General features: G+C 70.7%; 50 protein-coding genes, 1 other RNA gene and 2 pseudogenes (2 of these 53 running past the window's edge). 24 read left to right on the forward strand and 29 right to left on the reverse strand.

All coding sequences use genetic code 11. The annotated features are described in order from the left end of the window. From ACIBK4_RS10640 to ACIBK4_RS10655, 4 genes are all read left to right on the forward strand, one after another. Positions 1–1,943 carry the 3' portion of an AfsR/SARP family transcriptional regulator gene (locus ACIBK4_RS10640; protein ID WP_398994110.1) on the forward strand. Its footprint begins 1,150 nt before the window's first position, so 1,943 of the gene's 3,093 nt are visible here — the last part of the coding sequence; the start codon falls outside the window, past its left edge; the stop codon is at positions 1,941–1,943. A gap of 227 nt (positions 1,944–2,170) precedes the next feature. Continuing rightward, positions 2,171–2,836 (forward strand): M15 family metallopeptidase, encoded by a 666-nt coding sequence (locus ACIBK4_RS10645; RefSeq protein WP_398994112.1) that lies wholly within the window; start codon positions 2,171–2,173, stop codon positions 2,834–2,836. A 147-nt stretch (positions 2,837–2,983) separates the two neighbouring features. After that, positions 2,984–3,466 (forward strand): RNA polymerase sigma factor, encoded by a 483-nt coding sequence (locus ACIBK4_RS10650; protein ID WP_398994114.1) that lies wholly within the window; start codon positions 2,984–2,986, stop codon positions 3,464–3,466. Between the two features lie 88 nt (positions 3,467–3,554). After that, on the forward strand, positions 3,555–4,691 hold the full coding sequence (locus ACIBK4_RS10655) for a C40 family peptidase (protein ID WP_398994116.1): 1,137 nt from the start codon (positions 3,555–3,557) through the stop codon (positions 4,689–4,691). A 76-nt stretch (positions 4,692–4,767) separates the two neighbouring features. Here ACIBK4_RS10655 and ACIBK4_RS10660 read toward each other — a convergent pair whose 3' ends face one another. The 3 genes from ACIBK4_RS10660 to ACIBK4_RS10670 all read right to left on the reverse strand — a co-directional run bounded on the left by ACIBK4_RS10660 (position 4,768) and on the right by ACIBK4_RS10670 (position 7,330). Beyond that, positions 4,768–5,700: an LLM class F420-dependent oxidoreductase gene (locus ACIBK4_RS10660; protein ID WP_398994118.1), complete on the reverse strand. Its 933-nt coding sequence runs from the start codon at positions 5,698–5,700 to the stop codon at positions 4,768–4,770. Between the two features lie 92 nt (positions 5,701–5,792). Then, positions 5,793–6,536 carry an SDR family oxidoreductase gene (locus ACIBK4_RS10665; protein ID WP_398994120.1) on the reverse strand — a complete coding sequence of 248 codons (744 nt, stop codon included), beginning with the start codon at positions 6,534–6,536 and terminating at the stop codon, positions 5,793–5,795. A gap of 143 nt (positions 6,537–6,679) precedes the next feature. After that, positions 6,680–7,330 carry a nuclear transport factor 2 family protein gene (locus ACIBK4_RS10670; protein ID WP_398994122.1) on the reverse strand — a complete coding sequence of 217 codons (651 nt, stop codon included), beginning with the start codon at positions 7,328–7,330 and terminating at the stop codon, positions 6,680–6,682. A gap of 213 nt (positions 7,331–7,543) precedes the next feature. Between ACIBK4_RS10670 and ACIBK4_RS10675 the strand changes: the two genes are divergently transcribed. After that, positions 7,544–8,182: a TetR/AcrR family transcriptional regulator gene (locus ACIBK4_RS10675; RefSeq protein ID WP_398994124.1), complete on the forward strand. Its 639-nt coding sequence runs from the start codon at positions 7,544–7,546 to the stop codon at positions 8,180–8,182. Between the two features lie 83 nt (positions 8,183–8,265). Here the strand turns inward: ACIBK4_RS10675 and ACIBK4_RS10680 are convergent, their stop codons facing one another. From ACIBK4_RS10680 to ACIBK4_RS10710, 7 genes are all read right to left on the reverse strand, one after another. Beyond that, positions 8,266–11,136 (reverse strand): glycosyl hydrolase family 95 catalytic domain-containing protein, encoded by a 2,871-nt coding sequence (locus ACIBK4_RS10680; protein ID WP_398994126.1) that lies wholly within the window; start codon positions 11,134–11,136, stop codon positions 8,266–8,268. A gap of 61 nt (positions 11,137–11,197) precedes the next feature. Beyond that, on the reverse strand, positions 11,198–12,148 hold the full coding sequence (locus tag ACIBK4_RS10685) for an ROK family protein (protein ID WP_398994128.1): 951 nt from the start codon (positions 12,146–12,148) through the stop codon (positions 11,198–11,200). Continuing rightward, entirely contained in the window at positions 12,145–13,857 is a 1,713-nt protein-coding gene (locus ACIBK4_RS10690; protein WP_398994130.1) for a class I mannose-6-phosphate isomerase, read from the reverse strand. The genes ACIBK4_RS10685 and ACIBK4_RS10690 overlap by 4 nt, the downstream gene beginning before the upstream one ends. Before the next feature lie 63 nt (positions 13,858–13,920). Beyond that, entirely contained in the window at positions 13,921–16,575 is a 2,655-nt protein-coding gene (locus ACIBK4_RS10695) for a hypothetical protein (protein ID WP_398994132.1), read from the reverse strand. Beyond that, positions 16,572–17,453 (reverse strand): carbohydrate ABC transporter permease, encoded by an 882-nt coding sequence (locus tag ACIBK4_RS10700; protein WP_398994134.1) that lies wholly within the window; start codon positions 17,451–17,453, stop codon positions 16,572–16,574. The genes ACIBK4_RS10695 and ACIBK4_RS10700 overlap by 4 nt, the downstream gene beginning before the upstream one ends. A gap of 23 nt (positions 17,454–17,476) precedes the next feature. Beyond that, positions 17,477–18,382: a carbohydrate ABC transporter permease gene (locus tag ACIBK4_RS10705; RefSeq protein WP_398994136.1), complete on the reverse strand. Its 906-nt coding sequence runs from the start codon at positions 18,380–18,382 to the stop codon at positions 17,477–17,479. 10 nt (positions 18,383–18,392) lie between these two features. Further along, positions 18,393–19,664 carry an ABC transporter substrate-binding protein gene (locus tag ACIBK4_RS10710; RefSeq protein WP_398994138.1) on the reverse strand — a complete coding sequence of 424 codons (1,272 nt, stop codon included), beginning with the start codon at positions 19,662–19,664 and terminating at the stop codon, positions 18,393–18,395. A 207-nt stretch (positions 19,665–19,871) separates the two neighbouring features. Here ACIBK4_RS10710 and ACIBK4_RS10715 point away from each other — a divergent pair, with 207 nt between their 5' ends. Beyond that, positions 19,872–20,894: a LacI family DNA-binding transcriptional regulator gene (locus tag ACIBK4_RS10715; protein ID WP_398994140.1), complete on the forward strand. Its 1,023-nt coding sequence runs from the start codon at positions 19,872–19,874 to the stop codon at positions 20,892–20,894. A gap of 82 nt (positions 20,895–20,976) precedes the next feature. Here ACIBK4_RS10715 and rnpB read toward each other — a convergent pair. The 4 genes and pseudogenes from rnpB to ACIBK4_RS10735 form a co-directional block, all read right to left on the reverse strand. Next, an RNA gene (rnpB, locus tag ACIBK4_RS10720) (RNase P RNA component class A) lies at positions 20,977–21,388 on the reverse strand. Positions 21,389–21,506: 118 nt separating this feature from the next. Then, positions 21,507–22,289 (reverse strand): annotated as a pseudogene (locus ACIBK4_RS10725) (DMT family transporter); the annotation flags it as partial. Between the two features lie 19 nt (positions 22,290–22,308). After that, positions 22,309–23,142 (reverse strand): AraC family transcriptional regulator, encoded by an 834-nt coding sequence (locus tag ACIBK4_RS10730; protein WP_398994142.1) that lies wholly within the window; start codon positions 23,140–23,142, stop codon positions 22,309–22,311. A 49-nt stretch (positions 23,143–23,191) separates the two neighbouring features. Then, on the reverse strand, positions 23,192–23,827 hold the full coding sequence (locus ACIBK4_RS10735) for a TetR/AcrR family transcriptional regulator (protein ID WP_398994144.1): 636 nt from the start codon (positions 23,825–23,827) through the stop codon (positions 23,192–23,194). 46 nt (positions 23,828–23,873) lie between these two features. On the opposite strand from ACIBK4_RS10735, the gene ACIBK4_RS10740 reads away from it, so the two are divergent. After that, positions 23,874–25,472 carry an FAD-dependent monooxygenase gene (locus tag ACIBK4_RS10740; RefSeq protein ID WP_398994146.1) on the forward strand — a complete coding sequence of 533 codons (1,599 nt, stop codon included), beginning with the start codon at positions 23,874–23,876 and terminating at the stop codon, positions 25,470–25,472. Between the two features lie 33 nt (positions 25,473–25,505). Then, positions 25,506–26,057: a hypothetical protein gene (locus ACIBK4_RS10745; RefSeq protein ID WP_398994148.1), complete on the forward strand. Its 552-nt coding sequence runs from the start codon at positions 25,506–25,508 to the stop codon at positions 26,055–26,057. Here the strand turns inward: ACIBK4_RS10745 and ACIBK4_RS10750 are convergent. Beyond that, positions 26,008–27,456, reverse strand: a complete 1,449-nt coding sequence (locus ACIBK4_RS10750) for an RNB domain-containing ribonuclease (protein ID WP_398994150.1) — start codon at positions 27,454–27,456, stop codon at positions 26,008–26,010. The two genes, ACIBK4_RS10745 and ACIBK4_RS10750, sit on opposite strands and share 50 nt — an antisense overlap. A 123-nt stretch (positions 27,457–27,579) precedes the next feature. On the opposite strand from ACIBK4_RS10750, the gene yaaA reads away from it, so the two are divergent. Both yaaA and ACIBK4_RS10760 read left to right on the forward strand, forming a co-directional pair. Next, positions 27,580–28,362, forward strand: coding sequence for a peroxide stress protein YaaA (yaaA, locus tag ACIBK4_RS10755; RefSeq protein WP_398994152.1), 783 nt, complete (start codon positions 27,580–27,582; stop codon positions 28,360–28,362). A gap of 75 nt (positions 28,363–28,437) precedes the next feature. After that, the gene (locus ACIBK4_RS10760; protein ID WP_398994154.1) at positions 28,438–29,070 is read left to right on the forward strand and encodes a bifunctional 4-hydroxy-2-oxoglutarate aldolase/2-dehydro-3-deoxy-phosphogluconate aldolase; all 633 of its coding nucleotides are present in this window, start codon (positions 28,438–28,440) and stop codon (positions 29,068–29,070) included. A 4-nt stretch (positions 29,071–29,074) separates the two neighbouring features. Here ACIBK4_RS10760 and ACIBK4_RS10765 read toward each other — a convergent pair whose 3' ends face one another. The 3 genes from ACIBK4_RS10765 to ACIBK4_RS10775 are packed head-to-tail and all read right to left on the reverse strand — an operon-like array spanning position 29,075 to position 32,034. Continuing rightward, the gene (locus ACIBK4_RS10765; protein WP_398994156.1) at positions 29,075–30,409 is read right to left on the reverse strand and encodes a bifunctional RNase H/acid phosphatase; all 1,335 of its coding nucleotides are present in this window, start codon (positions 30,407–30,409) and stop codon (positions 29,075–29,077) included. Positions 30,410–30,421: 12 nt separating this feature from the next. Further along, complete coding sequence (locus ACIBK4_RS10770) at positions 30,422–31,165, reverse strand: zinc ribbon domain-containing protein (RefSeq protein ID WP_398994399.1); 744 nt, start codon at positions 31,163–31,165, stop codon at positions 30,422–30,424. Continuing rightward, positions 31,162–32,034, reverse strand: a complete 873-nt coding sequence (locus tag ACIBK4_RS10775) for a Nif3-like dinuclear metal center hexameric protein (RefSeq protein ID WP_398994158.1) — start codon at positions 32,032–32,034, stop codon at positions 31,162–31,164. Before ACIBK4_RS10775 ends, ACIBK4_RS10770 begins: the two co-directional genes overlap by 4 nt. A gap of 198 nt (positions 32,035–32,232) precedes the next feature. On the opposite strand from ACIBK4_RS10775, the gene ACIBK4_RS10780 reads away from it, so the two are divergent. Together ACIBK4_RS10780 and ACIBK4_RS10785 are read left to right on the forward strand one after the other, a co-directional pair. Beyond that, the gene (locus ACIBK4_RS10780; RefSeq protein ID WP_398994160.1) at positions 32,233–33,525 is read left to right on the forward strand and encodes a hypothetical protein; all 1,293 of its coding nucleotides are present in this window, start codon (positions 32,233–32,235) and stop codon (positions 33,523–33,525) included. Positions 33,526–33,651: 126 nt separating this feature from the next. After that, positions 33,652–33,819, forward strand: coding sequence for a hypothetical protein (locus tag ACIBK4_RS10785; protein WP_366436041.1), 168 nt, complete (start codon positions 33,652–33,654; stop codon positions 33,817–33,819). A gap of 72 nt (positions 33,820–33,891) precedes the next feature. On the opposite strand, the gene ACIBK4_RS10790 is transcribed toward ACIBK4_RS10785, so the two are convergent. Genes ACIBK4_RS10790 through ACIBK4_RS10800 form a run of 3 tightly spaced genes read right to left on the reverse strand, consistent with a single transcriptional unit; the run spans position 33,892 to position 36,859 of the window. Then, positions 33,892–34,842, reverse strand: a complete 951-nt coding sequence (locus tag ACIBK4_RS10790; RefSeq protein WP_398994163.1) for a 3-oxoacyl-ACP reductase — start codon at positions 34,840–34,842, stop codon at positions 33,892–33,894. Positions 34,843–34,873: 31 nt separating this feature from the next. Continuing rightward, entirely contained in the window at positions 34,874–35,950 is a 1,077-nt protein-coding gene (locus ACIBK4_RS10795; RefSeq protein WP_019064374.1) for a Zn-dependent alcohol dehydrogenase, read from the reverse strand. A gap of 39 nt (positions 35,951–35,989) precedes the next feature. Next, positions 35,990–36,859 (reverse strand): MaoC/PaaZ C-terminal domain-containing protein, encoded by an 870-nt coding sequence (locus ACIBK4_RS10800; protein ID WP_398994165.1) that lies wholly within the window; start codon positions 36,857–36,859, stop codon positions 35,990–35,992. A gap of 293 nt (positions 36,860–37,152) precedes the next feature. On the opposite strand from ACIBK4_RS10800, the gene ACIBK4_RS10805 reads away from it, so the two are divergent. Genes ACIBK4_RS10805 through ACIBK4_RS10820 form a run of 4 tightly spaced genes read left to right on the forward strand, consistent with a single transcriptional unit; the run spans position 37,153 to position 40,241 of the window. Next, positions 37,153–38,088, forward strand: coding sequence for an ABC transporter ATP-binding protein (locus ACIBK4_RS10805; RefSeq protein WP_398994167.1), 936 nt, complete (start codon positions 37,153–37,155; stop codon positions 38,086–38,088). Then, positions 38,088–38,243 carry a hypothetical protein gene (locus ACIBK4_RS10810; protein WP_398994169.1) on the forward strand — a complete coding sequence of 52 codons (156 nt, stop codon included), beginning with the start codon at positions 38,088–38,090 and terminating at the stop codon, positions 38,241–38,243. The genes ACIBK4_RS10805 and ACIBK4_RS10810 overlap by 1 nt, the downstream gene beginning before the upstream one ends. Then, positions 38,243–38,959, forward strand: coding sequence for an ABC transporter permease (locus tag ACIBK4_RS10815; protein ID WP_398994171.1), 717 nt, complete (start codon positions 38,243–38,245; stop codon positions 38,957–38,959). Before ACIBK4_RS10810 ends, ACIBK4_RS10815 begins: the two co-directional genes overlap by 1 nt. Before the next feature lie 19 nt (positions 38,960–38,978). After that, complete coding sequence (locus ACIBK4_RS10820) at positions 38,979–40,241, forward strand: sensor histidine kinase (RefSeq protein ID WP_398994174.1); 1,263 nt, start codon at positions 38,979–38,981, stop codon at positions 40,239–40,241. On the opposite strand, the gene ACIBK4_RS10825 is transcribed toward ACIBK4_RS10820, so the two are convergent. Beyond that, positions 40,219–41,781, reverse strand: coding sequence for an alpha-L-arabinofuranosidase B (locus tag ACIBK4_RS10825; protein ID WP_398994176.1), 1,563 nt, complete (start codon positions 41,779–41,781; stop codon positions 40,219–40,221). The genes ACIBK4_RS10820 and ACIBK4_RS10825 overlap by 23 nt on opposite strands. A gap of 374 nt (positions 41,782–42,155) precedes the next feature. Here ACIBK4_RS10825 and ACIBK4_RS10830 point away from each other — a divergent pair, with 374 nt between their 5' ends. Then, the gene (locus tag ACIBK4_RS10830) at positions 42,156–42,788 is read left to right on the forward strand and encodes a response regulator transcription factor (RefSeq protein WP_266776328.1); all 633 of its coding nucleotides are present in this window, start codon (positions 42,156–42,158) and stop codon (positions 42,786–42,788) included. Positions 42,789–42,898: 110 nt separating this feature from the next. Next, complete coding sequence (locus ACIBK4_RS10835) at positions 42,899–43,201, forward strand: hypothetical protein (protein WP_398994178.1); 303 nt, start codon at positions 42,899–42,901, stop codon at positions 43,199–43,201. A gap of 28 nt (positions 43,202–43,229) precedes the next feature. Here ACIBK4_RS10835 and ACIBK4_RS10840 read toward each other — a convergent pair whose 3' ends face one another. Further along, on the reverse strand, positions 43,230–44,069 hold the full coding sequence (locus ACIBK4_RS10840; protein ID WP_398994180.1) for a class I SAM-dependent methyltransferase: 840 nt from the start codon (positions 44,067–44,069) through the stop codon (positions 43,230–43,232). A 380-nt stretch (positions 44,070–44,449) separates the two neighbouring features. On the opposite strand from ACIBK4_RS10840, the gene ACIBK4_RS10845 reads away from it, so the two are divergent. Together ACIBK4_RS10845 and ACIBK4_RS10850 are read left to right on the forward strand one after the other, a co-directional pair. Further along, positions 44,450–44,872, forward strand: coding sequence for a nuclear transport factor 2 family protein (locus ACIBK4_RS10845; RefSeq protein ID WP_398994400.1), 423 nt, complete (start codon positions 44,450–44,452; stop codon positions 44,870–44,872). 34 nt (positions 44,873–44,906) lie between these two features. Next, positions 44,907–45,325: pseudogene (locus ACIBK4_RS10850) on the forward strand (hypothetical protein); the annotation flags it as partial. Positions 45,326–45,559: 234 nt separating this feature from the next. Here ACIBK4_RS10850 and ACIBK4_RS10855 read toward each other — a convergent pair. From ACIBK4_RS10855 to ACIBK4_RS10875, 5 genes are all read right to left on the reverse strand, one after another. Then, positions 45,560–46,339, reverse strand: coding sequence for a hypothetical protein (locus ACIBK4_RS10855; protein ID WP_398994182.1), 780 nt, complete (start codon positions 46,337–46,339; stop codon positions 45,560–45,562). A 215-nt stretch (positions 46,340–46,554) separates the two neighbouring features. Beyond that, a complete protein-coding gene (locus tag ACIBK4_RS10860; RefSeq protein WP_398994184.1) occupies positions 46,555–47,388 on the reverse strand; it encodes a hypothetical protein in 834 nt (277 codons plus the stop codon). Beyond that, on the reverse strand, positions 47,388–47,936 hold the full coding sequence (locus ACIBK4_RS10865; RefSeq protein WP_398994186.1) for a SigE family RNA polymerase sigma factor: 549 nt from the start codon (positions 47,934–47,936) through the stop codon (positions 47,388–47,390). Before ACIBK4_RS10865 ends, ACIBK4_RS10860 begins: the two co-directional genes overlap by 1 nt. 73 nt (positions 47,937–48,009) lie before the next feature. Then, the gene (locus ACIBK4_RS10870) at positions 48,010–49,680 is read right to left on the reverse strand and encodes a DHA2 family efflux MFS transporter permease subunit (RefSeq protein ID WP_398994188.1); all 1,671 of its coding nucleotides are present in this window, start codon (positions 49,678–49,680) and stop codon (positions 48,010–48,012) included. Positions 49,681–49,743: 63 nt separating this feature from the next. Beyond that, positions 49,744–50,946: a lipid-transfer protein gene (locus ACIBK4_RS10875; RefSeq protein WP_398994190.1), complete on the reverse strand. Its 1,203-nt coding sequence runs from the start codon at positions 50,944–50,946 to the stop codon at positions 49,744–49,746. A gap of 184 nt (positions 50,947–51,130) precedes the next feature. Between ACIBK4_RS10875 and ACIBK4_RS10880 the strand changes: the two genes are divergently transcribed. Together ACIBK4_RS10880 and ACIBK4_RS10885 are read left to right on the forward strand one after the other, a co-directional pair. Next, on the forward strand, positions 51,131–52,864 hold the full coding sequence (locus ACIBK4_RS10880; protein WP_398994192.1) for an MFS transporter: 1,734 nt from the start codon (positions 51,131–51,133) through the stop codon (positions 52,862–52,864). A gap of 114 nt (positions 52,865–52,978) precedes the next feature. Beyond that, on the forward strand, positions 52,979–53,629 hold the full coding sequence (locus ACIBK4_RS10885) for a class I SAM-dependent methyltransferase (RefSeq protein WP_398994194.1): 651 nt from the start codon (positions 52,979–52,981) through the stop codon (positions 53,627–53,629). A gap of 3 nt (positions 53,630–53,632) precedes the next feature. Here ACIBK4_RS10885 and ACIBK4_RS10890 read toward each other — a convergent pair whose 3' ends face one another. Beyond that, positions 53,633–54,607, reverse strand: coding sequence for an alpha/beta fold hydrolase (locus tag ACIBK4_RS10890; RefSeq protein WP_398994196.1), 975 nt, complete (start codon positions 54,605–54,607; stop codon positions 53,633–53,635). Positions 54,608–54,726: 119 nt separating this feature from the next. On the opposite strand from ACIBK4_RS10890, the gene ACIBK4_RS10895 reads away from it, so the two are divergent. Then, positions 54,727–55,635, forward strand: a complete 909-nt coding sequence (locus tag ACIBK4_RS10895; RefSeq protein ID WP_398994198.1) for an N-acetylmuramoyl-L-alanine amidase — start codon at positions 54,727–54,729, stop codon at positions 55,633–55,635. A gap of 86 nt (positions 55,636–55,721) precedes the next feature. Continuing rightward, positions 55,722–55,925 carry the start of a DUF5336 domain-containing protein gene (locus ACIBK4_RS10900; RefSeq protein WP_398994200.1) on the forward strand. It continues 567 nt past the right edge of the window, so 204 of the gene's 771 nt are visible here — the first part of the coding sequence; its start codon is at positions 55,722–55,724; the stop codon falls past the right edge of the window.

Consider the following 55,925-nt stretch of genomic DNA (forward strand, 5'->3'; position numbering starts at 1 on the left):
CGACCTCGGTCGAGGAGCTGACGGGGCTGTACCGCACCCACATCGGCCACCGGCGCGTCCTGCTGATCCTGGACAACGCGGCGGGCGAGGCGCACGTACGGCCCCTGCTGCCCCCGGGTCCGGGCAGTGCCGTCCTCGTCACGAGCCGGCGCCGGCTGGTGGCGCTGGAGGGCTCGGCCCATCTGGACCTGGCCGTGCCCGAACAGGCGGAGGCGCTCGAACTGCTGCGCCGCGTGGCCGGACCGGACCGGACGAGTGCCGAGCCGGAGCGGGCCGCGGAGATCGTCTCGCTGTGCGGACGGCTGCCGCTGGCGGTGCGCATCGCGGGCGCGCGGCTGGCGGCACGCCCGCACTGGGCGCCCGGCCGGCTCGCCGACCGGCTGCGCGACGAACGGCGCCGGCTGAGCGAACTGCGCGCCGGGGACCTGGAGTTGCGCACCAGCCTCGAACTCGGTTACGCCGACCTGGAGTTGCCCGAGCGCCGGGCGCTGCGCCGACTGGCCCTGCTCGATCTGCCGGACTTCGCGGCCTGGATCGCCGCCCCGCTGCTGGACATCGGTACGGAGGAGGCCGAGGAGGCGGTGGAGCGGCTGGTGGACTGCCACTTCATCGACGTGATCGGCGTCGACGACACGGGCCGCAGCCGGTACCGCATCCATGACCTGGCCCGCGAACACGCCCGCGAGCGCTGTCTGTCCGAGGAGAGTCCCGAGGAACGTACGGCGGCCGTACTGCGGTTGGTGGCGTCCTGGCTGGGGCTCGCCGAGAAGGCGGCCGCCCTCGGCCCGGGCGGAGCCGCCCGGCGCTTTCCCCAACCGGCCGCCGTACGGCCCCTCGACGCGGAGACCGAGGAGGAGCTGCTGGAGCGGCCCACGTCCTGGTTCGCCGCCGAACAGGCCTGTCTCCTGGCGGCAGTCGAATACTGCGCCGACCACGGCATGGTCCGCGCCGCCCGCGATCTGGCCGGTGCGCTGATCGCGAGCTCGGCCGCGCTGTACAACCAGTTCGACGCCTGGTCCCGCTCGCACGCCGCGGCCATGGCCGCCGTACACCGCGCCGGGGATGTCGAGGAAGAGGCCTGGCTGCTCGCCGGGCTGGGCCAACTGCGCTACGAACAGGACGAGTTCGAGGAGTCGTACACCTACTTCGGCGGCGCCCTGCGGCTGTTCGAGGCACGCGGCGATGTGCCCGAGGGCGTGGCGCTCGCGCTCGCCGGGATGGGGACGGCCCGCCGCGAACAGGCCCGGTACGCCGAGGCGTTGGAGCTGCTGGACGCGGCGCTGGAGCGGTACGGGGAGTCCGGCGCGCGGGGTGCCCGGGCCCGGGTGCTGTACGGCATCGGATACGTGCACCGGGAACAGGGGCGCGGCGCCGAGGCCCGGGAGGCTCTCGCGCGGGCGCTCGACCTGTACCGCGCGGAGGGCGACCGGCACGGCGAGGCGCTGACCCTGCGGTCGCTGGCCCTGTGCCACCGGGCCGAGGGCGCGCTCGCGGACGCCGAGCGTCTGCTGCACGAGGCACTGCGGATCTTCTCGGCGCTGCGGGACACCTTCGGGGTGATGTACACCGAACAGTCCCTGGCCAAGACGGAGTTGAGGATCGGCCGGCTCGACGAGGCACGGGCGCGGCTCGGCCGGTGCCTGGCCGTGACCCACGAGCGCCAGGACCGCTTCGGCGAGGCGCTCGTCCTGCGCACGCTGGGCGAGTGGCATCTCGCCGCCGGCGATCCGGACGGCGCGCGGGAACCGCTGGAGCAGGCCCTGTCGGCATGGGAGCACCTACGGCTGCCCCTGTGGCGGGCCCGCACACTCCGCGACCTGGCCGAGGTCCGGGAGGCCCACGGCGACACGTCGGCAGCACACGCGGCCAGGGCCGAAGCACTGGGCGTCTTCCGGGAGTTGGGCTGCCGCGAGGCACAGGAGCCGGCGACGGACGCCGGGTAGTTCCGCGCGGCTGCTCCGGCCTCGCCCGTGACAGGCCGGGAAGGCCAAGTGGGGCCGCCGCACGGCACGTTCGTCGCCGACGAGCTTCACGAACGGCAACCGGTCCGAACCGCACCGCCGGTCCCCGTGACGCCGCCGTAGCCTCTCGCACGCCTGCAGAAGTCCTGGTGGGACACCTACAGGCAACTTGCAGAGCGATTGCAGCGGGGTCCGCGATGCTGATGCACGTGACAGAGATCATCACCCTCTCGGACGCCCGGGTCGCCGCGGTCGCGGAGGACGACTGCGGCGAAGCGCTGGTCGACCTGCGCGGCACGGGCCACCTGTGGCTCGACCACCGGCAGGCCGACGACGACGGCCACTACGCCCACCTCAGGGCCGGTGCGCTACGGCGGCTGGTGCGCGCCCAGCGGCTGCTGCCGGCCGGGGTCCGGTTCCTGGTGGTGGAGGGGTACCGGCCGCCCGATCTGCAACGCCGGTACTTCGAGGAGTACGCGCGGACCATGCGCCGGGCCCACCCGGACGCCTCGCCGGAACGGATCCGCGAACTGGCGAGCGCGTACATCTCCCCGCCGGAGGTCGCACCGCACGTCAGCGGCGGGGCCGTCGACCTGACGCTGTGCGACCTGGACGGCCGGGAACTCCCGCTGGGCACGGAGGTCAACGCGACCCCCGAGGAGAGCGAGGGCGCCTGCCGCACCGAGGCACCCGGCATCAGCACCGAGGCACGCGCCAACCGGGCCCTCATGAGCTGGGCCCTCGGCGCGACCGGCTTCGTCAACTACCCGACCGAATGGTGGCACTGGTCCTACGGCGACCGGTACTGGGCGCTCCTGCGCCGGGCACCGGCAGCCCGCTACGGCCCCGCCGCCCCGCCCGACCCGGCGGCCTGACCAGCCACCGACCGGGACACCCAACGACCGCACCGTACGGCCGAGTTCACGACCAGGTTCACGGCCGCGTTCACGACCCAGGGGGAAACAGCATTGGAGACCGGAACCTGCCCCGTCCCGCCACCGCGGCGCGAGGACGGCGAACGGATGAGTCCGAAGGACTTCGACGCGTCCTTCGCCGCCGACATGCCACGCCTGCGCCGCCGCCTGCTGGCCCTGACCGGCAACCCGCACGACGCCGACGACCTGCTCCAGGAGACCTATCTACGGCTCTCCCGGCGCGCCCGCGCCCAGACCCTGACGCGGCAGCAGCACCCGTACGCCTACACCTGCACCGTCGCCCTGAACCTGCTGCGCGACGCGTGGCAGCACCCCTCGCGCCGCGAGCAGTCCACCGACCGGCTGCCCGAGTCGGGCTGGGACGGCGGTCTTGCCTCCTACGAGGCGTCCCAGACCACGCTGGCGCTGCTCGGCGTGCTCTCCGAGAAGGAGGCCGCGGCGGTGATCCTCGTCGACCTGGAGGGCCTCAGCCACGACACCGCGGGTGAACGCCTCGGCGCCCACCGCGGAACCGTCCAGCGCAACCGGATGCGCGGCCTGGCCAAGATGCGCGACGCGCTCCGCCACTAGCCCGTGCCGCTCCCCCACGGGGGTGGGGAGCGGCACGTACGTCCCGCCCGACGACGCCACCCGCACGACCACACGAAGGAAGACTTCCTTGAACACCAGTAGCACGCGCCGCCGGACCAGCGGCGCGCTCCTGGGGGCCTCGGTCCTCGCCCTGTCCGCGTTCGTCTCCGCCCCGGCCCACGCCGCCGCGCAGGCCGCCGCCTGCGGTGTCCTGGCACCGGGCGCCTCGGCCACCGCGCAGGCCGCGGTGAACGCCGCCTGTTCGCAGATCGGCGTCTGGTACAGCTGGGGCGGCGGCCACGCGGCCACCCCGGGCGCCAGCTACGGCTACTACGACGGCTCGGACCCCGACAGCCTCCACGACAACGAGCGCAAGGGCTTCGACTGCTCCGGCCTGACCCGCTACGCCTACTACCAGGCCACCGGCAGAGACCTGCTCAACGGCACGGCGGACGACCAGTTCCACAGCTCGCAGGCCTCGGCCCGCTTCTCCGCCGCGCAGGGCAGCGCCCCGCTGCTGCCGGGCGACCTGATGTTCTGGGGCAGCGGGCACATCCACCACGTCGCCATGTACCTGGGCAACGGGCAGATGGTCGAGGCGTACGAGTCGGGCACCCACATCCGGGTCGCCCCCGTCCGCACCGGCGGCGACTACGCGGGCGCGATCCGGATCAACGGCTCGGGCACGCCGACTCCCCCGCCCGCGAACGGCGGTACGGTCTTCGAGACCTGGGGCACCGGGGTGCGTACCCGCTCCACGCCGAGCGTGCGCGGTGCCGTGGTGGACACCTTCGCCGGTCCCACCCAGGTCTCCGTCCAGTGCCAGGAGCACGCCGAGACCGTCACCGCCGAGGGCTACACCAACGACATCTGGTCCAAGCTGGCCGACGGTTCGTGGATGACCAACATCTACATCAAGGGCCCGGCCTCGCTGCCCGGCATCCCGGACTGCGGCGGCAGCAGCACCCCGCCGCCGTCAGGAGGCAGCAAGCCGTTCCAGACCTGGGGCACCGGCGTCCGCACCCACAGCCAGCCCAACGTCAACGCCGGCGTGGTCGACTACTTCGCCCAGCCCACCACGGTCAACGTCGTCTGCCAGGCCCACGCCCAGGAGGTCACGGCCGAGGGCTACACGAACGACGCCTGGGCCAAGCTGACGGACGGTTCCTGGATGACCAACATCTACATCAAGGGCCCGGCTTGGCTGGACGTGCCCACCTGCTGACCCGAAGCGGAGACCGCCGGCCGCCGTACGCCTTGAGGGGCGTGCGGCGGCCGGGGCCCGGACCTCATGGAGGGCCTCAGAAACCGGCCGCACGGGCCGCCTCGTACACCTCGGCGGCCAGGTCCTTCAGTTCCTGCGCGTCCCGCGCGGCCCACGAGAGATCGACCAGGAACTCGTCGAGACCGATCCCGGCGTACGCCATCAGATCGGTGACGATCTGCTCGACATCACCCTGGAAGGGCTGCCGGTCCGGCCCCTCGTGCCGCTTGGCGGTGTAGTCCGGATTCACTCGTACGACCGTCCGCAGCGGCCGGGTGCGGCCCCGCTCGGCGGCGAGGTCCTGCAACCGGCGCCATCCATCGGCCACTTGAGCGGGTCCGTCGGCGTACGGCAGCCAGCCGTCGGCGTGGTCGACGAGTCGGCGCATCGCCCGCGGGGAGTTGGCCGGCACCAGGATCGGGATCGGCCGGGCCGGCTTGGGTCCGACCACGGCCGAGGCGATCCTCGTGACCGCGCCGTCCTGGTAGACCACCGGGTCCGGGCCCCACACCGCCCGGCACACCGCGAACACCTCGTCCATGACCTTGCCGCGCTCCTCGAACGGGCGCACCCCGGCGGCCGCGTACTCGTCGAGGGACCAGCCGCTGCCCAGGCCTGCGACGACCCGGCCGCCGCTCGCCGCGTCCAACGTGGCCAGGGACTTGGCCAGTTGGAACGGGATGTGCAGCGGGGCGACCAGTACGGCGGTGCCCAGTTCGACCCGCTCGGTGACCGCCGCCGCGAGGGTGAGGGTGACCAGCGGCTCGGCCACGCCCCGGTAGGCCTCGGGCCAGGGCAGGCCGGGGACGCCGTAGAGCGGCTGGGTCTGGGGTTCGGGGAAGAGGGCGCGTTCGTACACCCAGACGCTGTCGTATCCGATGGCCTCGGCGGCGCGCGCCACGTCGGGCACGTCCTTGCCGAGGTCGTACTGCCGGTTCTGCGGGAGACCCATTCCGAGCCGGGTGGTCATGCCGGTGTGCTCCTCTGTGGTCGGTCGTGCGCTCAGGTCGGCGTTGTGCGAGTGGGCGAACTCGGCTTGTGCATAGGCTGGTTGACGGTCCGTCAGCGGCCGGACAGCATGCGGAGCATGGCGTCGTACTCACCGCGGGCCTCGGCGAAGCGCACCGGCTCGACCGCCTTGACGAGGATCTCGTCCGGCTGGTCGCCCGTGCCGAGGATGCTCATGACCTCGTCGAGGAAGGCGTCGAGGGGCATGGCGGTCTCCGAGTCCTCCTGGCCCATCAGGGCGGTGCGCACCGCCGGGGGTATCAGTTCGAGGACCTCGACGCCGGTGTCCGCCAGCTGGACGCGCAGGCTCTCGGTGAAGGAGTGGACGGCGGCCTTGGTCGCGTTGTAGGTCGGGGCGATCGGCAGCGGGACGAAGGCCAGTCCCGAGGACACCGTCATGATCGTCGCCCGGGGCCGGGTGGCGAGGTGTTCGGTGAGAGCGGCCACCAGGCGGATGGGGCCGAGGAGGTTGGTCGCCACCGTCGCCTCCGCCGTGGCGAGGAAACCACCGCTGTGGAGGTCCTCCGGCAGCATCATGCCGGCCATCGCCACCAGGACGTCGAGGTCGGGGAAGCGTCGCAGCAGCTGCGCGGTGACGTCCTGGACGGCGGCCGGGTCGGTGACGTCGAGGACGACGGACTCGATGCCGGGGTGCTCCGCGACGATCTGCCGCAGCCTGTCCTCGCGGCGCCCGGAGATGACGACCCGGTTGCCCGCCGCGTGCAGTCGCAGCGCGAGGCCGAGGCCGATGCCGGAGGTCGCTCCGGCGACGAGGACGGTGTTGCCTGTGGGATTCAAGGGGTTCTCCGACGGGCTGTGGTTCGTGAGGGAGGCGCTCGGACGGGGCGCGCCGGTGTCGGCGGCCACGCGGCGGGGGGGGGGGGGGGGGGGGGGGGGGGGGGGGGGGCGGGCCCCCCCCCCCCCCCCCCCCGGAGAGCGACTCAGTGCTTGTTGACCGCCGAGGCCCAGTCGAAGTTCACGCCCATGTCGGAGTACATCTTCGAGTAACCGACGAAGCAGTCGAACGTCGTGACCTTGCCGTTCTTCAGGTACCAGAAGTCGGCGGTCGGCGCGGCGACCTTGTGGCCGTTCCCCTTGACGACGCCCGCCGGCGTCTGGAGCTGCCCGTCGAACGTGCCGTCGATCGACAGCTCGATGCTGATGGTGTCGCCGTTCACGGTGATGCGCTTGAGGTCACGGTGAACGTCGGAGAAGAGGCCCTTCATGTAGGGCAGCACGGTGCCGAGGGCCTTACCCCGGTAGGCCTGGCCGGCGACCATGTCGTTGAAGACGCCGTCCTTGGTGAAGCTGTTGACGAAGGTCGGCACGTCGATGTGGCTGCCCTCCGCGACGTAGTAGTCGCGCAGGACGATCGCGAGGTTGGCCTTCTCGTGCTTGGTCAGGTGGCGGTCGGTGAGCGGCAGCTTCGCCAGCTGGCGGGCGGTCAGGGTCGGAGCCGCCGTACTGCTGTGGGCCGGTGCCTTTTCGTGGGCGGGGCTCGCCGCCTGGGACGGCACGGCGGCGATGGAAAGACCACCCACGACAGCCACAGCGGCAGCGGCGGTGATCGACTTCCGGCTGATCAGCTTCATGACGTATTCCTTCACGTTCGTTCTCAGGATCAGGGAGCCGCAGCGGCGGCCCCCCTCGCGCTCTTAGTAAATCAAACGCTGGCTTGACTTTATGAACGGCACCGCAAGCTGTCAAGCCACTGTTTGAATTGTGTGGCCGCCCGGCCACGGGGATGCCTCGACCTACGGCGCAACTGTTGACAATCAAGTCAAACAACTGATTGAGTACAGGGCATGACCAGGGTAGAGAAGACGGACCTGCGCCGAGAGGCCGGTCAGCGCACGCGGGACGGGCTGCAAGCGGCCGCCCTGGAGTTGCTCGCTCAACGTGGCCCGGACGGCTTGACGCTCCGCGAGATCACGGACCGCGCCGGAGCCAACGTCGCCGCGGTGAGCTACCACTACGGGTCGCTGAAGGCGCTGTGCGACTCGGCGATCGAGCACGCGCTGGAGCGGTATCTGGACGCGCAGATGGAGGCCATCGACTCCCTCAGCCCCACCGCGACCCTCCAGGAGGTCGCGGCGGCCTTCGCCGGGCCGATGATGCGGGCGCTCGCGGCCGGCGGCCAGGACCTGGCCATGATGCGGACCGTGGCACGGGTCGGCATCGAACCGCCCCAGGGCTGGGAGCGGCTGACCGACAAGTTCGTCCAGAGCCGCCGGGACGTCCTGCGGGTGCTGACGCCCCACGTGCCCGGAGTCGACGAGCAGGAGCTGAACTTCCGCACGCGCTGCGCGGCCGGCATGCTCAACTGGCTCGCCCTGGCCCCCATCGGCGCCGAACTGGCCGCCATGCCCGCCGAGCAGCTCGAACGACAGCTCGTCCCCGTGGTCGCCGGAGCGTTCCGCGGGGACACCGCCGCCGACCACTGACCGGGCCTCGGGACCGCCGGCATCCGGACAGCGCGAACGGTCAACCGTCGCTGCCCCGCGCCGAGTTCACCGGATCCCGCGTGTCACCCGATGCTCAGGTCGTCGACATAGCCGCGATATCCGCCCGTGGCACCCGGCCGGTCGTAACCGACGAGGATCTTGCTGATCGCCCGCCCCCTCCCGACCGCGCCGAGGTTCACGGTCACGTGGTTCCACGCGTCGAGCGTGAGCCGGCCGCACTGCTCGGCGGGATGGACGCCGGTGCCGGACTGGTCGGTGGCGCCGGAGTCCCGCAGGTCGCCGCCGTCGGTGAAGATCAGGTCGACGGCGACACAGGTGCTGTCGTCGGAACCGGCGCCGACCCATGGCGTGGTGGCGTCGGACTGCGGGAAGATCCAGTAGCTCAGCGTCGTGCCGTCGCGGACGGTGAGCGGGGCGCCGTTGAAGCCGTAGACCTGCAGGTACGCGTGGTCGTACGACCCGCCGCCCGCGTAGCCGGAATAGAGCAGCGAGGCGTTGCCGGTGTGGGCCTGTTCGTCGGTGCGTACGGCGGCTTGGGGACCCGTGAGGCCGCAACACAAGCCGGTGACGCCGTAGTTGCCGCCGCCCTTGGCGTCAACTGTGTCGACGGTGTCGGTCCAGGTCGGCTGGGGCTGTCCGGCCTCGAAGCCCGTGGAGAACGATCCGGTCGTCAACTCCTGGGCGGGCTGGGCCAGTTCGTGGCGGACGGTGGCCAGGCTGGTTCCGGCCGGTGCGAGGTCGATCGTCTCGCCGACGGAGGTGTTCAGCTTGATCGTGGTGCCCGAGAGGGTCCCCTTGTGGACGCCGTCGGCGTAGTACTCCATGGTCTTGCCGGGCCAGGGGTTGGTGAACGTGAGCTTCCCGCCGGACCTGCCGGTGATCCGGACGTACTCGACGGTGTTGTCCCGGATGCTGCTGGAGACGAGGAAGTTGCCGCGCGCGAGCAGGCCGCCGAACTTGCCGTTCGAGTCGGCGGGCCAGTCGGGGAAGACCTTGAGGTCGTCCTGGTGCGACTGGAGCAGCATCTCGTCGAGCCCCGAGGTCATGACGTTGAGGTTCTCGACACCGCCGCCGTAGTGGTGCACCGCCATGTTCGGGTAGGAGTGGACGGTGGCCTCGGCGTGCAGTTCGTCCATCAGCGTGCTGGGGTTGTAGCCGACCATCGCCGCGGCCGCGTACAGGGTGGCCGGGGCGTTGTCGCTGTGCCAGTTGTCCAGCTGCGTGATGGTGTTCCGCGCGGTCCGGAGCAGATCGGCCGGGCTGTCCAGCCCGACCTGCAGGCCCGGGTAGACGGCCTGGATGGCGACGTCGTTGCCGTCGCTGACCCAGCCGGCGCCCTCGGAGGTCTGCCGGAAGACCGTCTGCCCGTTCCTCTCCATCGTGGGCAGCGGCGCGAGGTGGCTGTCGATGTGCTGCCAGGCGGGGATGAGCGAGGCGTTGACGTGCAGGTCCTCGCTCATGTCGATCAGCCCCTGGAACAGCAGGTGCACCAGGCCGAGGGAGAGGATGCTGTTGGTCTGCGGGTAGACGCCGCCTTCCTGCGGCGCGTCGTTCTCGATGGTGTACGTGTCCGTGGCCGCGTCCCAGGTCAGATAGTCCTGCCAGAAGAGACCGACCTGCCGGAGGTAGGGCAGGACCTTGCGCGCGTAGGAGGCGCTGCGGGTGTACGCGTACTTCATGACCATGTCGCTGGCGAAGTTCACGGCGTCGGACTTCTGGTTGTACAGGTCGTCGGCCGCGCTGGTGCCGTTCGGTGAGATGCCCACCGGGTAGAGCACGCCCTGGTAACCCGCTGCCGCCGCCTTCGCCCTGCCTCGGGGCATCCAGTCCAGGATCGGGTCGTCGTAATTGCCCATCTGGGCCACGTGGTTGGTGGACAGGGTCGAGTAGAACGCCGCCTCGTAGTTGTAGTTGGCGTGATAGTCGCCGTACCAGTTCATGGCTCCGGTGATCCAGTTGCCCCACAGGCCCGGGGCGTACTTCCCGGCCCGCGAGACCGAGCCGAGCAGGTAGAGCGAGCCGTACCAGCCCTTCTCGACGGCCTGGTCGGGGATCTGGACGAACGACCGGGACCAGTAGCTCCGCCACCAGGACGCGTGGGCCGCGCGCAGCCTCGCCAGTGAGCCGTCCGTCAGTGCGGCGGCCGTGGAGTGGGCGACGGACCGGTAACGGGGCGTGTCGTGGCTGCTGTTGATCGCCGAGGCGACGGTGTAGGTCACGCCGGGTTCGAGGGTCAGGCCGATCCGGTTGCCCGAGCGGGCCGTGGGTCTGCCCGGCACCGTCGTCGCGATACGGGCCTGCGGGTTGCCCGGCGCGGAGGCGGTGCCGGCCTGCACGTCGGCGTCAAGTACCGCTCCCCCGACGGATGTTGTCGGGGTCTTTCCCTGTCCGTCCTGCACGGTGAGCGTCGCGGCCTGTGAGCGCGAGCCGGTGAGGCGCAGGGTGGTGACGAAGAGGTTCTCGGTCGCCGAGACCCAGCTCGTGGCCGAGAGCGTGTCGCCGCCGAGGGTGTAGGTGCCCTCCACCTGTGCCCGCGCGATGTTCTGCACGACGTGGTAGCTCGAACCGGACAGGCCCGGGACGGACAGGACGATCCGGCCGAGCGGCTCGATGCCGTTGGTGGCGGTGGAGAAGAAGTCGTTCTTGCCGAGGTAGAAGGTCTGGTCGTCGATGGAGCCGCCGACCGCGACGCCGATGTCGCCGTTGCCCATCAACGGGGCGTCGACGGTCCCGCCGTTCGTCAGGTCCGTGGGCGGGGAGTCCCATTCGCCCTGGAACCGCGCCACCGTGCGCAGGGCCTGGGGCGCGGTCGGGTCGCCGATGTCCGGCGCCGCGGCGGCCGGGCCGGCCTGAACGGTGGTCAGGCCGACGGCCACGAGGGCCGAGGCCAGCAGCGTGCTGATGCGCCGCCGGTGGCGGAGTATGGATGCCACTGTGGTGTGACCTTTCGTCTCGGAACGGAACTGCTCGAACTGAGCTGCTGGAACGGGCATTTCAGGGCGCCCGGGTGCGGCCGCGCGGTTCCCCGGGCGCCGTGGCGGCCGGAGTCGTCGCCAGGTACGCGGCGCCGAGCAGCGCGGCCTCCTCCGGGCACCGCGCCGGAGTGACGACGATGTCCGCGGTGCGGGCCGGAGCGGTTTCGGTGAGGCCCGCTCGCAGTGGTTCGGCCACCAGGTCCCAGGCGCCCGCGATGGCACCGCCGACCACGAGAACCGTCGGCTCGAACGCGGCGAGCAGCGGGCCGAGGGCTCGTCCCAGAGCCCTGAACGTGTCGGCGAAGACTCCGGCGGCGGCGCGGTCGCCCTGGCGAGCCCGCCGCGCGATCTCCCGTACATCGGGGGCCACTTCACCGGTGGACCGTGCGTAGGAACGCCGTATGGCACGCCGGGACACGGTCTCCTCCAGCGGCTCGTCCGCGTACCGCACGGTGTGGACACGGCCCTCGGGCGGGACTCCGGGCCCCTGCCGCACGATGCGGCCGTCGCGCAGGAAGCAGGAGCCCACACCGGTTCCGAGGGTGAGGGCGACAGCGCAACGGTGGCCGCGCGCGGCACCGGCCCACCACTCGCCGAGCGCGAACGCGTCCGCGTCGTTGCAGAAGGTGATGCCGGCGGCCCCGGGCAGCGAAGCCGTCAGGGCGGCCCGGAGATCGACACCGTACAGCGCGTCGAACTTGCCGACTCCCGCGTACCGTCCGATGCCCCGTGCGTAGTCGAAGGGCCCGGGCAGCGCGACGGCCCACCGGCTCCCGCCCGGCACGGGCACCCGACGCGCGCACCGGACGAGGGCCGCCAGTATGTCGTCGGCGCTGCCGCCGCCGTCGAGCGACTCACGGTGTGCCGGGCCGAGTTGGAGACTCCGGTCCGCGATGTCCACGCGTGCGGCGGTCACATGGGTGCCGCCGACCTCCATGACCGCTACGACGGTCCCGTCGCCGGGTCTCATCGCACCAGCGCCTTGACGTACCGCACCGGCCCCGCGCCCAGGGCCCGCACCCGGTAGGCGCCGACGGAGGCGGGCACGGTCAGGGTCTCGGCGTAGGCCAGTCGGAAACGGTGTCCGGCGCTCGTCTCCAGGAGGATCCCGTCGCCCTCCACGACGTTGACGACGTGGAAGCGGTGGTCGGTGTCGTCGTCCGCGACGGCGTCCGGGGCCAGTTCGATCCGTCGGACCTCGAAGAACATCTCCGGGAGAGCGCCGATGACGTCCTCGCGCCAGCCCTCGCCGGAGCGCAGGGTGCGCGGCCGCTGGACCAGGTCCCTCGCCACCGCCTCCCCCGACCGGCCGGGGTCGAGGTTCTCGAACGCGTGGCCCACATGGACCGGCCGCCGCCTCCCCGCCCGGTCGGTGCGCAGCCAGTCGTAGAAGCGCAGGCTGTACAGGTAGGGCGTCGCGCTGATTTCGAGGACGACATTGCCCTCGCCGCTGCCGTGCGGGGTGCCGCCGGGGATGAGGAAGAGCTGGTGCGGGTCGGCGGGGAAGGTCTGGACGTGGCGTTCGACGTCGAACGGCACGCCGTCGTGGAACGCCCGGTCCGCCTCGCGCCGGAACGCTGCGAGGTCCGCGTCCTGGCGCAGACCGAGGAAGACCTGCCGGCCGGGACCGCCGAGCATCATGTAGTACGTCTCGTGCTGGGTGTACGGCCATCCGAACACCCGCCGCATGTAGTCCGACCGCGGGTGGCAGTGGACGGACAGGTTGCCGCCGCCGACGGTGTCGAGGTAGTCGAAGCGGACCGGGAACGAGGTGCCGAACGTCGCGTGCACGGGTTCGCCGAGGATCTCCTCGGGGTGCAGCGCGACCAGGGCCTGGAGGGGGAGCTCGACGCGCGGGCCGTCCGGTGTGCCGACGAGGATGCCGCTCTCCGGCGCGATGAGTTCGTAGCCGAGCGCGGTGTTGGGCGCCTCCCGGTTGAGGCCGAGCCGTTCCTGGGCCCAATGGCCGCCCCAGGACGTGGTGTTGAAGGTCGGTCGGGTGCGGAAGGGCCGTCCGGCCAGGTCGGCGAGTGCCTCGCGCAGGTCGGGGCCCGCCAGCCAGGCCGGAGAGTGTGGGTCCTGCGGAGCCTGGGTGTCCAGCCACAGGTCGACATCCGCGACGAGGGTGTCGCGGTGCCGGTCCAGGACGGGCCAGTCGATGTAGAAGAGCCGCCGTGTCGTCCCCGCCCCGGTACCGGCCGGCTGCCCCAGGTTGCGGCCCGTCCCACCGGTGATCCCGGCCTCGGCGTACCGCTTGGGCAGATCCGCGTACCAGAGCCTGTCGTACGGCACGAGGGCCGCCCCCGGCCCGAAAACGACGGTGACCGCGTCGGCGGCGACAGCCGGTTCCGGCAACCCGGTGAAGAAGTCGGCGAGCCCGGCCTCGGACAACGGGGCGAAGTCCGGGTCGTCCGCGAGTTCCGCGGACGCGGTGCGGGCGAGGATCTCCGGCCAGGGCGCGAAGTGCTCGCGCAGGTCGATCTGCTTCGCCGTGAGGTCGCGGGCGGCGAGCGCGTCGCGGATCCCGGCGCTCACCGTTTCCCAGTCGACGGCCACCGGACCGTCGACGGCGAGGACCAGCCCGGGAGCCAGCCCGGCGACCGCGTCCCGGTATCCGGCGCCGACCTCTCCGGTGATGCGATGGCAGGGTTCGGCTTCGTAGCCACGAACTGGCGGCATGACGATGTCAGCCCTTCTGTGAGCACGGGCTCTCTGCGAGCACGGGAATGAGGCGTGGGCCGGTCAGGAGGTCCGGCCGGGATACGTGAGCGTCCCGACCCCCTCGACGGACACGGTGGCGGGCAGTCCGGCGGGGCCGTCGGACGCGAACGTCGGGTTGATGTCGAACAGGGCCGAGAGCACCGCCTCGGCTCCGGCCGCGCCCGCGATGTTGTCGCGAGTGGCGGTGCCGCGTTCGGCCACCCGTGCCCGGTGCCGTCCGTCCGGGCCGGTGACGATCTCCATGGCCTGGCCCCACAGCCCGCCCGAGGCGGCGGACGGGAGGCCGCGCAGGAGAGCGATCGCCAGGTCGCGACGGCCCAGGCGGGCCAGACCGTGGGCGGTGGCGCCGGGCCAGGCGGCGAAGGCACCGGCCGCGCCGTGGTCGGGGCGGTCGGAGGCGGCGGCGATCGGGTCGTCCGGGCTCAGTGCCCGCATCCAACTCCCCACCAGCAGACGGCCGGTGACGAAGTCGGCCATCTCCCGCCGTACCCCGTCCGGGAGTTCGCGGTGGAGGGCGGCCGCGACCAGGCCGAAGTCCAGGCAGTGCCCGATCGTGTCGGTCCCGTCCGGGCGGCGCACCTGCCACCGGCCCGATCCTGCGTACAACTCCAGGACCGCGTCGGCCAGTTGCCCGGCCTCGGCCGCCGTACGGTCGGCGTCCTCGTCGCGGCCGAGCCGCCGGTACAGGCCGGCCAGCGAACGTGTCGAGGCGACGTAGGCGGCGTTGAAGGAGGCGACGGCACCGGTGTAGGTGGGCACGCACTCCAGCAGCTGCCAGGGATCGTCGCCGAAGTCGGCGAGCACTCCCCCGGTCGCCGCGCTCCGCCGCTCGCGCCACCCCAGCCCGAGCCCCTCCAGGTGGGCGAGGACGGTCGCACCGCCGGTCGTCTCGTCGAGGAAGGCGAGGTCGCCGGTGACGCAGACGTAGTGCTCGACGAGCCGGAAGAGGGCGTGGTCGGTGGAGCTGTAGGCATTGCCCAGGGGGCCGCCGCCGAGGTTCTCGACACCGAAGGAGTCGCGGTAGGGCCCGGCCAGCACCCGCAGCAGCCAGGACCGCAGTCCGGCGGGCTCCAGCAGGGCGTACATCCGGCTCCACTCGCAGTGGTCCCAGAAGTACGTGGTGGTCGGACCGAGCCGGGGGCCGCCGGTGAGGAACACCGGTTCACCGGGCCGGACCCGGGTGTTGCGCAGGTACAGCGCCTGCAGGGCCCCCATGTAGTAGGTGCGCGCGAGTCCGGTGTCCTCGGTGGTGAAGGTCGGCAGATGCCCGGAGAAGTCGGTCCCGTCCGGGTCGAACATGCCGGCCCACAGCCGTCGCCAGCCGTCCTCGCCGGCCCGCGTCGTCGCCTCGAAGTCGGCCGCCGCGCCCCGGGCTTCGGCCGCGACGGCATCGGTGTCGGTTCCGTACGCGCAGCTGATCCCGAGGGCCACGCTCTCGCCGGGGTCGATCCGGCAGGTCCAGGTCGCCCGGCCGCCGGCGCCCGTGCCGCGCAGTTCGGCGGCCGGGCCGGCGAAGGCGTGGACGGCACGCGCCGGCGACCGGGAATCGGCGACGACGAGCGTGCCGTCCTCGACGCGGGAGGTCCAGCGGCGCGACGCGGACCAGTGCCGGGTACGGGCGATCCGGTCGCCCGCGAGACGCAGGACGACCTGGTCGGCCTCGATGTCCACGCGGACGTGATGCCAGTCCCCGACGGCGGGTTCGGCGCCGGTGGACTCCCGCTCCCCCGTGATGCCGAGCCACAGCCTGCCGTCGTCGACCCCGATCTGGAGGGAGTCGGGGTGGTTGCCGTGGGTGAGCACGGTCCCGGACTGCCCGGGGGTGTCGAGCCGTAGCTCGAAGGCGACGGTCAGGCCGGGGGAAAGGGCGAAGGTGTCCAGCCCGGTCTCGCCGTCGGGCGTCAGTGCGATCACTTCGTCGGCCCGGACGATCGCGCCGCCGTCGGCCGCCGTCACCCGCAGCCCGCGTACGGCACCGGCCACTCCGGCCCGCGGTTCCGGTTCCTTGTCGTGGCTGACGTGGGCCGGCAGCGCGTCGTCGAGGAGCATCGGGCCGTGGTCCTCGTCGCGCTGGATGCCCGGGACGCGGGGCCTGCCCAGCCGGAGCCGCCGTGGTGCCGGCGAGAGCAGGTAGTGGGGTGCGCGTCCGCCGGTGGTGGCCCGGACGCGCTCCAGGGCCATGAAGTCGTGGTGCATGCCGTGGTTCCACGGGCCGTCGTAGAGCCAGCCGTAGCCGACGTCGGAGTGGGCGGCCATCGCGAAGAGGTCCTGGGCGAGCTCGACCGTCCGGGGTTCGTCGCCGCCGTTGGTGACCTCGATCCGCCACAGGAGCAGATCCCGGGACAGTGCCATCCGGGTGTCGGTGGTCACCAACAGGCCGTCCTGGCGGCGGTGTTCGCGCACCACGCCCCACGGCTTCCACAAGAACCGCTGTGCGGCCGGGACTTGGCCGTCGACGTGCAGCTCGCCGGTGTGGTAGCCGAAGGTGAAGGGCGGGGCGGCCAGCCAGGAGAGGGAGGTCAGGTCGTGGTTGACGTGGGCCTGGCCCTGCTGGTTGCGCAGGGAGGGCAGGTGCGCGATCTCGCCGGCGTCGACCCAGTGCCCGGCGACGTCGTCCAGGTCCGGGACGCCGGTCCGGCCGATGTCGGCGGCCAACTCGTCGGTCTCCGTGGTCACTTGGTGGCTCCCGAGGTCAGTCCGGCGATGAACTGCTTCTGCAGCGCGAGGTATCCGGCGACGGGAAGGACCGCCGCCAGGAGCATCACGCCGAACAACTGGGCGTAGTCGGTGGAGAACTGACCGACCGACAGATACAGGCCGGTGGTGATCGTCTGGCCGTGCAGCGGGCCGAGGATGAACTGCGGATTCATGAAGTCGTTCCAGATCCACAGCGACAGGAAGATCGTGACGGTGGCGGTGGCCGGGCGCAGCAGCGGCATGACGACCGTCCGCCAGATCCGCAGGCTCCCGGCGCCGTCCACGGTCGCGGCCTCGACGATCTCCGAGGGGATCGAGCGCAGGAACCCGGAGTAGACGAAGACCGCGAACGACAGATAGCCGCCACCGACGTTGGCCAGGACCAGCCCCGGATAGGTGTGGTCCAGGTGCAGGAAGGCCAGGATGCGGATGGTGGGCAGCAGCACGACCGCGGGCGGGATCATCAGGCCGGCCGCGAAGGCCGCCAGGACGATCCGGCGCAGCCGGGCCTGGCGCCGGGACAGCCAGAAGCTGAGGGCCGAGCCCAGCGGGATGATCAGCAGCACCGAAACGGCCACGGTGACCGCCGAGTTGGTCAGCCCGATCTGGACGATCCGGTCGGGCCGGGCGAGGGCGTCCGTCAGGTTGTGCGTCGTCGGCGGAGCGGGGGGAGCCGCCGGATCGCGGACGATCTGGTCCTGTGTCTTGAAGGCGTTGACGAGCGTGAGATAGACGGGGCTGACGAAGGCCAGCGTGAGCAGGGCGGCCGCCGCGAGGTGTCCGCGCGTGGCCCAGGGGCGGCGGCTCCCGCGCGGTGCGGGTACGGCCGGCGGTGGTGCCGTTCGACCGCGTGCCACGGGCCGTTGGGATGTCGACGTGCTCACAGGTCCACCTCCCGGCGGCGCAGCAGCGCGGTCACGGACAGCGCGATGACGATGGAGACGACGAGAAGGAGCATCGCGACGGCCGAGGCATAGCCGTAGCGGTCGTCCGTGAAGGCGAGCTGGATGATGTAAAGGGCGGTGGACTGGGTGGAGTTGGCCGGGCCGCCGGAGGTGAGCACCGCGATGATGTCGTAGAGCTTGAGCATCGTGATCAGCGAGACGGTGACGCTGATGGTGGTGCCCGGGGCGAGCATCGGGAACGTGATCCGGCGGAACCGCTGCCACCGGCCGGCGCCGTCGACCATCGCGGCCTGGTACAGCTCCACGGGGATCGACTGGAGCGCGGCCAGGTGGACGACGGTCGTGAACCCGGTCAGCACCCAGGCCGCGACGATCCCCACGGACAGGACCGCCAGGTGCGGACTGCCCAGCCAGGTGATCGGCCTGTCGATGATCCCCAGGGAGAGCAGGACGTTGTCGAGGATGCCGTCCCGGGCCAGGATGTAGCGCCAGACGTAGCCGACGATGACACCGGACAGCACCTGGGGCAGGAACGCGACGGTGCGCATCATCCGGAAGCTCAGCGACGTCCTGTTGAGCAGCATCGCGAAACCGATGCCGGCGGCGTTGGCCACGACCGTCACCGCGCCGGCCAGCAGGAGGGTGAAGCCGAGGCTGTCGGCGAGGGCGCCGTCGTGGGCCATCTCCGTGTAGTTGGAGAGGCCGACGAAACCGGCGCGCGCCAGCAGCGGGTTCTCGTCGGTGAGGCTCTTCCAGGCGCTCATGAGTACCGGAACGACGATGAACAGGGCGTACAGGCCGAGCGCGACGAGCGCGATCACGCCCAGGGCGGGGTCGCCCCGGCGTCGGCGGACGCGGGTGAACAGGGTGGGAGTGGTCATGGCCGCGTCCTTACTTGGTCGCCGAGTCCCAGGCCGCGTCCAGCTCGGCCAGCTGTCCGTCGACGTCGTCCGACGAGAACAGCGCCTGACTGGCCGCGTAGAAGGCGTTGTTGAGCCCGGAGGGCATGGAGTCGTCGTTGGTCGCCCAGCCGAACGCCGAGACCTTCGTGTTCTGCCGGGTGACGTAGGCGTAGGAGTCCTTGAAGACCTGGGTGACGTGCACGCCGTAGTCGTCGAGGGTCTTGCCCTTGAGCATCGGGAACGCGCCGTCGCCCTCGATCAGGGCCTTGTAGTTGGCCGGGTCCAGCGACCAGGCCTCGGCGAAGGCGGTCGCCTTGGCCGGGGCGGGCGCCTTGGCGCTGATCGCCATGGAGCCGCCCACCGAGAACGGCACCACGCGCGACCCGTCCTCGGTCGGGGTGAGGAAGGCGCCGAAGTCGTCGGCGCGGTCCTTGGGCACCGAGCCGAGGAACCAGCTGCCCATCATGTACATCGCGGTCTTGCCGGAGGTGAAGTCCGTGATGGAGTCGGCGTACTTGACGCCCAGGGCGCCGTCCTCGAAGTACCCCTTCTTCACCATCGTCCGGTACTTGCCCACCGCGGCCCTGACGTCGGGATCGGTGAACTTGACCTTGCCCGCGTAGCGTTCCTTCAGCCAGTCCGGGTTCTTGCCGAGTACGTCGGCGGAGAGGATGCCGACCAAGGGCATCGACGCCGAGAACGGATCGCCGCCGCCCAGCTCGACCGGGGTGACACCGGCGGCCTTGAGCTTGGCGCACACGGCCATGAACTCCGCCCAGGTCCTGGGGAGTTGGGTGATGTGGGCCTTGGCGAACAGCTTCTTGTCGTAGAAGACCTCGGGGATGATCTGCGAGTTGGTCGGCGGGATGTAGACCTTGCCCTTGTAGGCATTGCCCTTGGGCAGCAGGAAGTTGGCGTCCACCCACTTCTGGTCGTACGGCTTGAGCAGCCCGGCCGTCGCGAACGTCGACGGGGTGATCGACTGGAGCAGATCCGGGAACTGCCCGGAGGCCTGCAGCTGCTTGGCGTACGCGTCCCGGTCCGTGCTCGGGGCGACGATCTTCTTCACCGTCACGCCCGGGACCTTCTTCTCGGCGTCGGCGATCGAGGTGTCCCAGAACGTCGCGGTCAGGCTGGGGGTCTCGAAGGTGAGGTAGGTCAGGGTGCTGCCGCCGTGCCCGCCTCCGGTCGACGCGGCGGAGCATCCGGTGAGGGCGAGCGCCGCGGCGAGGCAGACAACGGTCGGACGTTTGCGCCTCATGGAGGTCTCCTGAAGGGACGATGCGGCCCGTTGGACGGGGGCGGACCGGACAGGGTCGACGCCGCGACATCCTTCGAGATAACGTTATCGCGAGGATAGAAGCGCGTTGCGGGAATGTGTCAAGGGCTGGTCTGATATCGGTCCGATGTTTCGAGGGATTCAGGATTCAGGGAGTCAGGAATCAGGGATCCGAGGAGGAGTGGCCGGATGACGCGAGCACGGCGTGAGAGCGGGGGGCGCCCCAGACGTCCGACGATGGTCGACGTCGCACGGGAGGCCGGGGTGGCCCTGCGCACCGTCTCCCGGGTGGTCAACAACGACCCCACGGTGGGCCCGGAGAACGTCGCCAAGGTCCAGGCCGCGATCGCCGCGCTGAACTACCGCCCCGACGAACGTGCCCGGCAGCTGCGCACCGGCGTCACCGGGACCATCGGCGCCGCCGTCCGCCGCATCGCCGAGGCCAACCCCGAACTGGCCGCCATCGAACGGACGGCCCGCGACGCCGGTCTGACCCTGCTGGCCGCCTCCACCGACTTCGACGAGACCAGGGAGCACGACATCCTGGTCTCCATGTGCCGCCAGCGCCTTGAGGGCATCATCGTCGAGCCCTTCGGCGAGAACCACGCCTACCTCCAGCCCGAACTGGACGCCGGCATGCCCCTGGTGGCGATGGACCGTCCGATGAGCGGGATCTCGGTGGACTGCGTGATGTCCGACAACGCCTCCGGCATCGCCATGGCCTTCGACCACCTCCACCGGCACGGCCACCGCCGTATCGCCTACATCGGCGACAGCGAGCGCGTCTTCTCCGGCCGCGAGCGCGCCGTGGCCTTCCGCGCGGCCCTGCGGGACCACGGCGAGGCGGCCGACGGCCTGGTGCACCCCGGCGAGATCACCGCCGAGCGCGTGGCCGCGGCCCTGGACACGGCGCTGCGCGGCCCGGACCCGGCGACCGCGCTGGTCACCGGCAACATGGACACGACCCTCGCGGTCCTACGACGCCTCGGGCCGCAGGCGTCCTCCCGCCTGGCCCTCGTCGGCTTCGACGAAGTCCCCCTGGCCGACCTCCTGCAACCCGCCCTCACCGTGATCGCCCAGGAGACCACCAAGATCGGCCAGACCGCCGTCGAACTCCTCCGCGCCCGCATCGCCGACCCCGGCCGCGCGGTGCAGACCGTGATCGTCCCGGTCGCCCTGAAGATCCGCGGCTCGGGAGAGCTGCGGGCGTGAGGACGCGCGGGCGGAGGCGGGAGGCCCCGGACACGGGAACGGGCTCCGACCGGCCCATAAGACCAGGTCAGAGCCCTGCCGGCAGACGAGCCGGGCCGTACGCCGGGTTCTGTTTCCGGGGGAACCTCGCGATCCCCCCGGCGACGGCCATCCATCTAGGACCGGTGTTGCCACCGGCCTCGTGCGGTCTACCCGCGGACTCGGGCGGGCAGCCCTCGAACGTCCGCGCAGAGCGCGCGTTTTACGGCGGCGCTCCTTTTGACCTTGCTCCGGGTGGGGTTTACCTAGCTGCCCAGGTCACCCTGGGCACTGGTGGTCTCTTACACCACCGTTTCACCCTTACCGAGGACCGAGGTCCCCGGCGGTCTGTTTTCTGTGGCACTGTCCCGCGGGTCACCCCGGGTGGCCGTTAGCCATCACCCTGCCCTGTGGAGCCCGGACGTTCCTCGGGAAGTCCCCCTAGGGGCACTCCACGCGGCCGTCCGCCCGGCTCGTCTGCCGTGTCGACCATGCTACCGGGCGGGCGCCGCCCCGCGGACCGGTGGCCGCCGTCGCCAGCACCGACCCCGCCAGGATCAGCGTGAAGGCCACCGCGATGCCCACGGTCAGGCTCTCCCCCAGGAACAGCGCGCCCGCCGCGACCGCGACCGCCGGGTTGACGTACGTGATCACCGTCGAACGGGTCGGCCCGACCTCCTTGATCAGTTCCAGGAAGGCCACGAACGCCACCGCCGTGCAGATCACCCCCAGGCCGGCCAGCGAGATCAGCACCTGTGCGGAGGGGACCGAGGCCGGCCACGTCACCGCCGCCGCGGGGGCGTAGACGATCGCCGCCAACGCGAGGCAGGGCGCGGTCAGTTGGAGCGTCGGGACGTCCTTCAGGTGGCGGGCCGCTATCAGCGGCGCCGTCGCATAGCCCAGCACCGTCAGCAGCACCTCCGCCAGCGAGCGCGCGTCGCCGCCCGTCAGGTGCGGCACCGTGAGGACGGTGACCCCGGCCAGGCCCAGGGCAAGGCCGGTCACGCGCCGGGCGCCGAGCCGCTCCGCGTTGCCGAAGAACCTCGCCATCAGCACACCCACGATCGGTACGCCCGCGATCAGCAGGCCCGCCGTGGAGCTGGACAGGTGCCGTTCCGCGTCCGTCAGCGTGAACCACGGACCGATGATCTCGATGCACGCGAAGGCCAGCATCGGGCGCCAGTGCGCGCGGATCGTCCCGGCCAGGCCGCCTTGTCGCAGGGCGAAGGGAAGCAGGAGTACGGCGCCCAGGGCGCAGCGTGTGAAGACGACCATGGACGGGGACAGCGGGGCGTCCACCGCCACCTTGATCATCAGGTAGGGGATGCCCCACACCACTCCCATCAGGGAGAACAGGAACCAGCCGCGTGCAGTCATACGGCGAGTGTCGGACCGGTCAGCGCCGGTCGTCTTGAACGCTGTTGCGGTACGCCGCCGGCGTCACCCCCAGCACCCGCCGGAACCACCGGGTCAGATGCGCCTGGTCCGCGAAGCCCACCTGCGCCGCGACCTCGGCGGGCCGCCCGCCCGCCTCCAGCAGTCCGCGCGCCCGGGTCACCCGGTACTGGGCGAGCCAGGCGTACGGCGGTATCCCCATCGTCGTACGGAAGGCGCGCAGCAGCTGGTAGCGGGACAGGCCGAAGTCCGCCGCCAGGGACGACAGCGACGGCGGGGTCAGCAGTTCGTCCGCCAGACGGTCCCGCACCGCGTGGGCCACCCAGGCCGCGCCCGGGATCTCGTCCGGTGCCGGGCGGGATGTGGAGTGGCGGCGGGCGAGGGCCGTGAGGAGCCACGGCAAACGCGACTCCGCCTCCAACGGGTCCGGGCAGACGCTGAGTTGGGTGTGCGCCGAGCGCAGCGCCACGGCGAGTTCGGTGTCGTCGAGGAGCGGCTCGCGGAAGTGCGGGAGGGCGGTGCCGAGGATGCCGTCCGTCAACAGTCCGGGGTCGACGTAGAGGGCTCGGTAGGCGTAGCCGTCGGTGGTGCTGCCCGGGCCGCCCGTGTGCATCTCGCCGGGCGCGAGGACGACGATGGAGCCCGGGGTCGCGCGGACGCGGCCGCCGCGGTAGTCGATGAGTTCCGAGCCGCCGACGCAGACGCCGATCGTGAACTCCTCGTGCGCGTGCGGGGCGTAGACGTGCCGGTCGAAGCGGGCCGTGAGGAGGTCGAGCGGCGGGCCGCAGCGGCCCAGTCTCGCCCTCGTCCACAGCGCCTGCTCACGTGCGCTCACCGGCCGCACCCCCTCTCCCCCACAGGGTGCAACGCGCGGGGGCCGCGTGTCATGCCGGGGTGAGCGCCCGTTCCAACGCGTCGAACGCCGCGCAGATCCGTGCCCGATGGTCCGCTACGAGTCCCTCCGCGCCCTCTCCCGCGAAGACACGGCGCGCGGTAGTGACGTAGACCGTGCGGTACGCGGCGACGGTCAGGGCCGCGGTCAGCGCGGGGTCGGAGGTGTCGGGGGCGGTCTCGGTGAGGGCGTTGGTCAGGGCGGTCTCGATCTCCTCCAGGGCTTCGCGGCCCCGGGCGCGCAGGGCGGGCGAGTCGGCCACGACCTCCCAGAAGTCCGGGAATCCGCTGTCGGGGCCGGCCAACGGGTGGCGCCGGTCGAGGAGTTCGAGGGCGAGGCGGCGGAGCGCGGCGAGCGGGGTCTCGCCGGGGGCACGGTCGCGTACGGCCCCGCTGAACATCTCGACCGCCTCCGGGATGCGGTCGAGGAACAGGTCCTCCTTGCGCGGGAAGTAGTTGAAGACGGTCATCGTCGACACCTCGGCGGCGCGCGCGACCTCCGCGACCGACACCTGGTCGAAGCCACGCTCCCGGAACAGCGCCGAGGCGACGTTCGAGATCCGCTGCCGGGTCGCACGCTTCTTGCGCTCTCTCAGCGGCAGCTCGGCCGCGTCCTTGGTCTCGCTCACGAGAACAGTGTAGCCAACATAATTTTTTAGTGACTACAATCTAGGCATGAGCACTGACACGAACACTCACATCGACACCCCCATCGACACCGACACGAACTACGACGTCGTCATCGCCGGAGCCGGGCCCATCGGGCTGCTGCTCGCCTGTGAGCTGCGGCTCGGCGGGGCCCGCGTGCTGGTCGCGGAGCGGCTGGCCGGGGTGGACGAGACGATCAAGGCGGGCGGGATCAACACCCTCACCGCCGTCTCCCTCTACCGGCGGGGGCTGCTGCCCGCGCTGACCGAGGTGCAGGTCGAGACGGCGAACGGCATGAAGGAGTTCCTGCGGACCCAGAGCGGCGGTGAGGGCGCCGCCCCGCCGCCGAAGTCCGCCGGGCACTTCGCCGGGATCACCCTCCGGGCCGATCTCCTCGACACCTCGGACCCCGCCTTCGCGGAGGTCGGCCCGCCCGGCGAGGTCGGCCGGTTCGTCCCGCAGGCCCCGTTGGAACGACTGCTCGGCCGGCGCGCCGCCGAACTCGGCGTAGAGGTGCGCAGGCAGGTCGAGTTGACCGGTTACGACGCCGACGAGGACGGCGTGACCGTCCACCTCGCGCCTACAGACGGTTCCGCGCCGCAGGCCATTCGCGCGGGCTGGCTGGTCGGCTGCGACGGCGGGCGCAGCCTCGTGCGCAAGCTCGCCGGGATCGAATTCCCGGGCACCGCACCGGAGATCACCGGCTACCAGGCGATCGCCGACATGACCGGCACCGAGGGGCTGAGCAAGGGCTGGAACGCCACCGGCACGGGGATGTACACCTATGGCCCGATGCCGGGACGGATGGTCTCCATCGAGTTCGACGGGCCGCCCGCCGACCGTCAATCCCCGGTCACCACCGAGGAGTTGCAGGCCAGCGTGCGCCGCGTGACCGGCGTCGACGTCACCGTGCACGCGCTGCACACGGCGACCCGGTTCACCGACAACTGCCGTCAGGCGGACACCTATCGCTCGGGCCGGGTGCTGCTCGCGGGCGACGCGGCGCACGTGCACTCGCCGTTCGGCGGACAGGGACTCAACCTCGGTGTCGGCGACGCGATGAACCTCGGCTGGAAGCTCGCCCTGGTCATCGGCGGCCGGGCACCCGTCGAACTCCTCGACACCTACACTGCGGAACGGCACCCGATCGGCGCCTGGGTGCTCGACTGGACCCGCGCCCAGATCGCGATCATGCGGCCCGATGCACACGCCCGTGCCCTGCGCGGGATCGTCAGCGACCTCGCGGGGACAGCCGACGGCACGACGTACTTCGTCAAGCGGATCTCCGGTGCCTGGCAGCGCTACGACCTTCCCGGCGACCACCCGCTGACCGGCCGCAGCGCCCCCGACCTCGAACTCGCCGACGGCACCCGCCTCGGCGACCACCTCCACACCGGCCGCGCCCTCCTCCTCGACCTGACCGACGACCCCAAACTCCGGGCCCGCGCGGCCGGTTACGAGGGTGTGGTGGACGTGCTGACCACCAGTTGCCCCCAACACCCGGAACTGGCCGGGCTGTTGGTGCGTCCCGACGGGTTCACCGCCTGGGCGTCGGACACGGACGGCACCGAGGACGACCCCTCGGACGCGCTGCGGCTGTGGTTCGGCGCGCCGCTTGGCGCTTGACACTGCCGCGACGTCAGCATTTGCACTGACCCCATGAGGACCAACTGGGCAGGCGGCGGGCGGGTGTTCGGGTATGCGCGGGCGCGACGGGCCATGGTGGCCGGGTCGGCGCTCGCGTGCGTCCTGGAGACGCTCACCATGTCGGTGCTGCTGCGGGACTGGCCGGTGCTCGACGACGTGGTGCCGGTCCTGGGTCTGTGCGCGGTCGCGTGCGTCGCCGCCCTGCACGCGTCCTCCGTCGCCCGCCCGCACCTGCTGGACACGGACACATACGCGCTACGGCTCCGACGGGCCGCCCGCGCCGACGTGGTCGTCCCTCTGGGTCATATCGCCTCCGCCGAGCGGGAGTTGCGGGTGACCCGGCGCCGCGCCGACGGCGAACTCGATCTCCCCGTCGGCTTCCGTACCTCCGTCACCCTCCAACTCGCCCAGCCCGTAAGCCACTTCACGCTGCTCGGCCGCCAACGGCAGGTCGACACCGTCCACTTCCACGCCGACGACGCCGACCGCGTCGTAGCAACCCTCGTGGAAGCGATCAGGCGGGCGCGAACCGTACCTTCGACGTCCCCGGGTCCGCCTGGGTGAGGCGGACGCGCAGGCGCTCGCCCAACGGCAGTGGGGTCGTGCCGCCTTCGAGGCGGGCGACGACGGCCGGGGTGTCCAACTGCACCTTTCCCACGGTGGGTTGGTGTTCCTCGACGTCCACCACATAGCCGTCGAAGAGGTCGCCGACGCGGTCCTTCAGCAGCGCCGCCTCGACGATGTCGACGCACTCGCGCTCGACGGTGCCCGCGAGGCGGTTGCCGTCGGCCATCTGTTTGGGGAGGGCGTCGAGGCCGGCCAGGACCCAGGCGGGTGGGGAGGAGGGGGCGAGGCAGAGTTCGGAGGCGTAGCGGTCTACCAGACGCCGTAGGGGCGCTGTGCAGTGGGTGTAGGGGGCGGCGACCGCCGCGTGGGTGGTGACGGGCGGGAGGTTGCCGTCGCGGAAGACCGTGTAGCCGGCGCCGCGCAGCAGGGTCGTGCACTCCTGGAGGAAGGCCGCGTGGTGCGGGAGGTGGGGGTCGAGGGAGCGGATGAGCTGCGCGTACGCCATGTGGTGCGGCCAGTCGATGTGCAGCGCGTGCGCGGTGCGGTGGAGGCGGCCGACCGCGCCGTCGGGGGCCGTGGGGAGGGTGCGCAGGACGCCCGTGCCGTGCGTGAGCATCAGGTCGGCCGCCGCCATGCCGGTGAGGAGGGAGATCTGGGCGTTCCAGCCGTCGGCGGGGAGCGGGGCGCGGTAGGCGAGTTCGTAGGTGTGGTCGCGCTCGACGATCTCCTGCTCGGGCACGTTGAGGGAGATGCCGCCGCGCTCGACCTCCAGACGTTCGCGCGCCTCGCCGATGTCCTTCAGCAGCGCGAGCGGTTCCTCCGCTGTGCCCGCGTCGATCTGCCGCTGCGCGGTGGCGTAGTCGAGTTTGGCCCGGCTGCGGACGAGCGCGCGACGAACGTCGACGGCGGTCGTACGGCCGTCCGCGTCCAGGTCGATCGTCCACAGCACCGCGGGCCGGGTCACGTCGGGCAGCAGGCTCGCGGCGCCCTCGCTCAGGAGGAGCGGGTGCAGTGGGGTCTTCTCGTCCGGGAAGTAGAGCGTGGTGACGCGGCGGTGGGCCTCCGCGTCCAGCGCGCCGCCGGGGGCCACGAAGGCGGCGACATCGGCGATGGCGTACCGGACCCGGAAACCGCTCCCCCCGGATCCCCCAGTCCCCCTACGGGACAGGTGCATCGCCTGGTCCAGGTCCATGGACGTGGGCGGGTCGATGGTGAAGAAGGGGATGTCGGTCGCGTCCGCGGCAGGCTGTGGCGGGGCCTTCGCCGCCGCTTCCGCCTCCGCCAGTACCTCCGGCGGGAAGGTCTCGGGTACGCCGAGTTCGGTACGGAGTGCGGTGAGGGCGGCGCGGAGCGGGGCTTCGGGGGTGCCGGTCACCCGGATACGGCGGCTGGGCATGACACGAGCGTAGGCACAATCCGCAGGCCCGCACCCTTTACGCTGGCGCAGGCCCCCCACGTAAGCCAGAAGTTGCCTGAAGACCCCTGAAATCCCCTGCAGTCCCCTAAGGAGAAACCCGCCGTGCTCGTCCTGCTGCCTCCTTCCGAAGGCAAGGCCTCCTCCGGCCGCGGTGCCCCCCTCAAGCCGGAGTCGCTCTCCCTCCCGGGACTCGCCGACGCCCGCGCGGCCGTACTCGACGAACTCGTCGACCTCTGCGCGGCCGACGAGGACAAGGCACGCGAGGTGCTCGGGTTGAGTGAGGGGCTGCGCGGCGAGATCGCGAAGAACACGGAGCTGCGGACGGCGGGTGCGCGGCCCGCCGGGGAGATCTATACGGGGGTTCTCTACGACGCCCTCGACCTGGCCTCGCTGGAACCGGCCGCGAAGCGGCGTGCCACGCGGTCGCTGCTCGTGTTCTCCGGGTTGTGGGGTGCGGTGCGGGTGACCGACCGGATTCCGTCGTATCGCTGCTCTATGGGCGTGCGGTTGCCGGGGCTCGGGGCGTTGGGTGCGCACTGGCGGGGGCCGATGGCGGCTGTGCTGCCCGAGGTCGCCGGGGACGGGCTGGTGCTGGATCTGCGGTCTTCCGCGTATGCGGCGGCTTGGAAGCCGAAGGGGGAGGTCGCGGGGCGGACGGCGACTGTGCGGGTGTTGCATGCGCCGACGCGGAAGGTCGTCAGCCACTTCAACAAGGCGACGAAGGGGCGGATCGTGCGGAGTCTGTTGACCTCGGCGGGGGTGCCGGGGACGCCTGCGGAGTTGGTGGAGGCGTTGCGGGGCTTGGGGTATGTGGTGGAGGCGGAGGTGCCTTCGCAGGCGGGGCGGGGTTGGGCGTTGGATGTGTTGGTGGACGAGATCCACTGAGCGATCCATCAGGCGCGCGTTGCAGTGTGCGCAATGAGCTTTGCGCATACTGCATCACGTCGGCAGGATGAGGTCATGACTTCCTCCTCCCTGCTCGATCTCGCTCCCGTGTTGCCCGTCGTCGTCATCGAGGACGTCGCCGATGCGGTACCGCTCGCGCGGGCGTTGGTCGCCGGGGGGCTGCCCGCGATCGAGGTGACCTTGCGGACGCCGGTCGCGCTGGAGGCCTTGCGGGCTATCGCGGGTGAGGTGCCGGGGGCCGTCGTCGGGGCCGGGACCGTGCTCACTCCGGGGCAGGTCAAGGAGTGTGTGGGGGCGGGGGCTCGGTTTCTTGTGAGTCCCGGGTGGACCGAGTTGTTGCTGGAGGCCATGCAGGAGGCCGGGGTGCCGTTTCTGCCGGGGGTGTCCACCACGTCCGAAGTGGTCGCGCTGTTGGAGCGTGGGGTGCGGGAGATGAAGTTCTTTCCCGCTCAGGCCTCGGGCGGTACGGCGTATCTCAAGGCGCTGGCGGGGCCGTTGCCGCAGGCTCGGTTCTGTCCTACCGGGGGGATAGGGGTCGACTCCGCGCCTGAATACCTGGCGTTGCCCAACGTCGGGTGTGTGGGCGGGAGTTGGATGATTCCGGCGGATGCGGTGGCCGCGCGGGACTGGGGGCGGGTCGAGGTGCTGGCGCGGGAGGCGGCGGGGCTGCGCTTGCGTTCAGCGTAGGCGGTCAGCGCAGGTGGGACGTGTCGTTGAAGAGTCGTACGCTCGCGTTGCCGTCGGCGTAGTACGCCACGGTTGAGATGGACGCCGCCGAGAGTTCCATGCGGAACAGGGACTCCGGGGGTGCGCCCAGGGCGAGTTGGACGAACGTCTTGATCGGGGTGACGTGGGTGACGAGGAGGACGGTGCGGCCCGCGTAGGTTGCCGTCAGCTTGTCTCGGGTGGCGGCGATTCGGGTTGCCGTGTCCGCGAAACTCTCGCCGCCGCCGGTGGGTTGGGCGGTGGGGTCGGCCAACCACGTCGTCAGGTCTTCGGGGTAGCGGTCGCGTACCTCGCCGAAGGTGAGGCCCTCCCAGGCGCCGAAGTCCGTTTCGCGCAGGCCCTCTTCGATCGTCACCGGCAGGCCGAGGCGGTCTGCTACGGCTGCGGCGGTTTCCCTGGTGCGGGTGAGGGGGGAGGCGATGATGTGCTGGATCGTGCCTCGGGTTGCCAACGCGGTTGCGGCTCGGGTGGCTTGGTCCTGGCCTACGGGTGAGAGGGAGGGGTTGGTGCCGCCGCTGCCCGAGAAACGCTTCTGGGGGGTGAGGGGGGTTTCGCCGTGGCGCAGGAGGACGAAGGTTGCGGGGGCGCCCATGTCTGCGGGGGCCCAACCGGGGGTGGGGGTCGCTACGTTGCGGGCTGCGCGGGTGTCGGCTGTGGACTTTTCGGTTGTCGTCACAGTGCGGGTGAGTGGGGGCTGGTCGCGCAGTTCCCCGCGCCCCTTAGGTGTCTCGCCTGAGCCTGCGCTGGAAAGCCCCGCATGTGTCGCGCGCCCCCGAAGGGCATCCCCTGAGCCCGCACTGGAAAGCTGGTCGCGCCCGCTCCCCCGAAAAGCCTCGGCCGAGTCCGTGCTGCGGAGTTCCGCCGTTGACTCTGCCGCCGACCACTGCTCGCCGCGCTTTCCCGCGTCCATCGCCTCGTTGGCCAAGCGGTCCGCGTGTTTGTTCTGGGCCCTCGGGATCCACTCGTACGTCACCTGGTCCGCCGGGAAGACCTGACCCGCCTCCGCCGCCAAGGGCTTCATGTCAGGGTGTTTGATCTTCCAGCGGCCCGACATCTGTTCCACGACGAGCTTGGAGTCCATGCGGACGTGGACGGACGCCGAGGGGTCCAGCGCGTGGGCCGTGCGGAGGCCGGCCAACAGGCCTCGGTACTCGGCGACGTTGTTCGTGGCGATGCCGATGTACTCGGCCGCTTCCGCCAGCGTCTCCCCCGTCGTCGCGTCGATGACGACGCTGCCGTAGCCCGCGGGACCCGGGTTGCCCCGGGAACCGCCGTCCGCCTCGACGATGAACTCCCGCACGGCCAGCGCTCCTTACAGGCCGGAGTCGGACGTGCGCACCAGGATGCGGTGGCAGTTCTCGCAGCGGACGACGGTGTCGGGGGCCGCCGCGCGGACCTCGTTGAAGTCGGTGATGGAGAGCTCCTGGCGGCAGCCCTGGCAGGTGCGCTGGTAGAGCTTGGCCGCGCCGATGCCGCCCTGCTGCTGACGGAGCTTGTCGTAGAGCTTGAGGAGGTCCGCGGGGATGGTCGCCGAGACGACCTCGCGCTCCTTCTCGGCCGTGGCCTCCTCCGCGTCGAGGGTCTCGTACGCGGCGTCGCGGCGGGCGGTCGCGTCGTCGATCCTGCCCTGCACGGAACCGACCCGCTCGGTCAGTTCGGCGGTGCGCTCCTGCGCGGACTCACGGCGCTCCATGACCTCCAGGACGATGTCCTCCAGGTCGCCCTGGCGCTTGGCGAGGGAGACGATCTCGCGCTGGAGGTTCTCCAGGTCCTTGGGCGAGGTGACGGCGCCGGAGTCGAGGCGCTGCTGGTCGCGGGTGGCGCGCTGGCGCACCTGGTCCACGTCCTGCTCGGCCTTGGTCTGCTCGCGGGCGCAGTCGCTCTCCTCGGTCTGCACGGCCACGAGCAGGTCGCGCAGCTGGGTGAGGTCCTTGGTCAGCGAGTCGATCTCGGCGTGCTCGGGCAGCGAGTTGCGCTTGTGCGCGAGCTGCGAGAGGCGGACGTCGAGGGCCTGGACGTCGAGAAGTCGGATCTGGTCGGCGGGCGCGGCGTTCAGTTGGGGGCTCCCAGTGAGTCAGGTGTGGCGGTGGACGCCGCGTGGGCGGTCCAGGGGTCGGTGACCGTCTTGGAGACGTGGACCCTGAGGTCCCATCCCTCGCGGTCGGAGATCTCGTCGAGCTGGGCGGCGGCCAGCTCGCACCAGGGCCACTCGGTGGCCCAGTGCGCCGCGTCGAGCAGCGCGAGAGGACTGTGGGCGCGGGCCTCCGACACCGGGTGGTGGCGGAGGTCCGCTGTCAGGAACGCGTCCACGCCTGCCGCTCGTACGTCGTCGAAGAGGCTGTCGCCGGAGCCGCCGCTCACCGCGATCCGGTGGACCAGGGCCTCGGGGTCGCCCGCGACGCGGATGCCCTGCGCCGTGGCCGGCAGGCGTTCGGCGGCGCGGGCCGCGAGCTCGCGGACGGTCAGCGGGTGGTCCAGCTCGCAGATCCGGCCCAGGCCCCGGCGGCCTTCCGGATCGGTCGGGTCCGGTACGAGCGGTCCTACGACCCTGAGGTCCAGCGCGCCCGCGAGCGCGTCGGAGACTCCCGGGTCGGCGCGGTCGGCGTTGGTGTGGGCGACGTGCAGCGCGATGTCGTGCTTGATCAGGGTGTGCACCACGCGGCCCTTGAAGGTGGAGGCCGCGACCGTGGTCGTACCGCGCAGGTAGAGGGGGTGGTGGGTGATCAGCAGGTCGGCGCCCAGCTTCACGGCCTCGTCGACGATCTCCTGGACCGGGTCGACGGCGAACAGCACGCGCGTGACGTCCTGGTCCGGGTCGCCCACGACGGTGCCGACCGCGTCCCAGGACTCGGCCCGCTCGGCGGGCCACAGGTTCTCCAGCGCGGCGATGACTTCGGACAGGCGGGGTACGGACTGACGGGGCACGGGGAAAGGCTACCTGGCCGCACTGTGCGGCTGAACCGCTGAAGCGGCGGTACGGGGGTGTGCGGCACCGTTCAGCACATCCGCCCCGGTTTCCTCAGGCGAATCGTTACTTGGCCACCCTTATTGGTGAAGCCCCTGCTCATCGGTCCCACGTCCGTACGTACGAAAACTAGTTTCGTCGCCGGAGGTGACCGAACCATGACGGCCTGTGCGATCGAGCCCACGGCGGCGGACGAGGACGGGGACGAACTCGGCGACGAGTGCGGGGACCCGCGGAACGGTGGCACCACGTGTGCGATCACCGCGGACGGGGCGTACGCCGCCCGCCTCGCGCCGGCCGGCGACTGTCTGTTCCCGGAGCGGTGGACGCTGGACGGCCCCGAGCCGTACGCCGTGCCGCTGCCCGGCAACCAGCCGGAGGAGCCCGGCACCGAGGTCCAGCCGATGGGCGACGGGCGGGTGCTCATCCGGCGGCTGGTGGACGGGCGGCACGCGTTCTCGCTGCTCTACCCGACCGGTCCCGGCACCGGTGAGCTGCTGCTCGGCGCGGTCGAGTGCCCGGACCCGGACACCCGGCTGCGGCTGCTGCCGCCCGCGCCGGGGGGCGAGAAGGCGTACGCCCTCGCCGTGGGCCGGCGTTCGACCGCCGTGTGGCTGGTGGCGGGCGGGGCGTTCGGGCCCGAGCATCTCGCGATGGTCCCGGGGCGGTGTTCGGGCGGGGTCTGGCTGGACCGGGCGGGGCGGATGCTGGCGCTGGACCGGGAGGTCGGCGGGCGGACCAAGGCGATCGTGGTCGACCTGGAGCGGGACGGGGAGGTGTCGCCGCTGCTGCAGATCGCCGCGGACAGCGACGACCGGCTGCTCGCGGCCGACCCCGACAGCGGGCTGCTGCTGATCGGCTCGGACGCGCCGGCGCCCGGGCGGGGGGAACGGCTCGGGTGGGGGGTCGTCGGGTCCACTCTGCCGGTGCGGTTCCCGGAGTGCCTGCGGCTGCCGGACTGCACGGTGACGCCGTTCGCGATCCAGCCGGGGCAGGTGCTGATGCCGGAGAACTGCGGGGTCGCCCTGCGCGTCGACGGGCCGGCCGGCACCTGGTTCGCCGTCTGGCGGCCCGCCGAACGGCAGTTGCTCCAACTCCCGGCGCCCGAGGGCTGGTTGGCGGGCGCCGGGCTGTGGACCGAGGACGGGGTGCTGCAACTGCCGTACGCTACACGGGAAGTGCCGTGCGGTGTGGCGCGGTTCGCGGTGCCTCGGGGGGCGGGGGGAACGGGGGAAGCAGGGGACGCGGGATCCCCTGCGGTGACGGGGGGCGTGGGGGGTACGGGGGAAACACGCCCGGAGGATCCGGTTCGGGACGGGACGGGGGGCGCGCCTGGGGAGGCCGTGCCGTCACCGTCACCGCCGTCACAACCGGATCCTCCGGTGCCGGTCGCGCCGCGTCCGGTGCCCTTGCGGGAGGCACCGCTCAAAGGCCGGGTGGCCGTCGGGTAACGAAGTGGTGTGACTCGGTAACGAACTCGTTCCGGACGGCAGGCCGTCTCGCTTCACCCCGGGAACGGCTGGATAAGATCGCCGAGCTGTATGAAGGATCATGTTTTCTACGGGGTGAAGTATCCGATGAACGACACGAACAGCGCGCAGACCATGTCTGCCGACACACACGAGGCCTCCGGCCACGGCAAGCACCGGGGCCCGGTCTCGGCGCAGGACGGCGATGCGGCCGCCCACGGCCGACACCGCAAGCCGTCCGAGCAGTCCGAGCAGTCCCGGTACGCGGCGGTCTGACGACACGTCAGGCGCCCCGCACCACCTCGCACGACACGGCCCCGCTCGTCTCCGGACGGGCGGGGCCGTTTGTCATCCGGTGCCGGGTTCCCGCTTGAGTCCCAGTACCTCCGCCGCCGCGAACGTCTCCCCCGGCGGTCGCTCCGCGTAGTGCGGAGTGAGTACGGCGTCCAGCTCGTCGTAGCTGAACAGGTCCTGCTTGCTGTCGAACTTGGCCTGGACGTGCGGGCGTTCGACGATCGCGACCATGCCGCCGTGGACGACGAGGAGCTGTCCGTTGACGCGTTCGGCGGCGGGTGAGGCCAAGTAGCCGACGAGCGGGGCGACATGCTCGGGTGCGAGAGGGTCGAGGCCGTCGCCGTTCTCCCCGAACCCGGCGAAGACGTCCTCGGTCATCCGGGTGCGGGCGCGCGGGCAGATCGCGTTCGCGGTCACGCCGTACTTGGCCAGCGCGAGGGCCGTGGAGGTGGTCAGGCCGACGATTCCGCCTTTCGCGGCCGCGTAGTTGGGCTGTCCCGCCGAGCCTGCGAGGTAGGCCTCGGAGGAGGTGTTCACGATCCGCCCGTACACCGGCGCGCCGCTCGCCTTGGAGCGCTCGCGCCAGTGTGCGGCGGCGAAGTGGGTCGTGTTGAAGTGGCCCTTGAGGTGGACCCGGATCACCGCGTCCCACTCGCCCTCCGTCATGGAGAAGACCATGCGGTCGCGCAGGATGCCCGCGTTGTTGACGAGGATGTCGAGCCTGCCGAACTCGGCGATCGCCAACTCGACCAGTGCGGCGGCCTGTTGGAAGTCGGCCACGTCCCCGGTGTGGGCGGTGGCGCGTCCGCCCGCCGCGCGGATCTCGGCGGCGACCTCTTCGGCGGGACCGGCGGACGCCTCCCCCGAACCGTCCCGGCCCGGCTGTCCGTAGTCGTTGACGACGACGGCCGCGCCGAGCCGGCCGAGTTCCAGCGCCTCGGCCCGGCCGAGGCCGCGTCCGGCGCCGGTGACGATCGCGGAGAGGCCCTCAAGTGGCAGTGACATCAAGGTCCTTTCAGCAGAAGGGAATTCGGGGTCAGATCTCGATGCACGTGCGCAGGGCCGTCCCCTGGCGCATCTGGTCGAGGGCCTCGTTGATGTCGGCCAGCGGCACGCGGTGGGTGATCAGGCTCTCCAGGTCGACGCGGCCCGCGCGCCACAGGGCGATCGTGCGCTCGTAGGAACGCAGCACGTCTCCCCCGCCGTACATCGAGGGGAGGATGCGCTTCTCGTCGAAGAACAGCTCGAACATGCTGAGTTGGAGATAGTCGTCGAGGGCGCCCGCGCCGACGACGACGAGGGTGCCGCCGCGGCGGGTGTTCTCGTAGGCGGTGCGGGCGGTGGCGGAGCGGCCGACGACCTCGAAGACGTAGTCGAACCCCTCGCCGCCGGTGACCTGTTGCTTGGCGTCGGGCAGCTCGTCCGGTGAAATCGCCCGCGTGGCACCGAACTTGAGCGCGGCCTCACGGCGGGAGGCGACCGGGTCGACGGCGACGATCTCGGCCGCGCCCTTCAGCCGGGCACCCTGGATCGCGGAGATGCCGACACCCCCGCAGCCGATCACGGCGACCGACGAACCGGCTTCCACGTCAGCGGTGTTGAGGGCGGCGCCGAGTCCGGTGGTGACCCCGCAGCCGATGAGGGCCGCGATGTCGAAGGGCACGTCGTCGGGGATCGGTACGGCGCAGCCCGCGTCGACGACGACCTCCTCGGCGAAGGTGCCGGTGCCCGCGAAGCCGAAGACATCGCCGCTGGGGCGCTTGAAGTTGGGGGTGCCCGCGTTCATGAACCCGGCCAGGCACAGCTGGGTCTGGCCGCGCTTGCACGCCGGACACACCCCGCAGGCCGGCAGCCAGCAGACGACGACCCGGTCACCGGGCTTCAAGTGGCTTACGCCCTCGCCGACTTCGAGGATCTCGCCCGCGCCCTCGTGTCCCGGTACGAAGGGCGCGGGCTGCGGCAGTACCCCCGCCATCGCGGACAGGTCCGAGTGGCACAGCCCCGTGGCGCGCACCCGGATCCTGACCCGGCCGGGCCCGAAGCCCGTCGCCTCGACGTCGTCGAGGACCTCCAGTTTGTCCTGGCCTATCTCGTGCAGTACGGCTGCGAGCATGGTGCGGCTCCCCTCAACTCGGGTCAACTCTGGCCTGACTCAGGCGTGTTCGACGATCGTGTCGGCGAGGACGGGAGCGTCGTCCCGCTCCACGGCGCTCACCGCGACCCGCACGGTCCCGGCTCCGGCGTCGCCCTGCCGCCACATGCGGATGCGCAGTGTCTCGCCGGGGAACACCACTCCGGCGAACCGTGTGTCGTAGGAGCGCACCCGGGTCACATCGCCGTCGAGCAGGGTGTCGACGACCGCCTTGAGCGTCATGCCGTAGGTGCACAGTCCGTGCAGGATGGGCCGGTCGAACCCGGCGACCTTGGCGAACTCGGGGTCGGCGTGCAGCGGGTTCCAGTCGCCGGAGAGGCGGTAGAGGAGTGCCTGGTCCTCGCGGATGGCGCGCTCAACCACCTTGTCGGGGGCGCCTGTTGGGGGTTCGAGGCGCGTGGACGGCCCGCGGTCGCCACCCCATCCCCCCTCCCCCCGTACGAAGATCTGCGCGTCGTTGGTCCACAACGGGCCGTCGGCGTCGGCGACTTCGGTGCGCATGACGAGGACGGCCGCCTTGCCCTTGTCGTAGACGGCGGCGATGTGGCCGGTGCTGGTCGCGGTGCCCTGGGCCGGGATCGGGCGGTGGAGGCGCAGGGACTGGCCGCCGTGCAAGACGCGGGCGAGGTCGACCTCGATGCCGGGCATGGACAAGCCGCTGATCACGCCGGGTGAGCCGTTGCCCGCGACGGTGGCGAAACTCGGCAGGACGTGCAGCCGGGACTCCAGGGTGTAGCGCAGCTCGTCGGGGTCGGTCGCGGGGGTGCCCGCGCCGAGGCCGAGGTGGTAGAGCTGGACGTCCTTGGTGGTCCAGGAGATCTCGCCGGTCCGGGGTTCGGCCGCGAGGGCCTGGGCTGCGTCGATGGGCATGGGGCTCCTGATGTCGCCGGTGGTCGAAGACCTCGGTGCGGCCGTCCGCACCGTCGGCCGCACCGAGGTCGTCACGGGCCGACCTAGAACGCGTTCCAGTCCGGCGCCCTTCTGTATAGCCGAGCGCCCCGAACTTGTGAAGGCTCCTGACGGTGCGTCAGGTGGGTGTCGGTTCCGGTGTCCGTACCGGTGTCTGTTCCGGCGTCCGTTCCGGCACCCGTGACATTTGTCCTGCCCGAGTCCGTACATGCGCATCTGCCGGGCGAGGGGGCCGGATCCGTAGCGTCGTAGCCATGACACAGACAGGTGGGGCGGCGGACCGGACAGAGGCTGCCGTGTCTTTCGCGGGGGCGGTCAAGACGTTCGGCGCGGTGCGTGCCGTGGACGGTGTGGATCTGGAGATCGGGCGCGGGGAGACGGTCGCGCTGCTCGGCCGCAACGGTGCGGGCAAGTCGACGGCGATCTCGCTGCTGCTCGGGCTGAACGCGCCCGACGCCGGCACGGTCGAACTGTTCGGCGCGGCACCGGAGTTGGCCGTACGAAAGGGCCTGGTCGGAGCCATGCTCCAGGAGGCGCGGGCGGTGCCCCGGGTCACCGTCGGCGAGCTGGTCGCGTTCGTCGCCCGGCGCTATCCGTCGCCGATGCCGGTCGCGCGGGCCCTGGAACTGGCCGGTATCGGCGAGCTGGCCGGGCGGCGGGTGGACCGGCTGTCGGGCGGACAGACGCAGCGGGTGCGGTTCGCCGTAGCGCTGGCCGGGAACCCGTCGCTGATCGTGCTCGACGAGCCGACCGCGGCGCTGGACGTGGAGGCGCGGCACGCGTTCTGGCAGTCGATGCGGGCCTTCGCCCGGCGCGGGCACACCGTGCTGTTCTCCACGCACTACCTGGAGGAGGCGGACGCGCACGCCGACCGGATCGTCGTCATCGACCGCGGCCGGATCGTCGCCGACGGCACCGGCGAACAGCTCAAGCGCGCGGCCGGCGGCAACCTCGTCTCCTTCGACCTGGCGGGCGGCTCCACCGAGGGCCTCGCCCAGCTGCCCGGCGTACACACCCTCGAAGTACGCGGCGACCGCGCCCTGTTGCGCACCGACGACTCGGACGCGACGGTGATCGCCCTCGCGGCACGGAACGCGATCCGAGGCCTGGAGGTCACGCCGGCGTCCCTCGACGACGCGTTCCTGGCACTGACGGCACACGAACTCGAACCCGAACTGGAGACGGTGTGATGCTCGACCACCTGCGGCTCGCAGACCGCCGGACCACGCGTGACCCCGGTTCGATGACCGGCGGCACGGACACCGGCCGCCCGCTCGACGCCACCCCGACAACCTCGCACCGCCGTATCCCCGCCATGACGACCACCGGGACGGAGACCGTCTGATGCTCGACTACCTGCGCCTCGAAGTACGCCGGACCCTGCGCGACGTCGGCTTTGTCATCGGCGGGATCGCGATGCCGGTGATGATGTATCTGCTGTTCACGAACCTGGGCGGTGACGACAGCGGGTACAAGGCCACGGCGATGGTCGGTATGGCCGCCTACGGTGCCGTCGGGTCCGCGCTCAACACCGGGGGCGGGGTCGCCGAGGACCGGGCGATCGGCTGGCTGCGGCAGCTGCGGGTGACGCCGATGACCCCGCGCCAGGTGGTGGTCGGCCGGGCGCTGACCGGTTCGGTGACCGTGCTGCCCGCGATCGTCGCGGTGCTCGCGGCGGGCGGACTGGTGAACGGCGTACGGCTGGACGCCTGGCAGTGGGCGGCGATCGCGCTGCTGCTGTGGCTCGGCTCGATCCCCTTCACCCTGCTCGGCCTCGGCAACGGCTACGGGCTCACCTCCCAGACCACCGGCGTCGCGAACATGGCCTGCAACCTGGGGCTCTCGGTGATCGGCGGCCTGTGGTTCCCGATCAGCCTCTTCCCCGGCTGGCTGCGCGCGGTCTCCCACTACACCCCGACCAACCGCTTCGCCGAACTCGGCACCTCCGTCACCGACGGGCACGCCCCCGCACTCGGCGCGATCGTGGTGCTGACGGCTTGGCTGCTCGCGTTCGGTTCGTACGCTGTGCTGGCGTACCGCCGGACCGGGCGGACCGTGTGACCGGGGGAGCGAGAGAGAGATGCACTGGACGCGAGGGATCACCTGCCAGCTGCGCGCCTGGCGGGCGGCGCGGGCCGACTGGAAGACCGACATGGAGCGCTACAAGGCCGCCGAGAAGGAGGCCCGCAGGACCGGCGGGAAGATGCCCGACCAGCCCGGTCCGCCACCCACCGGCTTCGCGCTGCTGCCGTGGCTGCTGATGGGAATGGGCTCCTTCTCCAATCTCCTCCAGGGCAAGACCGCCAACCCCTGGATCGGCGCCCTGGGCCTGTTGGTCTTCAACTCCCTCTACATCTACGTCGTCTTCCGCGCCTTCGTGAAGGACAAGCGCGAGGCGGTCTCGACCCGCGTGGCACTCGGCGTGATGTGCGCGATCACCTGCGGTCTCGCCGCGGGCTACGGCGGCAGCTGGCTGTACTTCTTCCCGCTGCTCGGCCTCGCCACCGGCGCGGTGCTGCGCGGCCCGTGGCTCGGCAAGACCGGCATCGCGCTGGCCGCGCTGGCGGGCGCCGTCTCCGGTGTCCGGGCGGGCACGGACGCCATCAACATCGCGTACGGCACGTTCCTGTCCACGATGGTGACCGCCGCGATCCTCTCCCTCTCCGAGGCCGTACGCGAACTGCGCGCCGCCCGCGAGGAGTTGGCGCGCCGCGCGGTCGAGAAGGAACGGATGCGGTTCTCCCGCGATCTGCACGACCTGCTCGGGCACACGCTCTCGGTGATCGTCGTGAAGTCGGAGGCGGCCCGGCGCCTCGCGCCCCGCGACATGGAGGCCGCGCTCGACCAGATCACCGACATCGAGGCCGTGGGCCGGCAGGCGCTCACCGAGATCCGCGAGGCGGTCACCGGTTACCGCGAGGGCAGCCTCGCCACCGAACTGGACCGCGCCCGCTCCGCCCTGTCCGCCGCCGACATCGCCCCGGTCGTCCGCCAGTCGGGCCCACCCCTGACCCCACAGAACGAGGCCCTGCTGGGCTGGGTGGTCCGCGAGGCGGTCACCAACGTCGTACGGCACAGCCGTGCGACCCGTTGCGAGATCACCCTCGACGGCATCCTGGACCGCGTCCGCCTCACCATCGCCGACGACGGCACGGGAGACACGGCGGCGACCGGCCCCGCCGAGGGCATCGGCGGAACCGGTCTGAAGGGCCTCACGGAACGCCTCGCGGTGGCGGGCGGCTCCTTGCGGGCCGGCCCGTCGCCGCGCGGCGGCTTCACGGTCACCGCCGAACTCCCGGTGGAGGCAGCGGACTTGGTCGTTACGGCGCCCAGGGAGCCGTAACGGCCCAACTCACGTCGTCCGTCCACGAGGTGGCGCTGTCGAAGGTGTTGGAGCCGCCGTCGCTCGCGATGTAGACGTTGTAGTTGTAGTGCCGGAGATATCTGGTCGGGTAGTTGTACGACGCGAACGAGGTGCCCGTGCCGCTCTTGCCGGTCGAGGCGCAGAACGTCGCGTCCTGTCTGAACTGGGCGGTGCCGACCATGGGTTGGCGGTAGAGCTGGTAGTTGTAGTGCCGCAGGAAGTCGCCGGGGTAGTTCCGTGACTCGAACGAATAGCAGGAGCTGTCGGCGAGTCCCCTGCGGACGATCCAGGTGGCGTCGCTCTTGTCGAGCGCCGCGCTGCTGGACGTGATCGCCGAGAGGACCGCCGCGTTGTTCTGGTGGCGGATGTAGTCGCCGGTGCAGCACGAGGTGGTCGCGCGCAGCGAGATCTCCGAACCGGCGGCGAGCGTCCCGGTGGTGCCGGTCGAGGCGCCGTAGCCGACGGACACGATGTTGGCCTGTACGGAGTTGTCGGCGGCGTCGGTCGGGATGCCGGCGGTCATGACGCCCTCGAAGAACGAGCCGATGGAGCCGTTGCTGTTGTCCCCGCCGGTGCCCAGGACGATCGCGCCCTCCTGATGCATGGGCGAGTAACCGCTCGTGGTGGGTTCACCTCCGGAATAGGAGGTCGTGAGACTCCCCGACTGCGCGTTTCCGGATTTCAGCGCGAAATGGTCCTGACCGTTGTTTTTCAGCAAAGCGGTGACGAACGGTATCGCCCCGGTTCCGGTGTTCGCGGTGTTCTTGCTGTACCCGGAGTCCGACTGGAACAGCCCGTTCTCCAGGTCGGCCTGCACCCACGGGCCGCTGCCGTAGCAGGGCGCGAACCAGCACTCCGTACCGAAGTTGATCGCGTCCATGTGACCGTTGCCGGTGTCCTTGTTGTTCGTCTCGGCGTTGCCGTAGTCGAAGCAGCAACTGCCGTTGACGTGGGTGCCGGACGTCACCATGTACATCCCCTCGGCGGCACCGTTGGTGGCCACGCCCGAGGTGGCGTTGTCGCGGTAGCCCATGCCGGCCGAGATCTCCAGGCCGTAGACCTGATGCCCGCCGGCCGTCACCGGCAGCGCGTCCGCGGGCGCCCCGACATCGGCCGCGCCGGCCCCGCCCGCGCCCTCGACCGTGAGGTCGTTGTGGCGCGCGGACTGGTCGTAGATCTTGGTGATGATGCAGGTCGTACCGGAACAGAACGAGTCCTGCGCCGCCGCGTTGGCATACCCCCCGGCCGCCAGCAGACCGATGTTCGCGGTGGCGCTGTCGGAGGCCCGCTGCACTTGGTACAGCGAGCCGTTGTACGAGGAGTAGAGCGCCCGGACGAGACTGTGCGCGGCGACGCAGGGGGTGCCGGCGGTGGCGTAGATGTCGCACGGCAGCGAGCCGGCGGCCGACGCCTGCGGCACGCCGACGGCCAGCGCGAGGACGGTGACGAGCGCGGACAGCGCGGCCAGGGTGGCGTTTCTCAGCCGGCGCGGCCGGGTGCGGAGGAATCTCGGGAACACGGTGCACCTCTTCTGTTGCGGGTAGGGCGGTGCGGGTGGTCAGTGCAGGTGGTCGGTGCGGGTGGCTGGTGCGGGTGGTCAGTGCGGGTGGGGCGGGGTGCTCGGAGTTGCGGTGCGAGCGACTGGTCGATATACCGAACGCCGTTCGATCGATATGCCGAACCCATTCGCGATCGAAATGTCGAACTGCCGAAAGTTTGTCGAAAGGTTTCCGGAATCGGCCCGGTACGGGAAATTCCTGGGGTGATTGCAGAATGCCGAGGCGATTGTTTGCCCGCAGCCGGAGAGCGTCAAGACGTGCGGACGCGAACAATGAAGAGTTTTTGACAACGGCCCCGAGTCTCCCCGGGCCTTACTCTTGCCCCGTGGATGAGATGCCCCGGGACCACCGGCCCGCCAAGTCCGTCAGAGTGCTGCTCGCCGAGGACCAGGGCATGATGCGCGGCGCCCTCGCCCTGCTGCTCGGCATGGAGGCGGACCTGGAGGTCGTCGCCCAGGTCGGGCGGGGTGACACGATCGTGGACGCCGCCCTGACCCACCGCCCCGACGTCGCCCTCCTCGACATCGAACTCCCCGGCATGAGCGGCCTCGACGCCGCCGCCGAACTCCGCGAACAGGCCCCGGACTGCCGGGTGTTGATCCTCACGACCTTCGGCCGCCCCGGTTATCTGCGCCGGGCGATGGAGGCGGGCGCGGCGGGCTTCCTGGTGAAGGACGGCCCCGTGGAGGACCTGGCCGCCGCGATCCGCCGCGTCCTGACCGGCGAGACGGTCATCGACCCGGCCCTGGCCGCCGCCGCGTTGAGCGCCGGCCCGAACCCCCTGACCGCCCGCGAGTGCGATGTCCTCAAGGCATCGGTGGACGGCGCGACGGTCTCCGACATCGCCACGCAGCTCCACCTCTCCGAGTCCACCGTCCGCAACTACCTCTCCTCGGCCATCGGCAAGACAGGAACCCGCAACCGCATGGAGGCGATGCGGGAGGCCCGACAGCAGGGTTGGCTGTAGGCCTACGGCGAGGCGGGGGGATGACCGTGGGAACAGAACCGTCGAGTACTCCGAGCCGCTGGTTCAGGGGTACCAGCTTCGGGGTCCTCTTCAGTGGACTGACCGCAGCGGTGTCCACTGCCGCCATCGGGAGGGCATGGGCCGCTTGCGACGTCGGCGTCAACGCGGCGGCCAACAGCATGACGCTGCTGTTTCTTGCGCCTCTCATGTGGATCGCCGCCGCGATTCCCTGGGTGATCCTGCACGGCACCCTCGGACGACGTCATCGCAGGACAGCCCTTACGGCAGGGCTCGTCTTCACCCTGTGGTTCGCCTGGTTCCTGGTCACCTGGCTCGGCATGCCGGACTCCTACCCCGCCCCGTCATGCCCGGACAACGTCCCACCCTGGTGGCCGAGCTTCGTCCCGGCATGACCCGGCGAAGCCTGTGAACCCCGGCGTGTTACGCGTTCCACGCGCCAAGTCCCCGGCGGAACAACGCCGTCCAGAGGAAGTCCTCCCCGAAGCACGGCGACGCATCCGGTTCGTCCCGCATCCGACGCACCTCGACCACCTCCAACTCCCCGAATATCCACCGCAGTTCATCATCCGTGTAGGCCAACCCACCCTGAAGCCCGGACCCGCGATAGAGCTCGGCATCGGGCAGTTCGGATCCCATGCCGCCGGCAGCGAAGCATGTGAGCGCGAAGTACCCACCGGGGGCGAGGACTTGGTCCAGGAGGGCGAGGTAGCTGATGCGCCGGTGCGGGGGCAGGTGGTGGAAACACCCGGAGTCGTAGACGAGGTCGTAGGGACCGGGGAGTTGAAGTCCGGCACCGACGAGGGTGAACACGTCCCCGCAGTGAAAGCGAACCCGGGGGCCCTCCCCCTCCCCTCCCCCCACCCCCGCCTCCCCCACCCGGTCTCGGTCCCGCGCCCGCTCCTCCGCCCACGCGACAGCCGTCGGCGACAGATCCACGCCGTCCACCTCGAAGCCGCACGCGGCCAGTTGAAGCGCGTTGCGCCCCGGACCGCACCCCAGGTCCAGAGCACGGCCGCCCCCGCCTATCAGTCCCCGGTCGACATACCCGACCAGGTTCTCGTCCGGCTTCGCCACGAAGAACGGCACCGGCCGGTCACGGTCGGCATAGAACCCGTCCCACCAGGAGGCCGCCCCCGAGGTCCACCGATCGGCCTCCGGCGCGAACAACCTGTCCAGAAGCCGGAGTACGTCGTCGACCGTCCGTATGTCACGCCCACGCTGCTCTCGATCCACCCGATCCACCCGATCCGCCCGGCCCATCAGGACCCCCTCTCCGACGGTCCGATCGTAGAAGCGAACGCCCCGTAAGCCCAGGTCAGCAGACATCCGGGACGCTCACACGAACCCCGCCAACTCCCTTGTGCGGGGCGGGAGTCGACACCGAAAGGCCACCACTCCAGGGGTAGGGCGAAACACCGACGGCACCCCACCCGAAGGCCACCAGGACACCAGCCCCGGCCACGCTGAGCACACTTTTCAACCACCGAGCCCGCCGCCCAGCCCTCTGCCCTCTGCCCTCTGCCTGACCGCATGTCCGCGTCCAGCGACAGTCCGCGGTACGGGCCCGCATCAGGCGACAATGATCGTCAGCTGCCTGTGCGTATCACTTGGGGGGTCTTGTGAGTCTGAGTCCGCGCGAGGTGTTTCTCCGCCTTGTTCATGGGGTCGCCGACGGGAACTCAAGCGAGTTGCCCGACTTGTATGGCGAGGTCACCGATGTCCGGCATCCGATGGCGACGCCGGAGTCCGAACCGTTGACGAGTCGGCGTGCGCTCCGGGAGCACTTCACGGTGCCGCCGGAAGTTCGGGAGTCCTTGCCGAAGAGGAGTGTCGTCGATGTCGTCGTTCACGAGACCGCCGATCCTGAAGTGATCGTCGCCGAGTTCGCCTACGAGTTCACGTTGCCGGACGGCTCCAGGTCCAAGGTGCCCTGCGTCTTCGTCATGCGTGTGCGGGACGGTCAGATCATCGAGTCACGCGACTACATCGACCCGATCCGCACATACACGGCACGCGGGGATCTTGACCGCCTCCTCGCCTCGTTGCGCAAGGGCGTTTCCTGACCTCGCGCTTTCCCGTGGAAGAAGCGCTCTCCAGGTGAAGAAGCGCATCGAGTCCTACCCGCGTGTCCGTACCGAAGGCGGGGGTCGCGGGGTGGTCTCCCAGGTCGGCGGCGTGCTGCCTGTGGAGACGATCCGCAAGGGCGGCCCGGACAGGGCGATATCGGCGGCGTCGGCGGCGTCGGCGCCGTGACGCAAGCCGCGGACGGTGCATGATCCGGGCAAGGTCCTGCGTGATCCGGCGCTCGCGGTCGCCCCGGGCGGGACTGCCCGGCGGGCGGGGACTGCCCGGCGAGCGGGGACCGCCTGGCGGATGTGGGCACGCCTCGGGCCGAGCCTGCGGTGTCGGGGCGGGTGGCCTCCGATCCGACGGTGTCCCGCTTGTCCCGGTCGATCGACACCCTCACGCCGGACGGGGATCGGGCCCTGCCGGCGATCCGTACCGCCCGGGCCGAAGCCCTGCCGAACCCCGGCTGACCAGCGCGTTCCCTTCCCTGCGAGCAGCACCACCCCGCCGGAGCCGTGGAACCCGGCGCCCACCCGACGCGACAGCCTGACCCTCGCGCCGCCCACCATCAGCCCAACCCCCCGAAACGGCCCGCCAGTTGCACCGCCCAGCCGTCTTGAAATGCCGAGGCTACTCAAACTCGCCCGCCGCCCCGTCACCCACCGACAACTCGGCTCATCGCGTCAGCCGTTATACGAGGCCTTCCGCTTCTCTATCAGCCCTCTGATTTCACGAAACGCCTCGTCCCTCCGAAAAGCATTCGGCCACCCGTAGGCCCGATAGAGTTGTCGAGTGTATCGAATGTCCAAATGGGTTCCCCAGAGTTGATCGGTCTGCATCAGAACTTCCTCCTCACTCACCACTTCGCCCGGCATTTCCGGACCCACGCCCGATGCGCTGATCTCTATCATTTCCTCGCCGGGACAAGGAATGATCTCCAGGTTTCGATACTTTTCCTTCAAGCCCTCGAAATAGTCTTCAAGATCTTCATCGAAAGCGTCGCACCGGATCTCCACTTCGAAGACCTTGCCTTCCAGCACGTCGAGAAAAAGGGTTCGGCCACCGCTCTCGAATCCCTTCGCGAAGAGGAAGGCGTGGTCGGGTACGGCTTCTTCCTCCTCCGAGTCCTGATCCCCCACCCAGAGGTAATCATGATCCGTGAGCAGCTCGACATCGAACGTGGTGTAGTCGACCAGGTGCGACTTGTAGTGGATCTGCCCCAGGCTGTCCGAGTGGTCCGAGGCGCGACTGTCGAGGTACGGAAGGTTCCGCAGGACTTCGATGGCGAAATCAGACTTGAAGCCGGCGCAATTCTCGGGCGTGTAACTGGGCCACCCTTCCGGCGGCGGCATGACGATATCGTCAGGATGGCGATGCAGGGTCGTCAGAAAAGTAAAGAAGTCCAGTAAGACGGCGGCTATCTCGGAGGCCGAGTAAACCGGAATTTCCTCTTCTTCTGGCATTTCGTGTCCTTCATTAAGACCACATCATTGCAGTGTGCGATGCGGATCCTAACAGGCACGTTTGACCATGAGCCGAATTTTCAGCGGATGTACAGACGGCGGAAGCCGGCCCGGACCTTCAGCCCCTGCTACGGAAAGCGACCGACCAACCAACCCGGGACAACGTGCTGTCGGCCGCTCCCCGTACCTTCCACGCGGGAACGGCCGGACAGCTCCTACTTCGTCACCTTCACCGAGTCGAACGCCGCCCCCTCCGGCCCGACGCACACGAACCAGTTGTCCGAGGAGCCGGCCACCGGGCGGATCGTCGCTTCGTCGCTGTTGACGTCGGCGCCCGCAGCCACCCTGTGGGCCACCGTGGACGAGCCGTCCTTCCAGGCGCAGGTGACCTGTTGCGCGGTCTTGGCGACCTGGCCGACCACCAGACGCTGGGGACCGTCGGTCTTCTTCGGGTCCAGGGTGGACGCGCCCGACTTGAGGTCCGTGCCCGCCATGGTGTCCTGCTTGGAGGCGGAGTCGCCCATCAGCAGACCGGGTTCTCCGCTCCCGAAGGTCCGCTGGACGAAGTACGTGGTCTTGCCGACCAGTGCGGACGGGCGGTCCTTGTCCCAGGGCTCCTCGTGACGGCTGGACATGGCCAGCAGCTGGGCCTCGGCCTCCGCCTTGGTGAGGGGGGCGCCCCACACGTCGACCGTGACGTACCACGTCTGGCCCTGCTCGGTGCCCGCACCCAACATGGTCTGCTGCGGCTCGTACACATGCCGCTCCTCCGGAGTCGACGGCGCGGTCGACTGCCGTGTCACCGCCGGCGACACCTCCACCCCGTTCCCGTCGCGCAGCCCGGCCAGAGCGAACGTGCCCGACCCGCCGACGATGACCAGGGCCGCGGCTGTCGCCAGGGCCCAGCGGCGGGCCCGGCGTCGGCGGCCGCCGCGGATCACCGCCTGGTAGGGGGCTATACCGATCTCGACCTCGTCCGCGGCGTCGGCCAGCAGGAGGGCGATGTCTCTGTCCGTCATGGTCTGGTTCGTCTCCCGGTCCGCGCTCATCACTGCCGCCCTCCCTGCGTCACCATCTCGGCGAGTCCCGGTATGGCGCGGAGTTTCGCGATCCCCTTGGCCGCGTTGCTCTTCACCGCGCCGACCGAGCAGCCCATCGCCTGAGCCGTCTGTGTCTCGGTCAGGTCCTCCCAGTACCGCAGCACCACCGCTTCCCGCTGCCTGGGCGGCAGTTGGGCCAGTGCCTGCAACAGCGCGCTGCGGTCGTCGGCCTGGGCGATGCGGTCACCGGTGTCGGCGATCTCGCGCACCAGGCCCGAGTCGTCCCTGGGCGCCAGGAACTCCTTGAGTCGTCTGCGGTGTTTGCGTGCGTGCGCGTTGATCATCACGCGCCGTACGTACGCCTCCGGATCGTCGGCCGAGCCGACCTTGCGCCAGGCCACAAAGGTCTGTTCGAGCGTCGACTGGACCAGATCCTCCGCGGCGTGCTGCTCCCCCGTCAGAAGAAATGCCGTCCGCATCAGCCGCGGCCAGCGGCCGATGACAAAGCTCTGGAACCCGTCATCCCGAGCCTCCCGAGCCTGCTTGCGATCCCCCATGGGCACCTCCTAGATGTCTAAAGGAGTCCATGAGCCGCCCGAACCGTTGCCTCACCTCTCAAAAACCATTGCCTCACTTCTCGAAAGTCGTGGAAGGAGTGGAAGTCGTGGAAGTCGAAGTGGAGGTCGCCGCACTCTCGGGCCCCGCAGCCACCGCCGAGCCCGCACCCGCACCCGCACCCGCACCCGCACCCGCACCCGCACCCGCACCAACTCCAGCATCAGCCCCGACCTCCGAGGCCCCAGCCCCGGCCCCGGCCCCGACCTCCGAAGCCCCAGCACCCGAAGCGGCCACCGCCCCCTTCCCCCACGGCAGCCACACCACCATCAGCACCACCCCACCGAGCAGCACCCCCGCCCCCGTACGGAACGCCAGCGCGTACCCCTCCGTCAGCGCCTCCGCCGTACCCGCACCACCGCCCGCCGCCCGCGCCGTACGGGCCGCCGCGAGCGTCGACATCACGGCGAGTCCCAGCGAACCGCCCATCGTGCGCGAGGTGTTGACCAACCCGGAGACCAGGCCCGCCTCCCCCGGCGCGGCCCCGGACGTGGCGAGTGCGGCGAGCGGGGTGGCCATCAGGCCGGCGCCCAGCATCATCAGGATTCCGGGGAACATGATCTCGGTCAGATAGTCGCCCCGCGCGGTCATCAGGGACTGCCAGCCGAAGCCCACCGCCGCGAGCAGCGTCCCGAGGACGGCCACGTTGCGCGCGCCGAGCACCGGCATGAAGCGGGGTGCCGACTTGGAGCCGAGGAGGACCGCCAGCGAACTCGGCACCAGCGCGAGCCCCGCCTCCAGCGGGGTGTACCCGAGCACGTTCTGGGCGTACAGCGTCATGAAGAACCACATGCAGAACATCGCGGAGCCGCCCAGGAACATCGCCGCGTTCGCCGACGACACCGCCCGCGCCCGGAACAGTCCGAGGGGCATCAGCGGAGCCGCCGTACGGGCCTCGACGACGAGGAAGAGCGCGATCAGCGTGAGTCCGGCGGCCAGTGGCACCAGGGTGGCCGCGGCCGTCCAGCCCTCGGCCTCGGTCTGCGAGATGCCGTACGCCAGCACGCCGAGCCCCGCCGTGACCAGGACGGCGCCGGGCAGGTCGAGCCGTCGTCGGTCCCCGGCGCGGCTCTCCGGGAGCCAACGCAGCGCGCTGACCAGCACCACCGCGCCGATGGGCACGTTGATGAGGAGCACCCACCGCCAGGACAGGGTGTCCACGAGGACCCCGCCGACGAGTCCGCCCGCCGCCCCGCCTCCCGCGCCGACCGCCGTCCAGGTGGCGATGGCCCGCGCCCGGGCCGCGCCCTCCGCGACCGCCGAGGTGACGATGGTCAGCGTCGAGGGCGCCAGTACCGCGGCCCCCAGTCCCTGCACGGCCCGGGCGAGCAGCAACTGCCAGCCGTCCTGGGCCAGTCCGCCGCACAGCGAGGCGAGGGTGAAGAGCGCGAGCCCGACCAGGAACATGCGTTTGCGGCCGTAGAGGTCACCGGCCCGTCCGCCGAGGAGCATGAACCCGGCGAAGGCGATGGCGTACGCGTTGACGACCCACTGCAGCCCGGGTGCGCTCATCCCCAGGTCGGACCGCATCGACGGCAGTGCCACGTTGACGACGGACACGTCGAGCACGACGAGGAACTGCCCGGCGCACGCGAGCGCCACGATCAGCCAGGCGGGCGGTGCCGCGCCCCGACGGGACGGGCGGGATATCGGGGAGGCATCAGCGGCTCGGGGCATGGTGGTCATCCTCTCAACCGGCCCGTGCCCCTTGCATCGGCATTTCGCCCGACGCCGGGACCGCCGTACGACCTAAGCCCCGGCCCCCGTCGCCCGCAGCAACGTCACCACGGCCGCCCCGCCCAACCCGATGTTGTGCGCGAGCCCCACCTCGGCCCCCGGCACCTGCCGCTCCCCCGCCGTCCCTCTCAACTGCCAGACGAGCTCGGCGACTTGGGCGATCCCGGTGGCCCCCAGCGGATGCCCCTTGGAGATCAGCCCGCCGGACGGGTTCACGACCCACCGCCCGCCGTACGTCGTCCCCCCGGACTCGACGAGCTTCCCGGACTCCCCGGGCTCGCACATGCCGAGGGCTTCGTACGTCAGCAACTCGTTGATCGAGAAGCAGTCGTGCAGTTCTACGACGTCCACGTCCTCGATGCCGAGTCCGGACCGTTCGTAGACCTGGCGGGCGGCGGCTCGGGACATGAGCTGCCCTACGACGTCGATGCAGGACCCGGAGGAGAAGGAGTCCTCGGTGTCGGTGGTCATGGCCTGGGCGACGATCTCGACGGGAGAACCCCTCAACTCACGTTCCTGCACGAAACGTTCGGAGACCACGACCGCCGCAGCCGCTCCGTCCGACGTCGGTGAGCACTGGAGTTTCGTGAGCGGGTGGTGGACGACCCGGGCCGCGAGGATGTCGTCGACGTCGTACACGTCCTGGAACTGGGCGTTCGGGTTGTGGGCGGAGTGCCGGTGGTTCTTGGCGGCGACGGCGGCGAGCTGTGCCTCGGTGGTGCCGTACTTCTCCATGTGTTCGCGGGCCGCGTCGCCGAAGATCTGGGCGGTGGGCGGGGTCATCTCGAAGCCGTGGCGGGCGGCCATGATGCCGTAGTGCCGGGCGACGGGGGAGGTCGAGAAGTCGCCTCCGTCGGCGCCCCCGCCCAGCGAGCCGCGCTTCATCTTCTCGAAGCCCAGCGCGAGGACGCAGTCCGCCGCCCCGCCCTCCACGAGCTGCCGGGCGAGCATCAGGGCGGTCGAGCCGGTGGCGCAGTTGTTGTTGACGTTGTAGACGGGGATGCCGGTGAGACCTAGTTCATAGGCGGCGCGCTGGCCGGCGGTGGAGGGCTGGAAGCAGTAGCCGACAGGAACCTGTTCTACGTCGGCGTAGGAGATCCCGGCGTCCGCGAGGGCCGCGCTCCCGGCCTCGCGCACCATGTCCCAGTACTGCCACTCCCGGGTCTCGGGCTTCTCGAACTTCGTCATCCCGACGCCGGCGACATAGGCCTTCATGGCGGGCGAGATTAGAACACGTTGCAGTGAATGGCCAGAGCTGACGGCGGGTCAGATATTCATGGGACGGTCAAGGATTCGTTAGTACGCCGAAGCATCGGAATAGTTGCCCATGCATACGAGGTTTACCGTGCACTTATCCCGCACGGATCACGCCACACCTACGGCCTGGAGGCCCTACTCCATGACGCACACGTCGACCGACCAGCCCGCACGGAGGCCGTCCGGCGCCGTCGTGCCGGTGCTCGCCTTCGCGGGCATCGTTGTCGCGGTGATGCAGACCCTGCTCGTCCCGGTCATCAAGGACCTGCCGCAGCTGCTGAGCACCGAGCCCAGCAACGCGACCTGGGTCCTGACCTCGACCCTCCTGTCCGGCGCCGTCGCCACGCCGATCATGGGCCGCCTCGGCGACCTCTACGGCAAGCGCCGGATGCTGATCACCAGCCTGGCCATCATGGTCGTAGGAGCGCTGGTCAGCGCCCTCACCAGCGATCTGCTCACGATGATCGCGGGCCGTACGCTCCAGGGGTTCGCGATGGGCGCGATACCGCTCGGTATCGGCCTGATGCGCGACATGCTGCCCCGCGAGAAGCTCGGCTCGGCGATGGCCCTGATGAGTTCCTCGATCGGCGTCGGCGGCGGACTCGCGCTGCCGGCCGCGGCGCTCGTCGCCCAGCACGCCGACTGGCACGCGCTCTTCTACGGCGCGGCCGGCCTCGGTGTTCTCGCGATCGCCCTCACCCTCCTCGTCGTACCGGAGTCCCCGATGCGCGCCGAGGGCACGTTCGACGTGCTCGGGGCGATCGGCCTGTCCGCGGGCCTCGTCCTCTTCCTGCTCCCCATCACCAAGGGCAGTGACTGGGGCTGGACGTCCGGCACAACGCTCGGTCTGTTCGCCGCGGCCGCCGTCGTCCTGCTCCTCTGGGGCGTGATGGAGCTGCGCCTCAAGGCCCCGCTCGTCGACCTGCGCACCACCGCCCGTCCTGCGGTCCTCTTCACCAACCTCGCCTCGATCATGGTCGGTGTCTCCTTCTACGTCGTCTCCCTCGTCCTGCCCCAGCTCCTCCAGCTGCCGAAGGCGACCGGTTACGGTCTCGGGCAGTCGATGGTCACCGCCGGTCTGCTGGTGGCTCCGCTCGGCCTGACGATGATGTTCACGGCCCCCGTCTACGCCCGTCTCTCGGCGAAGTACGGGCCCAAGGTCACCCTGATCCTCGGCATGCTGATCATCGGCATCGGCTACGGCGCGGGGCTCGGCCTCATGAGTGCGGCTTGGCAGTCTCTGGTCATCGCCGTCGTGCTCGGGGCGGGGATCGGGCTTGCGTACTCGTCGCTTCCCGCGTTGATCGTGGGGGCGGTGCCGGCGTCCGAGACCGGTGCGGCCAATGGGCTCAACACCCTTATGCGGTCCATCGGTACGTCCGTTTCCAGTGCGGTGATCGGGATGGTGCTGGCGAACACCGCGAATCATGTGGGCGGGGTTGCGATTCCGACCATGCACGGGTTCCGGGTGTCGTTCCTGATCGCGACCGGTGCGGTTGCCGTGGGGCTGCTCATGGCGCTGTTCCTTCCCAAGCCGAATCGGGCTCCGCAGTTGAACTTCAGCAGTGAGGAAGAGGCGAACCTTGAGCGGGCCGAGGAGGTTCTTCGGGGGTTCCGGGGGCGGGTTCTCGGTGCGGACGGGGTTCCTGTTGCCCGGGCCAAGGTCACACTGATCGACCGTCGTGGGCGGCAGGCCGGGGCGACGCTCTCCGAGGAGGACGGGAGTTACGTGCTCGCTGTGCCGTCTCAGGGGGCGTATGTGCTGGCGGCGCGGGCGGTGGGACACGGGCCGCTTGCCTCGTCTGCGACGCACGGCGGGGACGAGGTCTCGGTTGACCTTGATCTGTCGTTGCCCGGTGAGACTGTCAGCGCGTAGTCGGTTTCGTCGTTTTCTGCGGGTGCGTGGGGGCTGGTCGCGCAGTTCCCCGCGCCCCTAAAGACGTAGCCTGGCTGCGCCCACAAGCTCGCCCTGTACCGAAGGGACCGCCCCATGCCCCCGGCGCCCAAGCCCGAGATCCTCGCCGCGTTCGAAGTGGCGAAGGGGTTCATGCCAGTCGGTGAGGGGCTCGCCCTGTACGCCGCCGCCGTAGAAGCCGGGCGTCTCGGTCTTCCCCTTCTCGAAGTCGGGACGTACTGCGGGCGCTCCACCCTCCTCCTCGCCGATGCTGCCCGTGAGGCCGGTGTCACCGCGCTCACTCTGGATCATCACCGGGGTAGTGAGGAGCAGCAGCCGGGGTGGGAGTATCACGACCCGGAGACCGTCGACCCGGAGATCGGGCTGATGGACACGTTGCCCACGTTCCGCAGGACCCTGCACAAGGCGGGGCTGGAGGAGCATGTGGTCGCGCTTGTCGGGCGGTCGCCGCAGGTAGCCCGTATCTGGGGCACGCCCCTCGGCCTCGTCTTCATCGACGGTGGGCACACCGACGAGCACGCGAACGGGGACTACGAGGGGTGGGCGCCCCATGTCGCCGAGGGTGGGCTGCTCGTGATCCATGACGTGTTTCCGGAACCGGAGGACGAGTTCACCGGGCAGGCGCCGTACCGGGTGTATCTGCGGGCGCTGGAGTCCGGCGCGTTCACGGAGGTGTCGGTGACGGACTCGCTGCGTGTCCTTCGGCGTACAGGCACCGGCATCTAGAGGTCAACTGGGCAGGTGCGCCAGCCAGTTGAGCAAGTGGCCGTTGACCTCCGCCGGGCGCTCCTGCTGGATCCAGTGGCCGCAGCCCTCCAGGATGTGTGAGCCGCGCAGGCCGGGCAGGGTCGCCGGGTACGCGGCGATCGCGTCGAACAGCCAGGTGGTGGACGCGTCCAGGGAACCGCCCAGGAACAGGGACGGCTGGGGAATCGCGGCGCCGTCGTAGGCCGTCAAGTCCTCCCAGTCCCGGTCCATGTTGCGGTAGCGGTTCAGGGCCGCTGTCAGGCCCGTGCGCTCGAACTCTCCCGCGTACACGTCCAGTTCGGCCTCGCCCAGCCATGCCGGCCGCTCCGCCGGGAAGCGGTCGCGCAGGGTGCCGCCCTCGCCCCTGCTCACGAAGTGCGGGTCGGGGGCGCCGGGTTGAGGCATCGTGTCGGCGGAGAACGCGGCGTAGAAGCCCGCCAGCCAGTCGCGTACGTCCGGTTCGATCTCCGACTCCGCCCGGCCCCGCTCCTGGAAGTACGAGACGTAGAACTCCTCGTCGCCGCCCATCCCCGCGAAGATCTCGCTGGGGCGCGGGCCGCCGCGGGGCGTGTAAGGGACGCTCAGCAGTCCTACGGCTCGGAAGACGTCCGGGCGGAGGAGGGCGGAGTTCGCGGCGATGCCCGCGCCCCAGTCGTGGCCGACGATCACCGCCGACCGCTCGCCGAGAGCGTGCACCACCGCCACGGCGTCCTCGACCAGGTCGAGCATCCGGTACGCCGACACGTCGTCCGGGCGGGACGAGCGGCCGTAGCCGCGTACGTCGACGGCGACCGTGCGGTAGCCCGCCGCCGCCAGCGTCGGGAGCTGGTGGCGCCATGAGTAGGAGGACTCCGGGAAGCCGTGCACCAGGAGGACCAGGGGGCCGGTGCCCTGTTCCACCAGGTGGATGCGGCCTGCGGGGGCGGGGACGAGTCGGTGGACGGCTTCCTTGAGCATGGTCGTGAGTCCTCCGGGACGGGGCTGGTTCTCTTGATCCTCTGCCCCTGCGCCACCACCCCACGACTCTTGTTGCCGCTTCAGCAAACCCGCCCTGTGCGGCGGCTAGGGTGGCTCCCGTGTCGTACGTAGGTCCGGACTTCGATCCTCCGCAGCCCCGCCGTCCCCGTCGAGGGCCCCTGACCGTGGCGCTGGCCGCGCTGGTCCCGGGGGCGCTGATCGGGTGGTTCGTCTACGAGGCGGTGGGCGGCCCGGGAGACAGCGCCTCGGCCCACACATCGCCCGCGTCGGCCGGCGCGTCCGTGTCCCCCACGGGCACCGCGTCCAACGACGACAAGCCGCCGGGGCCAAGTCCCCTCAAGGGCAAGGTCGTTGTCATCGACCCCGGTCACAACGTCACCAACTTCCAGCACAGCGCCGAGATCAACCGCAAGGTGGACATCGGCACGAACTGGAAGGAGTGCGACACCACCGGGACGTCGACCAACGCGGGGTACGCGGAAGCCCAGTTCACGATGGACGTGTCCCATCGGCTGAAGGCGATCCTCGAAAAGGCGGGCGTCACGGTGAAGTTGACGCACGACGGGGACTCGCCGGCCTGGGGACCGTGCGTCGACCAGCGGGCCAGGATCGGGAACGACGCGCACGCGGACGCCGCGATCTCCATCCACGCCGACGGCGCACCGGTCGGCGACCGGGGTTTCCATGTGATCCTGCCGGCCTCCGTGCACGCGGGCGGCGCCGACACTCGTGCCATCGTCGGCCCCTCCGCCGTCCTCGGGAAGGGCATCGCGGGCGACTACCGCCGTACTACGGGCGAACCGTTCTCCAATTACATCGGCGAAGGCACCGGTCTCGTCACGCGTAAGGACCTGGGCGGTCTCAATCTGTCAACGGTTCCCAAGGTGTTCATCGAGTGCGGCAACATGCGCGATAGCAATGATGCTGCACTGCTGACGAACGGCGCCTGGCGACAGAAGGCGGCGCAGGGGATCTCTGAGGGAATCGTGAGTTTCCTGCGCGGGTAGCGATCAGTGGGCTGATCCGGGCGGACACCCTGACAGGGTGGACGATAGGGTCAACCGACGACGAGACGACCTACGAAGGACCTGAAGTGAATATCCGCTCCCTCACACGAGGCGACGGCGTGGTGATCGGAGCAGCGGTATTGCTCTTCATCGCGTCGTTCCTCAAGTTCTACACGGCCAACGGGATCACCCTGGACATCACCGCGTGGACGAGCCTCGGTAACGGTCTCGGCACCTACATGGGCGGCGTCATCGGTGCCGCTCTCGTCGTCGTCAACCGTTGCCTGCCG

Origin of the sequence: Streptomyces sp. NPDC050528 (genome assembly GCF_044457795.1) — a bacterium.
Classification (GTDB): Bacteria; Actinomycetota; Actinomycetes; order Streptomycetales; family Streptomycetaceae; genus Streptomyces.

What these genes read in the sequence shown, in the direction of transcription:
- ACIBK4_RS10650 (WP_398994114.1), top strand. Translation starts at nt 2,984, where the DNA reads ATGAGTCCGAAGGACTTCGACGCGTCCTTCGCCGCCGACATGCCACGC.
- ACIBK4_RS10660 (WP_398994118.1), bottom strand. Translation starts at nt 5,700, where the DNA reads ATGACCACCCGGCTCGGAATGGGTCTCCCGCAGAACCGGCAGTACGAC.
- ACIBK4_RS10670 (WP_398994122.1), bottom strand. Translation starts at nt 7,330, where the DNA reads ATGAAGCTGATCAGCCGGAAGTCGATCACCGCCGCTGCCGCTGTGGCT.
- ACIBK4_RS10675 (WP_398994124.1), top strand. Translation starts at nt 7,544, where the DNA reads ATGACCAGGGTAGAGAAGACGGACCTGCGCCGAGAGGCCGGTCAGCGC.
- ACIBK4_RS10685 (WP_398994128.1), bottom strand. Translation starts at nt 12,148, where the DNA reads ATGAGACCCGGCGACGGGACCGTCGTAGCGGTCATGGAGGTCGGCGGC.
- ACIBK4_RS10690 (WP_398994130.1), bottom strand. Translation starts at nt 13,857, where the DNA reads ATGCCGCCAGTTCGTGGCTACGAAGCCGAACCCTGCCATCGCATCACC.
- ACIBK4_RS10705 (WP_398994136.1), bottom strand. Translation starts at nt 18,382, where the DNA reads ATGACCACTCCCACCCTGTTCACCCGCGTCCGCCGACGCCGGGGCGAC.
- ACIBK4_RS10710 (WP_398994138.1), bottom strand. Translation starts at nt 19,664, where the DNA reads ATGAGGCGCAAACGTCCGACCGTTGTCTGCCTCGCCGCGGCGCTCGCC.
- ACIBK4_RS10715 (WP_398994140.1), top strand. Translation starts at nt 19,872, where the DNA reads ATGACGCGAGCACGGCGTGAGAGCGGGGGGCGCCCCAGACGTCCGACG.
- ACIBK4_RS10740 (WP_398994146.1), top strand. Translation starts at nt 23,874, where the DNA reads ATGAGCACTGACACGAACACTCACATCGACACCCCCATCGACACCGAC.
- ACIBK4_RS10745 (WP_398994148.1), top strand. Translation starts at nt 25,506, where the DNA reads ATGAGGACCAACTGGGCAGGCGGCGGGCGGGTGTTCGGGTATGCGCGG.
- ACIBK4_RS10750 (WP_398994150.1), bottom strand. Translation starts at nt 27,456, where the DNA reads ATGCCCAGCCGCCGTATCCGGGTGACCGGCACCCCCGAAGCCCCGCTC.
- ACIBK4_RS10760 (WP_398994154.1), top strand. Translation starts at nt 28,438, where the DNA reads ATGACTTCCTCCTCCCTGCTCGATCTCGCTCCCGTGTTGCCCGTCGTC.
- ACIBK4_RS10780 (WP_398994160.1), top strand. Translation starts at nt 32,233, where the DNA reads ATGACGGCCTGTGCGATCGAGCCCACGGCGGCGGACGAGGACGGGGAC.
- ACIBK4_RS10785 (WP_366436041.1), top strand. Translation starts at nt 33,652, where the DNA reads ATGAACGACACGAACAGCGCGCAGACCATGTCTGCCGACACACACGAG.
- ACIBK4_RS10790 (WP_398994163.1), bottom strand. Translation starts at nt 34,842, where the DNA reads ATGTCACTGCCACTTGAGGGCCTCTCCGCGATCGTCACCGGCGCCGGA.
- ACIBK4_RS10795 (WP_019064374.1), bottom strand. Translation starts at nt 35,950, where the DNA reads ATGCTCGCAGCCGTACTGCACGAGATAGGCCAGGACAAACTGGAGGTC.
- ACIBK4_RS10800 (WP_398994165.1), bottom strand. Translation starts at nt 36,859, where the DNA reads ATGCCCATCGACGCAGCCCAGGCCCTCGCGGCCGAACCCCGGACCGGC.
- ACIBK4_RS10805 (WP_398994167.1), top strand. Translation starts at nt 37,153, where the DNA reads ATGACACAGACAGGTGGGGCGGCGGACCGGACAGAGGCTGCCGTGTCT.
- ACIBK4_RS10810 (WP_398994169.1), top strand. Translation starts at nt 38,088, where the DNA reads ATGCTCGACCACCTGCGGCTCGCAGACCGCCGGACCACGCGTGACCCC.
- ACIBK4_RS10815 (WP_398994171.1), top strand. Translation starts at nt 38,243, where the DNA reads ATGCTCGACTACCTGCGCCTCGAAGTACGCCGGACCCTGCGCGACGTC.
- ACIBK4_RS10820 (WP_398994174.1), top strand. Translation starts at nt 38,979, where the DNA reads ATGCACTGGACGCGAGGGATCACCTGCCAGCTGCGCGCCTGGCGGGCG.
- ACIBK4_RS10830 (WP_266776328.1), top strand. Translation starts at nt 42,156, where the DNA reads ATGCCCCGGGACCACCGGCCCGCCAAGTCCGTCAGAGTGCTGCTCGCC.
- ACIBK4_RS10840 (WP_398994180.1), bottom strand. Translation starts at nt 44,069, where the DNA reads ATGGGCCGGGCGGATCGGGTGGATCGGGTGGATCGAGAGCAGCGTGGG.
- ACIBK4_RS10855 (WP_398994182.1), bottom strand. Translation starts at nt 46,339, where the DNA reads ATGCCAGAAGAAGAGGAAATTCCGGTTTACTCGGCCTCCGAGATAGCC.
- ACIBK4_RS10860 (WP_398994184.1), bottom strand. Translation starts at nt 47,388, where the DNA reads ATGAGCGCGGACCGGGAGACGAACCAGACCATGACGGACAGAGACATC.
- ACIBK4_RS10865 (WP_398994186.1), bottom strand. Translation starts at nt 47,936, where the DNA reads ATGGGGGATCGCAAGCAGGCTCGGGAGGCTCGGGATGACGGGTTCCAG.
- ACIBK4_RS10870 (WP_398994188.1), bottom strand. Translation starts at nt 49,680, where the DNA reads ATGACCACCATGCCCCGAGCCGCTGATGCCTCCCCGATATCCCGCCCG.
- ACIBK4_RS10875 (WP_398994190.1), bottom strand. Translation starts at nt 50,946, where the DNA reads ATGAAGGCCTATGTCGCCGGCGTCGGGATGACGAAGTTCGAGAAGCCC.
- ACIBK4_RS10880 (WP_398994192.1), top strand. Translation starts at nt 51,131, where the DNA reads ATGACGCACACGTCGACCGACCAGCCCGCACGGAGGCCGTCCGGCGCC.
- ACIBK4_RS10885 (WP_398994194.1), top strand. Translation starts at nt 52,979, where the DNA reads ATGCCCCCGGCGCCCAAGCCCGAGATCCTCGCCGCGTTCGAAGTGGCG.
- ACIBK4_RS10890 (WP_398994196.1), bottom strand. Translation starts at nt 54,607, where the DNA reads ATGCTCAAGGAAGCCGTCCACCGACTCGTCCCCGCCCCCGCAGGCCGC.